At 36.5% G+C, this 55,235-nt stretch carries 73 protein-coding genes, 1 pseudogene and 1 riboswitch (1 of these 75 cut by a window edge); of the genes and pseudogenes, 64 read left to right on the forward strand and 10 right to left on the reverse strand.

The features are described 5' to 3' along the window. The 17 genes from GMJ66_RS13050 to GMJ66_RS13125 all read left to right on the forward strand — a co-directional run. On the forward strand, positions 1–249 hold the 3' end of the coding sequence (locus tag GMJ66_RS13050) for a hypothetical protein (RefSeq protein ID WP_156290759.1). The gene continues 543 nt to the left of window position 1, outside the view; 249 of the gene's 792 nt are visible here — the last part of the coding sequence; the start codon falls outside the window, past its left edge; the stop codon is at positions 247–249. A gap of 118 nt (positions 250–367) precedes the next feature. Further along, positions 368–529 carry a hypothetical protein gene (locus GMJ66_RS13055; protein ID WP_156290760.1) on the forward strand — a complete coding sequence of 54 codons (162 nt, stop codon included), beginning with the start codon at positions 368–370 and terminating at the stop codon, positions 527–529. Between the two features lie 36 nt (positions 530–565). After that, positions 566–1,177: a hypothetical protein gene (locus tag GMJ66_RS13060; RefSeq protein ID WP_156290761.1), complete on the forward strand. Its 612-nt coding sequence runs from the start codon at positions 566–568 to the stop codon at positions 1,175–1,177. Between the two features lie 82 nt (positions 1,178–1,259). Continuing rightward, a complete protein-coding gene (locus GMJ66_RS13065) occupies positions 1,260–1,733 on the forward strand; it encodes a sporulation initiation factor Spo0A C-terminal domain-containing protein (protein ID WP_156290762.1) in 474 nt (157 codons plus the stop codon). A 6-nt stretch (positions 1,734–1,739) separates the two neighbouring features. Next, entirely contained in the window at positions 1,740–1,937 is a 198-nt protein-coding gene (locus GMJ66_RS13070; protein WP_156290763.1) for a hypothetical protein, read from the forward strand. Then, entirely contained in the window at positions 1,934–2,386 is a 453-nt protein-coding gene (locus tag GMJ66_RS13075) for a hypothetical protein (protein WP_156290764.1), read from the forward strand. Before GMJ66_RS13070 ends, GMJ66_RS13075 begins: the two co-directional genes overlap by 4 nt. Further along, positions 2,383–2,697 carry a MazG-like family protein gene (locus GMJ66_RS13080; RefSeq protein WP_156290765.1) on the forward strand — a complete coding sequence of 105 codons (315 nt, stop codon included), beginning with the start codon at positions 2,383–2,385 and terminating at the stop codon, positions 2,695–2,697. The genes GMJ66_RS13075 and GMJ66_RS13080 overlap by 4 nt, the downstream gene beginning before the upstream one ends. 2 nt (positions 2,698–2,699) lie before the next feature. Further along, on the forward strand, positions 2,700–2,888 hold the full coding sequence (gene fbpA / locus GMJ66_RS13085; protein WP_156290766.1) for a Fur-regulated basic protein FbpA: 189 nt from the start codon (positions 2,700–2,702) through the stop codon (positions 2,886–2,888). Between the two features lie 105 nt (positions 2,889–2,993). Beyond that, on the forward strand, positions 2,994–3,332 hold the full coding sequence (locus GMJ66_RS13090) for a hypothetical protein (RefSeq protein WP_156290767.1): 339 nt from the start codon (positions 2,994–2,996) through the stop codon (positions 3,330–3,332). Then, positions 3,325–3,513, forward strand: a complete 189-nt coding sequence (locus GMJ66_RS13095; protein ID WP_156290768.1) for a hypothetical protein — start codon at positions 3,325–3,327, stop codon at positions 3,511–3,513. Before GMJ66_RS13090 ends, GMJ66_RS13095 begins: the two co-directional genes overlap by 8 nt. A 206-nt stretch (positions 3,514–3,719) precedes the next feature. Beyond that, complete coding sequence (locus GMJ66_RS13100; protein WP_156290769.1) at positions 3,720–3,881, forward strand: DUF3954 domain-containing protein; 162 nt, start codon at positions 3,720–3,722, stop codon at positions 3,879–3,881. A 35-nt stretch (positions 3,882–3,916) separates the two neighbouring features. Then, complete coding sequence (locus GMJ66_RS13105; protein WP_156290770.1) at positions 3,917–4,204, forward strand: hypothetical protein; 288 nt, start codon at positions 3,917–3,919, stop codon at positions 4,202–4,204. Positions 4,205–4,330: 126 nt separating this feature from the next. Continuing rightward, the gene (locus tag GMJ66_RS13110; protein ID WP_156290771.1) at positions 4,331–4,873 is read left to right on the forward strand and encodes an ArpU family phage packaging/lysis transcriptional regulator; all 543 of its coding nucleotides are present in this window, start codon (positions 4,331–4,333) and stop codon (positions 4,871–4,873) included. A gap of 1 nt (position 4,874) precedes the next feature. Beyond that, positions 4,875–5,417 (forward strand): site-specific integrase, encoded by a 543-nt coding sequence (locus GMJ66_RS13115; protein WP_156290772.1) that lies wholly within the window; start codon positions 4,875–4,877, stop codon positions 5,415–5,417. Positions 5,418–5,616: 199 nt separating this feature from the next. Further along, positions 5,617–6,087, forward strand: coding sequence for a hypothetical protein (locus tag GMJ66_RS13120; protein ID WP_156290773.1), 471 nt, complete (start codon positions 5,617–5,619; stop codon positions 6,085–6,087). A 140-nt stretch (positions 6,088–6,227) separates the two neighbouring features. Then, positions 6,228–6,377, forward strand: a complete 150-nt coding sequence (locus tag GMJ66_RS20450) for a hypothetical protein (protein WP_197046694.1) — start codon at positions 6,228–6,230, stop codon at positions 6,375–6,377. A 62-nt stretch (positions 6,378–6,439) separates the two neighbouring features. Beyond that, the gene (locus GMJ66_RS13125; protein WP_231514929.1) at positions 6,440–7,105 is read left to right on the forward strand and encodes a hypothetical protein; all 666 of its coding nucleotides are present in this window, start codon (positions 6,440–6,442) and stop codon (positions 7,103–7,105) included. A 50-nt stretch (positions 7,106–7,155) separates the two neighbouring features. Here GMJ66_RS13125 and GMJ66_RS13130 read toward each other — a convergent pair whose 3' ends face one another. Next, complete coding sequence (locus tag GMJ66_RS13130; RefSeq protein ID WP_156290774.1) at positions 7,156–7,308, reverse strand: hypothetical protein; 153 nt, start codon at positions 7,306–7,308, stop codon at positions 7,156–7,158. Positions 7,309–7,426: 118 nt separating this feature from the next. On the opposite strand from GMJ66_RS13130, the gene GMJ66_RS13135 reads away from it, so the two are divergent. The 22 genes from GMJ66_RS13135 (at position 7,427) to GMJ66_RS13230 (ending at position 22,649) form a co-directional block, all read left to right on the forward strand. Further along, on the forward strand, positions 7,427–8,764 hold the full coding sequence (locus GMJ66_RS13135; protein WP_156290775.1) for a PIN-like domain-containing protein: 1,338 nt from the start codon (positions 7,427–7,429) through the stop codon (positions 8,762–8,764). Positions 8,765–8,836: 72 nt separating this feature from the next. Further along, a complete protein-coding gene (locus GMJ66_RS13140) occupies positions 8,837–9,382 on the forward strand; it encodes a hypothetical protein (RefSeq protein ID WP_156290776.1) in 546 nt (181 codons plus the stop codon). Then, the gene (locus GMJ66_RS13145) at positions 9,379–9,684 is read left to right on the forward strand and encodes a hypothetical protein (RefSeq protein ID WP_156290777.1); all 306 of its coding nucleotides are present in this window, start codon (positions 9,379–9,381) and stop codon (positions 9,682–9,684) included. The genes GMJ66_RS13140 and GMJ66_RS13145 overlap by 4 nt, the downstream gene beginning before the upstream one ends. Then, complete coding sequence (locus GMJ66_RS13150) at positions 9,671–10,033, forward strand: HNH endonuclease (RefSeq protein WP_231514930.1); 363 nt, start codon at positions 9,671–9,673, stop codon at positions 10,031–10,033. The genes GMJ66_RS13145 and GMJ66_RS13150 overlap by 14 nt, the downstream gene beginning before the upstream one ends. A gap of 129 nt (positions 10,034–10,162) precedes the next feature. Next, entirely contained in the window at positions 10,163–10,480 is a 318-nt protein-coding gene (locus GMJ66_RS13155) for a phage terminase small subunit P27 family (protein ID WP_156290778.1), read from the forward strand. After that, positions 10,446–12,242 carry a terminase large subunit gene (locus tag GMJ66_RS13160; RefSeq protein ID WP_407939234.1) on the forward strand — a complete coding sequence of 599 codons (1,797 nt, stop codon included), beginning with the start codon at positions 10,446–10,448 and terminating at the stop codon, positions 12,240–12,242. The genes GMJ66_RS13155 and GMJ66_RS13160 overlap by 35 nt, the downstream gene beginning before the upstream one ends. A 13-nt stretch (positions 12,243–12,255) precedes the next feature. Then, positions 12,256–12,534: a DUF6527 family protein gene (locus GMJ66_RS13165; RefSeq protein WP_156290779.1), complete on the forward strand. Its 279-nt coding sequence runs from the start codon at positions 12,256–12,258 to the stop codon at positions 12,532–12,534. Positions 12,535–12,596: 62 nt separating this feature from the next. Continuing rightward, a complete protein-coding gene (locus tag GMJ66_RS13170) occupies positions 12,597–13,814 on the forward strand; it encodes a phage portal protein (protein WP_156290780.1) in 1,218 nt (405 codons plus the stop codon). Between the two features lie 88 nt (positions 13,815–13,902). After that, on the forward strand, positions 13,903–14,625 hold the full coding sequence (locus tag GMJ66_RS13175; protein WP_331279684.1) for a head maturation protease, ClpP-related: 723 nt from the start codon (positions 13,903–13,905) through the stop codon (positions 14,623–14,625). Between the two features lie 2 nt (positions 14,626–14,627). Beyond that, on the forward strand, positions 14,628–15,824 hold the full coding sequence (locus GMJ66_RS13180; RefSeq protein ID WP_156290781.1) for a phage major capsid protein: 1,197 nt from the start codon (positions 14,628–14,630) through the stop codon (positions 15,822–15,824). Position 15,825: 1 nt separating this feature from the next. Further along, entirely contained in the window at positions 15,826–16,152 is a 327-nt protein-coding gene (locus GMJ66_RS13185) for a hypothetical protein (RefSeq protein ID WP_156290782.1), read from the forward strand. Positions 16,153–16,154: 2 nt separating this feature from the next. Further along, entirely contained in the window at positions 16,155–16,331 is a 177-nt protein-coding gene (locus GMJ66_RS20455; RefSeq protein WP_197046695.1) for a hypothetical protein, read from the forward strand. Positions 16,332–16,345: 14 nt separating this feature from the next. After that, on the forward strand, positions 16,346–16,654 hold the full coding sequence (locus tag GMJ66_RS13190) for a head-tail connector protein (protein ID WP_156290783.1): 309 nt from the start codon (positions 16,346–16,348) through the stop codon (positions 16,652–16,654). Positions 16,655–16,679: 25 nt separating this feature from the next. Further along, positions 16,680–16,964, forward strand: coding sequence for a hypothetical protein (locus GMJ66_RS13195; RefSeq protein ID WP_156290784.1), 285 nt, complete (start codon positions 16,680–16,682; stop codon positions 16,962–16,964). Between the two features lie 50 nt (positions 16,965–17,014). Continuing rightward, complete coding sequence (locus GMJ66_RS13200; protein WP_231514931.1) at positions 17,015–17,353, forward strand: phage head closure protein; 339 nt, start codon at positions 17,015–17,017, stop codon at positions 17,351–17,353. Beyond that, positions 17,353–17,727, forward strand: coding sequence for an HK97-gp10 family putative phage morphogenesis protein (locus tag GMJ66_RS13205; RefSeq protein ID WP_156290785.1), 375 nt, complete (start codon positions 17,353–17,355; stop codon positions 17,725–17,727). Before GMJ66_RS13200 ends, GMJ66_RS13205 begins: the two co-directional genes overlap by 1 nt. Continuing rightward, the gene (locus GMJ66_RS13210; protein WP_156290786.1) at positions 17,724–18,065 is read left to right on the forward strand and encodes a hypothetical protein; all 342 of its coding nucleotides are present in this window, start codon (positions 17,724–17,726) and stop codon (positions 18,063–18,065) included. The genes GMJ66_RS13205 and GMJ66_RS13210 overlap by 4 nt, the downstream gene beginning before the upstream one ends. Then, entirely contained in the window at positions 18,066–18,638 is a 573-nt protein-coding gene (locus tag GMJ66_RS13215; protein ID WP_156290787.1) for a major tail protein, read from the forward strand. A gap of 17 nt (positions 18,639–18,655) precedes the next feature. Further along, positions 18,656–18,970 carry a phage tail assembly chaperone G gene (gene gpG / locus GMJ66_RS13220; protein ID WP_156290788.1) on the forward strand — a complete coding sequence of 105 codons (315 nt, stop codon included), beginning with the start codon at positions 18,656–18,658 and terminating at the stop codon, positions 18,968–18,970. A 68-nt stretch (positions 18,971–19,038) separates the two neighbouring features. After that, positions 19,039–19,167, forward strand: a complete 129-nt coding sequence (locus GMJ66_RS20925) for a hypothetical protein (protein ID WP_269321881.1) — start codon at positions 19,039–19,041, stop codon at positions 19,165–19,167. Between the two features lie 12 nt (positions 19,168–19,179). Then, a complete protein-coding gene (locus tag GMJ66_RS13225) occupies positions 19,180–22,467 on the forward strand; it encodes a phage tail tape measure protein (RefSeq protein ID WP_156290789.1) in 3,288 nt (1,095 codons plus the stop codon). Positions 22,468–22,484: 17 nt separating this feature from the next. Continuing rightward, positions 22,485–22,649 carry a hypothetical protein gene (locus GMJ66_RS13230; RefSeq protein ID WP_156290790.1) on the forward strand — a complete coding sequence of 55 codons (165 nt, stop codon included), beginning with the start codon at positions 22,485–22,487 and terminating at the stop codon, positions 22,647–22,649. Here GMJ66_RS13230 and GMJ66_RS13235 read toward each other — a convergent pair. Next, positions 22,635–22,874, reverse strand: a complete 240-nt coding sequence (locus tag GMJ66_RS13235) for a hypothetical protein (protein WP_156290791.1) — start codon at positions 22,872–22,874, stop codon at positions 22,635–22,637. The two genes, GMJ66_RS13230 and GMJ66_RS13235, sit on opposite strands and share 15 nt — an antisense overlap. Positions 22,875–22,947: 73 nt before the next feature. Between GMJ66_RS13235 and GMJ66_RS13240 the strand changes: the two genes are divergently transcribed. The 8 genes and pseudogenes from GMJ66_RS13240 (at position 22,948) to GMJ66_RS20460 (ending at position 30,077) form a co-directional block, all read left to right on the forward strand. After that, positions 22,948–24,360 (forward strand): distal tail protein Dit, encoded by a 1,413-nt coding sequence (locus GMJ66_RS13240; RefSeq protein WP_156290792.1) that lies wholly within the window; start codon positions 22,948–22,950, stop codon positions 24,358–24,360. A gap of 51 nt (positions 24,361–24,411) precedes the next feature. Further along, positions 24,412–27,326, forward strand: a pseudogene (locus GMJ66_RS21210) (phage tail spike protein). Beyond that, the gene (locus tag GMJ66_RS13255) at positions 27,323–27,493 is read left to right on the forward strand and encodes a hypothetical protein (protein WP_156290795.1); all 171 of its coding nucleotides are present in this window, start codon (positions 27,323–27,325) and stop codon (positions 27,491–27,493) included. Before GMJ66_RS21210 ends, GMJ66_RS13255 begins: the two are co-directional and overlap by 4 nt. A gap of 88 nt (positions 27,494–27,581) precedes the next feature. Then, positions 27,582–28,196 carry a serine/threonine protein kinase gene (locus GMJ66_RS13260; protein WP_156290796.1) on the forward strand — a complete coding sequence of 205 codons (615 nt, stop codon included), beginning with the start codon at positions 27,582–27,584 and terminating at the stop codon, positions 28,194–28,196. Between the two features lie 64 nt (positions 28,197–28,260). Beyond that, on the forward strand, positions 28,261–28,461 hold the full coding sequence (locus GMJ66_RS13265) for a hypothetical protein (RefSeq protein WP_156290797.1): 201 nt from the start codon (positions 28,261–28,263) through the stop codon (positions 28,459–28,461). A 73-nt stretch (positions 28,462–28,534) separates the two neighbouring features. After that, positions 28,535–28,846 (forward strand): hypothetical protein, encoded by a 312-nt coding sequence (locus GMJ66_RS13270; RefSeq protein WP_156290798.1) that lies wholly within the window; start codon positions 28,535–28,537, stop codon positions 28,844–28,846. Positions 28,847–28,860: 14 nt separating this feature from the next. Then, on the forward strand, positions 28,861–29,100 hold the full coding sequence (locus GMJ66_RS13275; RefSeq protein ID WP_156290799.1) for a phage holin: 240 nt from the start codon (positions 28,861–28,863) through the stop codon (positions 29,098–29,100). Next, complete coding sequence (locus tag GMJ66_RS20460; RefSeq protein ID WP_197046696.1) at positions 29,100–30,077, forward strand: peptidoglycan recognition protein family protein; 978 nt, start codon at positions 29,100–29,102, stop codon at positions 30,075–30,077. The genes GMJ66_RS13275 and GMJ66_RS20460 overlap by 1 nt, the downstream gene beginning before the upstream one ends. Positions 30,078–30,297: 220 nt before the next feature. Here the strand turns inward: GMJ66_RS20460 and GMJ66_RS13285 are convergent, their stop codons facing one another. Then, positions 30,298–30,639: a helix-turn-helix domain-containing protein gene (locus GMJ66_RS13285; protein WP_197046697.1), complete on the reverse strand. Its 342-nt coding sequence runs from the start codon at positions 30,637–30,639 to the stop codon at positions 30,298–30,300. Between the two features lie 142 nt (positions 30,640–30,781). On the opposite strand from GMJ66_RS13285, the gene GMJ66_RS13290 reads away from it, so the two are divergent. Next, positions 30,782–31,111 carry a YolD-like family protein gene (locus GMJ66_RS13290; protein WP_156290801.1) on the forward strand — a complete coding sequence of 110 codons (330 nt, stop codon included), beginning with the start codon at positions 30,782–30,784 and terminating at the stop codon, positions 31,109–31,111. 245 nt (positions 31,112–31,356) lie between these two features. On the opposite strand, the gene GMJ66_RS13295 is transcribed toward GMJ66_RS13290, so the two are convergent. After that, positions 31,357–31,548: a helix-turn-helix transcriptional regulator gene (locus tag GMJ66_RS13295; protein WP_156290802.1), complete on the reverse strand. Its 192-nt coding sequence runs from the start codon at positions 31,546–31,548 to the stop codon at positions 31,357–31,359. Between the two features lie 136 nt (positions 31,549–31,684). Between GMJ66_RS13295 and GMJ66_RS13300 the strand changes: the two genes are divergently transcribed. From GMJ66_RS13300 to GMJ66_RS13320, 5 genes are all read left to right on the forward strand, one after another. After that, complete coding sequence (locus tag GMJ66_RS13300) at positions 31,685–31,861, forward strand: hypothetical protein (RefSeq protein ID WP_156290803.1); 177 nt, start codon at positions 31,685–31,687, stop codon at positions 31,859–31,861. A gap of 140 nt (positions 31,862–32,001) precedes the next feature. After that, on the forward strand, positions 32,002–32,235 hold the full coding sequence (locus GMJ66_RS13305; RefSeq protein WP_156290804.1) for a hypothetical protein: 234 nt from the start codon (positions 32,002–32,004) through the stop codon (positions 32,233–32,235). After that, a complete protein-coding gene (locus GMJ66_RS13310; RefSeq protein WP_156290805.1) occupies positions 32,232–33,455 on the forward strand; it encodes an FtsK/SpoIIIE domain-containing protein in 1,224 nt (407 codons plus the stop codon). The genes GMJ66_RS13305 and GMJ66_RS13310 overlap by 4 nt, the downstream gene beginning before the upstream one ends. Next, positions 33,391–33,978 (forward strand): replication-relaxation family protein, encoded by a 588-nt coding sequence (locus GMJ66_RS13315; RefSeq protein ID WP_197046698.1) that lies wholly within the window; start codon positions 33,391–33,393, stop codon positions 33,976–33,978. The genes GMJ66_RS13310 and GMJ66_RS13315 overlap by 65 nt, the downstream gene beginning before the upstream one ends. Before the next feature lie 36 nt (positions 33,979–34,014). Further along, positions 34,015–34,779, forward strand: a complete 765-nt coding sequence (locus GMJ66_RS13320) for a hypothetical protein (RefSeq protein ID WP_156290807.1) — start codon at positions 34,015–34,017, stop codon at positions 34,777–34,779. Positions 34,780–34,882: 103 nt separating this feature from the next. Here GMJ66_RS13320 and comGB read toward each other — a convergent pair whose 3' ends face one another. After that, positions 34,883–35,929, reverse strand: coding sequence for a competence type IV pilus assembly protein ComGB (gene comGB, locus GMJ66_RS13325; protein ID WP_156290808.1), 1,047 nt, complete (start codon positions 35,927–35,929; stop codon positions 34,883–34,885). Further along, on the reverse strand, positions 35,877–36,902 hold the full coding sequence (gene comGA / locus GMJ66_RS13330) for a competence type IV pilus ATPase ComGA (RefSeq protein WP_156290809.1): 1,026 nt from the start codon (positions 36,900–36,902) through the stop codon (positions 35,877–35,879). Before comGA ends, comGB begins: the two co-directional genes overlap by 53 nt. 162 nt (positions 36,903–37,064) lie before the next feature. Here comGA and GMJ66_RS13335 point away from each other — a divergent pair, with 162 nt between their 5' ends. Beyond that, entirely contained in the window at positions 37,065–37,244 is a 180-nt protein-coding gene (locus GMJ66_RS13335) for a YqzE family protein (RefSeq protein ID WP_156290810.1), read from the forward strand. Positions 37,245–37,292: 48 nt separating this feature from the next. On the opposite strand, the gene GMJ66_RS13340 is transcribed toward GMJ66_RS13335, so the two are convergent. Both GMJ66_RS13340 and GMJ66_RS13345 read right to left on the reverse strand, forming a co-directional pair. Beyond that, positions 37,293–38,066 (reverse strand): YqhG family protein, encoded by a 774-nt coding sequence (locus tag GMJ66_RS13340; RefSeq protein ID WP_156290811.1) that lies wholly within the window; start codon positions 38,064–38,066, stop codon positions 37,293–37,295. Then, positions 38,053–39,708, reverse strand: coding sequence for a DEAD/DEAH box helicase (locus tag GMJ66_RS13345; protein WP_156290812.1), 1,656 nt, complete (start codon positions 39,706–39,708; stop codon positions 38,053–38,055). The genes GMJ66_RS13340 and GMJ66_RS13345 overlap by 14 nt, the downstream gene beginning before the upstream one ends. Positions 39,709–39,849: 141 nt before the next feature. Further along, positions 39,850–39,940: riboswitch (glycine riboswitch) on the forward strand. A gap of 322 nt (positions 39,941–40,262) precedes the next feature. On the opposite strand from GMJ66_RS13345, the gene gcvT reads away from it, so the two are divergent. From gcvT to gcvPB, 3 genes are read left to right on the forward strand one after another with little or no spacing between them, the layout of a single operon-like run. Next, positions 40,263–41,378 (forward strand): glycine cleavage system aminomethyltransferase GcvT, encoded by a 1,116-nt coding sequence (gcvT, locus tag GMJ66_RS13350; RefSeq protein WP_156290813.1) that lies wholly within the window; start codon positions 40,263–40,265, stop codon positions 41,376–41,378. A gap of 12 nt (positions 41,379–41,390) precedes the next feature. Beyond that, complete coding sequence (gcvPA, locus tag GMJ66_RS13355) at positions 41,391–42,740, forward strand: aminomethyl-transferring glycine dehydrogenase subunit GcvPA (protein WP_156290814.1); 1,350 nt, start codon at positions 41,391–41,393, stop codon at positions 42,738–42,740. After that, complete coding sequence (gene gcvPB, locus GMJ66_RS13360; RefSeq protein WP_156290815.1) at positions 42,733–44,196, forward strand: aminomethyl-transferring glycine dehydrogenase subunit GcvPB; 1,464 nt, start codon at positions 42,733–42,735, stop codon at positions 44,194–44,196. The genes gcvPA and gcvPB overlap by 8 nt, the downstream gene beginning before the upstream one ends. A 108-nt stretch (positions 44,197–44,304) precedes the next feature. On the opposite strand, the gene GMJ66_RS13365 is transcribed toward gcvPB, so the two are convergent. After that, positions 44,305–44,679, reverse strand: coding sequence for a rhodanese-like domain-containing protein (locus tag GMJ66_RS13365; protein ID WP_156290816.1), 375 nt, complete (start codon positions 44,677–44,679; stop codon positions 44,305–44,307). Between the two features lie 456 nt (positions 44,680–45,135). Between GMJ66_RS13365 and GMJ66_RS13370 the strand changes: the two genes are divergently transcribed. From GMJ66_RS13370 to GMJ66_RS13380, 3 genes are all read left to right on the forward strand, one after another. Next, positions 45,136–47,694, forward strand: a complete 2,559-nt coding sequence (locus GMJ66_RS13370; protein ID WP_156290817.1) for a vitamin B12-dependent ribonucleotide reductase — start codon at positions 45,136–45,138, stop codon at positions 47,692–47,694. A 937-nt stretch (positions 47,695–48,631) separates the two neighbouring features. Next, a complete protein-coding gene (mntR, locus tag GMJ66_RS13375; RefSeq protein WP_156290818.1) occupies positions 48,632–49,048 on the forward strand; it encodes a transcriptional regulator MntR in 417 nt (138 codons plus the stop codon). A 456-nt stretch (positions 49,049–49,504) separates the two neighbouring features. Continuing rightward, the gene (locus GMJ66_RS13380; protein WP_156290819.1) at positions 49,505–50,398 is read left to right on the forward strand and encodes a patatin-like phospholipase family protein; all 894 of its coding nucleotides are present in this window, start codon (positions 49,505–49,507) and stop codon (positions 50,396–50,398) included. Between the two features lie 16 nt (positions 50,399–50,414). Here GMJ66_RS13380 and GMJ66_RS13385 read toward each other — a convergent pair whose 3' ends face one another. Further along, on the reverse strand, positions 50,415–50,804 hold the full coding sequence (locus GMJ66_RS13385) for an SA1362 family protein (RefSeq protein WP_156290820.1): 390 nt from the start codon (positions 50,802–50,804) through the stop codon (positions 50,415–50,417). Between the two features lie 645 nt (positions 50,805–51,449). Between GMJ66_RS13385 and GMJ66_RS13390 the strand changes: the two genes are divergently transcribed. The 4 genes from GMJ66_RS13390 (at position 51,450) to GMJ66_RS13405 (ending at position 55,094) form a co-directional block, all read left to right on the forward strand. After that, a complete protein-coding gene (locus tag GMJ66_RS13390) occupies positions 51,450–52,004 on the forward strand; it encodes a YqhR family membrane protein (protein WP_331279683.1) in 555 nt (184 codons plus the stop codon). Positions 52,005–52,166: 162 nt separating this feature from the next. Continuing rightward, positions 52,167–53,228 carry a M24 family metallopeptidase gene (locus tag GMJ66_RS13395; RefSeq protein ID WP_156290821.1) on the forward strand — a complete coding sequence of 354 codons (1,062 nt, stop codon included), beginning with the start codon at positions 52,167–52,169 and terminating at the stop codon, positions 53,226–53,228. Positions 53,229–53,252: 24 nt separating this feature from the next. Then, positions 53,253–53,810 (forward strand): elongation factor P, encoded by a 558-nt coding sequence (efp, locus tag GMJ66_RS13400; protein WP_156290822.1) that lies wholly within the window; start codon positions 53,253–53,255, stop codon positions 53,808–53,810. Positions 53,811–54,776: 966 nt separating this feature from the next. Further along, complete coding sequence (locus GMJ66_RS13405; RefSeq protein WP_156290823.1) at positions 54,777–55,094, forward strand: hypothetical protein; 318 nt, start codon at positions 54,777–54,779, stop codon at positions 55,092–55,094. Positions 55,095–55,235: the final 141 nt, after the last annotated feature.

The raw sequence follows: 55,235 nt of genomic DNA on the forward strand, positions 1-55,235 counted from the left end.
GGAGCAATAAAAAAAAGAATTCGAGATTTGGGACTAAAAGAGCGTCCAGTACGTTTGCCAAATCACAACAAATATTCTCCAGAAGAAGAAAAGAAATTAGTAACTTTGTTAGAACAAGGATATTGTTTCGAGGAAATTGCTGAACAATTAAACCGCAGCGCTTTAGGCGTTCGTGGCAAAGCAGAACGAATGGGATATAAATTTGTAAATGGTGTTCCTAAAAAACAATCTAAGTGGGTGGTGAGTTGAGAAAATTAAGACACGGTCATTACCTGCTGTTTAGAAAAGAGGACAGGGATTGGGTTTATATTTATGACTATTTCCAGTGGCACGAACTAAAGAAACGTTTTAAAGAGGGGTGGAAGGTGTGGCAATAAAACCAAGAATCAAAGGTGAAAAGTACAGGCCTACGGTGGAAGTTCTGAGAGAAAGGAACGGCAAGCCTACCAAAGTCATATTTAATGGTCGGGTGTTTGCTTGGGTACCGGATGATTATATTAATGGGAATAAGAATAAGGTTGGGCGGTAGTTGAAAGAAAATGCGGATTAAGAGAGGAGAAGAAGAATGAAGGAATTAACGATTAATTTAACAGACGAACAAGCAAAGTTTTTACGTGAATTTGCCGAAAAGCAAAAGCCCGGAGCAAAAGACAACGCATCTACTGCTCATGCATTTCATGTAGTGGAAAATAAGGAGTTTGATTTTATTCCTTATAGCGATGATTTAAACGGATTCTTTGAAGATTTGCCCTTAACATTCACTACTGATTGTGACTACGACCGTTGGTGGGATGATGAAACAGAAATGATAAGCGACTGGTATGAAGATCGAGGTGAAGATTGTCCCATCGAAATAAAACCCTTCTCCGAGCTGAGATACAATTATTTCAAAGGTCTTCTTGAAGAAGAAGAGTTAATCACTGAATGGTCAGAGTATTTTGAAGCATATGGAGTAAAACTTCACGCAATGGCATGGAGGAAAACTAGGTGGGAGAAGGTTGCATTCTTCTTTATCAGGGATGAAGCAAAACGATACATGAAATATCAATCACACAATTTAAACGAACCGAGAGTTTACACATATTCTTGTGGTTATGCAAACGATGGTGATTTTGTACCATTCAGAGATTTATTAATGAGTATGGGCGCAAAATTAGTTGAAAAAGTTAATGCGTAGTTCGGATAAAATATGGTGCAAAACAAAAGGGTATTCCACCATATAATCCGAATAGCCAAAATAATAAAAGGACGGTGCTGAAATGATTGGAACTGAAAACGAAATTTTGCGCAAGGAAGTTGAACAATTAAAAGCTGAGATAGCTGGAATGAAATCAATTTTAAGCAAACACGGATTGTTGGAAGATGTTGAAGAAAAGGTGACGATTCACCCTAAACTAACAGATCTGGAACGTAAAATCTCCAAGGTTCTCATGGATTTCCAGATAACTTCAAACTTAAAAGGGTACCGATATCTGAAAAATGCTATAACAATGGCGTTTAGCAAATCGGAAGTTACAAACACAACCACGGTTATGTATCCGGAAATTGCGGATAAATATGATACAACACCTACCAGAGTGGAAAGAGCCATTCGCCATGCGATTGAAAAATCTTGGAACAATAGCAGTCATCAAGACTTTGACCTATTCGATAAAAAGCCAACAAATTCTCAATTTATCGCGATGATTTCAGAAAGACTGTGGCTGGATTTGGAAGACGACGAAAGTGCGTGAGTGCGAATGAATTTTAACAAAAACCTTTTTAGTAAAAATGCAGACTCTAACGTTAAACGGTTATTATCTTCACATCTTGATGTATTGGACGGAATGAAAGTTGCTTTTAAAGATGGAGATAAATTCGGCATCATCGAACATTATGAAATAAACGGAGAACCATTTTATCTTTATCCGGTAGAGAAGGAGTGGTGTGCGGAATGAGTGAACGGTTGGAAAGAATGAAACAATATTATTCAGCTATTGATTGTTTAGAACCAGACTTACAAGAGGATATACCGTGGCTTATCCAACAAGCGGAACGTGCGGAAAAATTACAAGAAGAACTAAACGCAAAGATAATGTTTGTTAGTAACGGTATGGAAGAAGAACATTATGCTTTACAAGAAGAAAATATAAGATTAGCAAAGCGTGTGGAGGAATTGGAAGAAGAAGTCGAAGGAAGAAAAAATCACGAAGCAGAAACAGCAAGGAACTTAAATATTCTTAGAAGCCAAAACCAACTCTACAAACAGGCTTTGGAAGAAATCGATGAACAACCGGCATTGAAAACTAAACTATCTTCAACTGGTGATTGGGAATATGACTATGAAGGATTAGTAGAGATATTGAAGAGAAAAGCACGTGAAGCATTGAAAGGAGAATCGGAATGAATCTAAATGAATTAACAACAAATATCGAACAGTGGGCAATTGACAGAAATTTAGACCAAGCACAACCAGAAAAACAAATGTTAAAGCTCATGGAGGAAGTCGGGGAACTGGCACAAGGATTAGCAAAAGGGAATCTGGATCAAGTGATTGATTCGATTGGAGATAATTATGTCGTTCTGACCGTTTTATCTATGCAATTAGATTTAGATATAAGAGATTGCATCAATGCTGCGTATGAAGAAATTGCTGACCGAAAAGGAAAAATGGTAAATGGCGTATTCATCAAAGAGGATGATTTAAAGGAGGTGTAACCGTGGGACTGCTAAATGAAAAAGTAAGCAATCGTAGGAACGAATTGATTCACGAATTACGTAAGATGGGTGTTGTGACTGCTAAATCTGGATTGTCACTAGAAAACGTTTCTCTTGCGGATCTAGAGTGGATGAATATTGAAGAGAAAAACAGAGCCGCGAAAGAGTACCGTGAAAAGAAAAATGATTAGATAATATGAAACAGGTGATTTTTATAGATTACTAGACCAAATACATACAACGATTAAAAAATATCTGTAATGGGCTTAAATAAGCATTTAAAGAGGTGGGAGAAAATGAATGATATAGGAGTATTTTCTAACCCTTGCGCTTTATGTAAGAAGAGAGAAGCAACAAAATTATGTGATTATATCGTCCGCTATGACAACAGCATTATATTTTTTAGAAATTCTAAGTTGTTTCAAGAAGTTAATTCACCAGGTTATAAGCATGAAACATGTGATTTACCGATGTGTGATAATTGCGCCAAAAAAGTTGGGCATCAAGTAGACTTTTGTTCACATCATTATAAATTGCATATCCAGGTAGAACTGCCAAAAGAATTGCAACGTTACCAGCGAAAAGCAAAGGCTGAAATGTACGAAAATGCGATAAGAGGTGAAAAGAATGAGTGATTTTATCGACATTTTAAACCAAGCTAGAAAGAAACTAAATACAATATATGTCATGGATGAACTGGACGAGCAAGCATTGGACGAAGCAAAAACAGCTATAGCGAAAACTACCAGTTATGTAAGCAAATTAGAAAGTGATAATCAGAGGTTAAGAGAATATATAGCAAGAGAAATTCATTAAGGGGTGGAAGGATGACAGGGTTTATTGCAGGAGCAGGAACGGCATTTATTATTTCGTTAGTGGGATATTACAAGGCGTATAAAAGGGCTGTTAGGAGGGCTGAGGATGAAATGTGCTGAGTGTGGGGATTCAGTAACACAATATCAAGACATTTGTGATTCTTGCTTCAAAAAAGAACTTGATAAACGTCTGTAGGGGGATAACATATGACAAAGACAGCAGAAATTAATTTAGAAGAAGAAGCTCTTTATCGAGTGAAAAACGGGCAATTAGAAAAGATGGACAAGCCAGCAAGTGGATTTGGTGAAGTAGTTCAGAAGTGGGAAGACGGGAAGCTGGGTAGGTATGAGGTTAAGTATACGAAGTAGAAAGAAACTATTGAATAATTGAAAGGAGGATAAAGATGCCTAACAAATATGGTGAAAAAGATTGGTTAGATACAGCCTTACCTTTATTGAACAGCCTTGAAATTGTTGATTTAGATGCAGATGGAGAAATTTTATATTACGCGTTAGTAGAGGGTACGGAAGAAAATAGAGAAGCATTAAGAAAAGCAGGTGTAACTCCTACAGAAATTAAAGATGCAACTGGTGATGAAGGACAGATTGATTTAACTCATTTTATCTGGAAGTTTGCAAAATGGTTTAACGGAGACAAATTCGTGAGAGAAAAACCATTTGATGATATGTAGGTTAGTGCGAAGTCCGGACAAGCTTTTAACTAAATAACTTTGCTATCGGAACAACCGGGGCAACATTGGAAATTGGGGGATTTCCTTTGTTGTCCTTATTTTATTTTATGAGTGGGGGCGGTAAATATGCAAATAACTTTTAAATTACCAGAAATAGACAGAGAAGCGACACGAGCTGCAGTAGAATCGGAGTTGGAAAAATATAAAATGTATCTACTTATGGATCCAGAAGACAATGAACCAAAGATAACATCATCATTAAAACTGGTTCCGTCCAAACCGAACAATCAATTTCATTCAAGCACAGAGGAAACCGCCATTAAGAAACTAGACCAAGAGAAAAAGAGAAGAGATTTTATAAATAAAATTCAAAAATCTGTAAATCGATTAGCTTATCAAGAAAGGTCCATCATTATTAATCGTTATTTGAAAGAGGATGATATTTATGATTATGAGGTTTACAACGAATTAGGGTTTAGCGAAAGAAAATATTACCGGATTAAATCAAGAGCTTTTTACAAACTCGCCTTTATTCTTCGTATAGAGATATACCAAAAACAATGCCCAGATTGTGGCGAAAATCTGTATATAAATGATGATGGTGAATATGATTGCTGGAAATGTGATAAAACCATCCCTAAAGAAAAAGTTGTAGAGGGGGTGAGGTAAGTTGAACTTTGTTCAGCCAATAAGAGACCCAGAACTAATTAGAGAAATCAAACGGTACCTGAATGATAAGAGCTACCGTGATTACATGTTGTTTGTTACTGGTATCAATAGTGGATTAAGAATATCCGATATACTTCCATTACGTGTGAGTGATACAAAAAGGGCTTATTTCAATATAACTGAAAAAAAGACAGGAAAGAAGAAGCGTATTGAGATGACACCAGGTCTTAGAAGAGAGTTCAAAGACTATGTCGAAGGAAAAGAAGACCATGAAGTCCTTTTTAAAAGCAGAGAAGGGGTTAATAAACCAATTGGTCGAAGCATGGCTTATAAGATACTTAGAGAGGCTGCACAACACGTTGGTTTGGACGATATAGGCACACACACATTAAGAAAGACATTTGGGTACCATTTCTATAAGCAATATAAAGATGTTGCCTTACTCCAAGATATATTCAACCATTCCAATCCAAGAATCACATTGAAATATATTGGTATTGATCAAGATGAGAAAGATAAGGCCATGAAGAACTTTAAAATATAGCTTTATTTTTTACACCTTTTAATTACCTTCAATTTATTCATGTGTAACTTGTTTTCTGAAAACTTAATGAGATTAAGAAATATAAGGGGTTTGGCGTTTTCTTGAATTATACAGTATATAAGATATGGGTAATTGATATTAGAAAATAAGAGGATATTTTAAAATTTTGTCGAATATCTAAAAAAAAGGAGTGGTTAAAATGGATCCAGTAAAAATCGTACAATCTCATGTATTAAACAATGGATTGACACTAGAAGAATACTTTGAAAATAATTTTGTTCAATTTCCAAGGAAGTGGAGAAAAGTAGGTGAAAATACAGTTGAATTTATTGTAGATTACCCTAGGTTATCTAACTATAGTTATTATCGTTGGAAAGTTAAAGAAGGAGTAATTCATGCATTGAATGGAAAGGCAATTCAAGTGACTCCCGAATTTAATCGACATAAAGAGGAATTAATAAAAAGGAAAAATGAAATACCAGAAGAAGAAATGGAAATTTATAATTATATTCAGGATAGCTTTAAAAAATTAGAACAAGAAGATGGAGAATATTCACCAGAAAAACACGATTCACTTGTATTAAATAAAGCATCGAAAAAGTATGGACTGCCCCTAGAAGACGTTGATAAATTATTGGTGAAAGTAGAAAGAAAAATTTATAATTTATAAATGGCAGACAAATGGCAGAAACTTGGCAGAAGAAAGGCAGGGATTTTCTAGATAAATAAGTTAATATGGTAATAAGAAAGTTTATGAAAAAGGCGCTCACTATATTAATGAGCGCCTTTTTATTTGAAGAAGGTGATGGAATGAAAATAAGAGATCATCTTGAGAAAAAACAAATAAAACAAACCAAGCATAAGGAAGAAATACTAACAGAATCAGAAATAAAGGATTTAATGGGTGTTCATCGTGATACTTATAAGCGTGGTAAAGGTGGGGCGTTTAGAAAAAGATAATCTTGAATAAATCATCCAATTCACTCATAATGAACTTATACATATTAGGGGGAGTGATTATATTGAAAAAGTTATTAATCTTATTTGCATTAATGTTATTTTTAGCAGCATGTGGTGGAAATGAAGAAACAGTAGAATCAACTAACGAAAATGAATCTGACAATCAAGTTGAAAGTGCAGAAAGTGAAGACAACGTAGAGGAAACGGATAAAATGAAAGAAAAAGATAGTGAAGAATCTGTTGAAGTAGATAAAGGACTAATGAATGTTGAAGTGACTATACCATCCACATTATTTGAAACGCAAAATCAAGATATTGACCAAGTTATTGCTGATGCAAAAGAATCTGGAATTAAAGAAGTTATAGAAAACAATGATGGTTCCCTTACATACAAGATGTCAAAGTCAAAACACAAAGAAATGATGGCGGACTTGGAAAATCAGTTAAATACTACCATTGAAGAGGTAAAAAATAGTGAAGATTTTGTATCCATACAAGATGTAAATTCAGATAAATCTTTTTCTGAATTTACGATGAGTGTAGATCAAGAAGCTTTTGAAAATAGTTTTGATGGATTTGCAGCATTGAGTCTAGGAATTAGTGGTATGTTATATCAATTATTTGACGGTGTGGATCCAGAAAATTATAAGGTCACTATTTTTGTAGAAAATGTTGATACTGGTGAAGTATTTGATACAATTACTTACCCGGAAGACTTAGAACAATAAATGTCATTAAAATAGCTAAAAGGCATCCAATAGCTGGGTGCCTTTTTACGTCAAAAAGTTGGTATTTTAGGTTCTAGACTGCTAATCCAAGACACAAAATTACTAAAAAATAATGTCACAGTATCTGGAATGATAGCCGGATCAATAAAATGAACAAGTAATACTAGAACTAATCCCATCAAAATATATAATTCCTTCTTCATTTGAAACCTCCTTTTCTAGTACATTCGACATAAAATTGTAAAAATCCTGCTAATTATGCAGGAATATTTACCCTTTTGTCGAATAATACAATGAATAGATAAAGGGAGTGTCAGTCCAATGGATAAATTTCTTAAAATGTATTTACCTAAAAATAAAGATGATGTAAAAAACATTTGGGATAATGCACTAATAATTGTGGATACAAACATCTTATTAAATTTGTATAAGTATTCAGATTCAACAAGAGATGAATTTTTTAGCGTTATAAAATCTATGAGAACTTGGATACCTCACCAGGTTGCAATTGAATATTTATTAAATAGATCCACAAAAATACAAGAACAAGAAGAAAACTTTAAAAATCAAGTTAAAGCAATTAAGGAATCAAAAGAATTATCCGTTAAGCATATAGACGAAAAAATCAACGTCATTAAGAAGCCTTTTAGAAAGATTGAACTTGAATCTATAAAAAATAAAATAGAGGAATTTTTCAATTCTTTAAAAAATGAAATTGAAGAAGGAAATAAAGATAATGTGGATTTTAGTGAGCATGATGTTATTCTTTCTAATTTTATAGAAATATATAGTGACCGTATTGGTCCCGCTTATGAAAAAGACCAACTAGATACGATATACCAAGAAGGGAAAGAAAGATATAGTAATGAATTCCCTCCAGGATATGAAGACTTAGAAGATAAAAAAGGTCAATATAAAATGTACAAAGATACTAAAATAAAGAGTGAATATGGGGATTTAATACTTTGGAAACAAATTATCGATAAAGCAAAAGACGATAATGAACCAATTATATTCGTTACAGATGATAGAAAGAAAGATTGGTGGAAAATAGAAAAAGGACAATTAAAAGGGCCAAGAGAAGAACTTATAAACGAATTTATGAAAGAAACAAATAATGATTTTCTTATGTATAGTACAGAATCATTTTTGAAGAATGCTAAAGATATTTTAGCTAGAGAAGTAAAAGAAAGTGCTATAAAAGAAGTACATGATTATTCGAAATTAAAAGAGCAAATAGCTTCTCATATATATAATTTATATGAAAATGAAACAAAAGAAGAATTACCAATAACAAAAAGTTTAATTGAGATAAGTAAAATGAATTATTACAAGGACAAGGAGAAATATAAAGATAATCTAACACAACTAAATTTGATAGAAGAACAAATACATGATTATAGTGAGCAGCTAAGCACTTTAAACTTTGAATTAAATAACTTGTCTTTAAATCCATACGAGAAAGATGATTATAATCTTCAAATTGAAAAATTGCAACGGAAGGTATATTCCTTAATTATTGAGAAAAGAAAGATTGAGAAAGAATTGGGATATTATAATGGAAAAATGTATCATAATGCATCTAAAAATAAATTATTAAAAAAAAGGATAAAACCACCAAAAGAATATAATAAAAAATATAATAATGAAGATAATTAAGAGTTTTCTATAGTTTTGCATTCTGTTTAGAATGCTTTTTTTTATTTTTGAATAATAAAAGGAGCGATAATCATGGCTGACAAGAAGTCGAGCGAAGGTAAAGAAGCTTTAATCTACTACTGCTTTCCGTGTGACAAGGATTATGTAGTTGATCCAGCTGACCCAAGAAAAGATGGAAGGACATGTAATCAGTGTGGAACGCATTTAATGTTTAAAGGCGGTGTAGATTACTCATCCGGCAAAGACAAAACAATAAGTGCAGGAACATTAATAATTACCGCAGATGTATCCGATGCAATTAAAGGCCTCAAAGCAATCCAACGTGAAGCGAAGAAAGCTACTGCTGCTTTGAAAGAGTTGGAATCAATTGAAAGTAAAATATCTTCAATGTTCGGAGTTCCTGTTAAATTATTAAAAAGCGATTCAGATATTAATAAGCAATATGAGGTGTTTAAGAAAAAACATAAGTTAGGTGGATATAAACCTCAAACAGTTGTGGTTGATGAAATGCATACTATGTGTCATAAGTGTGGGAGCGAAAGGACCAAACTCCAATCTTTAGGCGATAACGTCAAAGGAATTAAATTAGTTTGTGAAGATTGTGGGTGGACGGAATGAACAAAATCTACTGCAACAACGGTTGCCAACAAGAATTTACTATCTCCGGATTAAAAATAGAAAAATTATCCGGCAATGTCGAAAGACACTACATCGAATGCCCACACTGTGGAGAAAAATACACGTCCTATTATTTAAATGACACTATGAAAAAAGTACAGCAGGAAATTAAAGCCCTACAGAAAAAGCCATCCCTAAAAATAAAACAGCGGAACAGATTGCTTAAACTAAAACGGAAAATGCAAATGATGAATCAAACGTTAAAAGCTAAGATGGAAGCTGGTACAAGTGAAACTCATTGATATAAAGACCTGGACAAAAGATACCAGGCTTACGAAAGAAATGAGAGATGCATTTTATAAAAGTCATCCGTGGGAAAAATGCAGGGGTACTATCCTAGAAAGAGACGGGTACCTATGCCAAAATTGCCTGGGGGATGGGGAACCAGTACCAGCTGATACCGTTCATCATATTATTCATCTGAAGGATGACCCAAGCAGAGCACTAGATGAGGACAACCTAATAAGTGTTTGCTTCGATTGTCACAATGAATTTCATCCAGAAAAAGGTTTCGGAAAGAAGAAAAAGAAAAAGATTTCAAACAAAATCAAAGTTTTTGAAGTCAATCAGAATCCAGAGAACGCCTGGTGATAGCCCCCCACCCCGAAAAACTGGGGCATTTTTTGACCCCAGAGCGCCTCGGACCTTCGCTTTCACCGCGGAAAAAATTTCATGAAAGGGGGGTAACGCGAAAAAATCACAAGAGAGGAGGTAATGTTAATGGCCGTGCCAACTGCAGATAAATTAAGAGAATATCTAGGAGATAGCTATAAAGAATCGGATGAAGAATTGATTACTCTTTATGTTGAAACTCATCGGTTCTATCGAAAGCTGAAGAAAGAAATTTCTAAACAAGATCTGATGTACGAGTACACTAACAAAGCAGGGGCAACGAACCTCACTAAAAACCCTCTTGTGGTGGAATTAGCAAAAACCGTGCAAACCTTAAATAACCTGTTGAAGTCCCTCGGCCTGACTCCTGCACAGCGAAAGAAAGTAGTTGATGGCGATGACGACAGCGACTTCGACAATTTCTAAGAACATAAAAAAAGTAAATCAGAGTTTTAGTTTTATTACTTGGAAAAAAGAGCAGGTCAAAAAGGGAAACATTCTTGAGAAACCCTCAGATAAATTACTAACAACGTGGTATGCAGAACAATTAGTAAAGGGTAATATTGTTGCTAGTAAAAAGAATATCCAATCAGCCAAAAGGCATCTTAAAGATTTAAAACGACAAGGAACAGAAGATTTTCCTTGGGTATTTGTTGAGGAACAAGCTCACAGGCCAGTTCGTTTTATTGAGAAATTTTGCAAGCCATCAAAAGGTGATTTTAAACAATTAGTAGCCCAGCCTTGGCAGCACTTTGTAATTGGTTCGCTTTATGGATGGGTTCATAAGGATACAGGTATAAGGCGCTTTCGTGAAGGCCTTATTTTTATTGGTCGAAAAAATGGTAAATCAACTCTAATTTCTGGTCTTTCTCTTTATTCTTTCAGTAAAGATGGCGAAAACGGTGCGGATGTCTTCTTGTTAGCTAACACGAAACAACAGGCAGGCATTATTTTCGATGAAGCGAAGGCGATGGTTAAAAAATCACCTAAGCTGAGAAAACAATTTAGACCAACTCGTGATTATATAGCATTTGATAAGACCATTTCTAAGATTGAGCCAAGGGCATCCGATAGTGAAAAACTGGATGGTTTGAACACGCATTTAGGTGTTTTTGACGAAATTCACGAGTTTAAAGACTATAAATTAATTAACGTTATTAAGAAATCTCGTGGATCTAGGAAGCAGCCATTAATACTTTATATCACTACAGCTGGATATCAGTTAGATGGACCACTTGTTAAATATTATGATGATGGTTCCCAAGTCCTTGATGGAGCAATTGAGGATGAGCGTACTTTTTATTTTTTAGCTGAACTGGATGATGAAAAAGAGTTCGAACAGCCTGAAATGTGGATTAAAGCTAATCCGAATATGGGCGTTTCCCTTGATTTAGATGTTTTGATGGATGACTGGGAAAAAGATAAACGGACTCCAGAAGAACGTTCTGACTTCATTACGAAACAGTTTAATATTTTTGCTAACGGTAGTAAGGTTCCTTTTATCGATTTTAAAACACTAAAGAAAAACGATAAACATTTGGATATCAAAGAATTAATAGGTACTGAGGGTGTAGCCGGTTATGACTTATCCGATTCTGAGGACTTCACTAGTGCTTGTATTGAATTTCCTTTATCGACAGGTGAAGTTTTTGTTCTCTCTCATTCGTGGATTCCGAGGAAAAAGGTAATCGAAAACAATGAAAAAATTCCTTATTTAGAATGGGAAGAAGCAGGATACCTAACGATTGTAGATGAGGATTATATCAATGAAGAACATGTGGAAAATTGGATTGAAGAACAAGCGCAGAAATATAACGTTGATATTATCACTTATGACCCTGCGAAGGCTTTCCGTCTTAATAAATCATTAGAAGAAAAGGGATATAACACTCAAGTAGTAAGACAGGGTTTTGTAACACTTGGTCCTGCATTAGATGATTTGAAGCATATGTTTCTTGATGGAAAAGTTATATTCAACGAAAATTCATTGTTGCGCTGGTACATCAACAATGTAGAGCTTGTAAAGGACCGAAACAATAACAAAATGCCTACGAAGGCAGGACGTTATCGTAAAATTGATGGTTTTGCAGCTTTATTAAACGCTCATACAAAGGTTATGGAGAAATTGGTTGTTCCATCCGGTGATGGTGATATCGGAGTTGTTAGTATGGCTGATTTGATGAAGTAGGATGGTGAATTGAATGAAAATCATAAAAACAGATGATGAAAGATACATGTTCTATTGCGAAGGTTGTAAAAGGAATCATGCATTTAATAATGCATGGCAGTTTAATGATGATTTTGATAAACCAACAGTATCGCCTTCTCTAAAAGTTACAATGCCATATAAAGGTGTTGATTACATCTGTCATAGTTTCATAAGAAATGGTGAAATTCAATATTTAAACGATTGTCACCATGAATTAGCAGCAAAGGTAGTTCCGCTTAAAGATGAAAAAGATTGGGATGCAGATTTTTAAGGAGGTGATCCACTATCTCCCAGCCACAGGGTTACGTGGCGCTGTGAAAGGCAGGTGAGTAAATGAAATTTTTCCAACGAGTGAAAAGCGCTGCATTTGGAGCTTATATGGCATGGAAGGGGGTAACCTATGATTTTTCGTCTTGGGCGGGAAAAACCTTTTTTGGTACTGACAATTCCACCTTAGCAACGAATGAAACGATTTTTAGTGCCGTTACAAGGCTTTCGAACAGCATGGCTACATTACCATTCAAACTTTATAAGAACTATGAGGTGACTCATAATAACGCTTCTGACGTGTTAATAAACGAACCTAATCCAAACATGACTGGATTTGAATTTATTCGTAACATGGAAACTTCCCGGAATGAAAAAGGGAATGCTTATGCTTTGATTGAAAGAGATATAAGGTTGCAACCTTCCAGGTTAACGATGATTAATCCAGATTACGTTGTCCCAATTATAGAAAATAACACAAGAGAATTGTGGTATGAAATCTTAGGAGAAGATGGGAAACGTTATTATGTCCACAATGTGGAGATGCTGCATGTTAAACATATTGTTGGTTCTAACAGTTTAAAAGGTATTAATCCAATAAAAGTATTATCAAACGCTAATGACTTTGATAAGGCAGTTCGAGAATTTAGCTTGAAGGAAATGCAATCAGCTCCAAACTCTTTTATCTTAAAATATGCTGCTAACGTTGATGCTGAAAAAAGACAGCGTGTAATCGATGACTTTAAACGTTTTTATAAGGATAATGGCGGAATTCTATTTCAAGAGCCAGGGGTCGAAATTGATGAACTAGAAAGAAAATATGTTGCAGCTGATACGTTTATGACAGAGCGAATTACTCGCTCACGTGTAGCTAATGTTTATAACATGCCTGTAACCATGCTGAATGATACAGAAGGTCAAAGCTATTCCAGTAATGAACAATTAATGAGAATGTATGTAGATCTTACATTAATGCCGATTGTAAGGCAATATGAACAAGAATTTAATAGAAAACTACTTACACCAGCTGAAAGAAAAGCTGGTTTTTATTTTAAATTTAATGTTAAAGCGTTGTTAAGAGCTGATACCGCCACTCAAATGGATGCATATTCAAAAGGTATTCGCTCCGGTATTTATAAACAGGACGAAGTAAGAATGTGGGAGGAATTGCCACCAGAAGGAGGCAACGCTTCTAAACTCTGGGTATCGGGTGACTTATACCCTATTGACATGGATCCAAGCGAAAGAAAATCTAGCAATAACAGTTCAAACAATGAAGAGTAACTGAAAGGTGGTGAGGAAAAGAGTGCATAAAAAACTTAAAACAAAGCTCCAATTCTTTGGAAATAAGCAAAAGAAAAAGTTTTGGGATATGAAGATGTCTGCTGATGGAAAGTCAGGAGACATTTTTATTTATGGGGAAATTACGAAATACGCTTGGGAAGAGTTTGGCGAAAAGTCAGCAAAGGTATTTCAAGAAGAACTTTCTGCTTTGGGTGATGTTGAGACTATTAATCTATATGTTAATTCACCAGGGGGCAGCGTTTTTGAAGGTCTTGCAATAGGGAATCAACTAAAACGTCATAGTGCTAGAGTAATAGCGCATGTAGATGCGTTAGCTGCCTCAATTGCAAGTGTAATTATTATGGCTGCAGATGAGGTTAGAATGTATGAAAATTCTATGCTAATGATTCATAATCCATGGACCTTCACGATGGGCAATGCCGTTGAATTACGCAAAAAAGCTGATGAATTAGACCGAATCGGAGAGTCTGCTATTCTTGATTATTTAGCAAAAGCAGGAGATAAGCTTGAAGAGGAAAAACTTAGAGAAATGCTCGATGCAGAAACTTGGTTGTCTGCGGAAGAAGCTTTTCAATACGGTCTTTGTGATGTGGTGGAAGAGGCAAATAATGTCGCTGCATTAATTAGTGAAGAACTATTTGCTAAATACAAAAATGTACCAAAACAATTAATGGAACAGCAGGAAGAAAAACCAACTATTTCTGAAGAAGAAATGAAACAACGTCAAAAAATCGCTGAAGAAGCGAAATTAAATGCCAACTATATTAGTGATATTTTAGGAGGAATGTAAAAATGAACAACCAATACAAAGTAAACAAATTAACAATGAAACTTCAATTTTTCGGGGATAAAACTCTTTACGAATTAAAGCAAAACATGGCCACTGTTGGTCAGCAATTACAGAAAACGGAAAATGAATTAGCTGCTGCGGCAATTGATACTACTAAATCAACCGAGGACATTCAAAACCTTCAAAAGTCCCGTGATGATTTAAAAATGCGTTTTGATGTTATTCAAAAACAGCATGATCAACTAGAAGCTGAACAAAAAGAAAAATTTGAGAAGAAAGGGCAATCGTTTGATGGCCTTACTCAAGAACAAAAAACGGTTAAAGCGAAAGCGGAGTTTATTAGAGCTTCGATTCAAGGAAAACCATTGTCAGATGATGTAAAACAAATTTATGCACTTCCTGGCGGTAATACAACAGGCGGGGATAAATTCTTACCTACTAACTTGCAAAATGAATTGGTACATGAACCATTTGCTCGTAACCAATTAAGGGAAGTTGTTGCTACTTCAAACATCAAGGGCCTTGAATTACCTAAAATCTCTTATACTCTCAATGATGATGCGTTTATTGATGATACGCAAGTAGCAAAAGAGTTGGCTTTGACTGGAGATGTTGTTACTTTTGGACGGAATAAGTTTAAAGTTAAAGCAAAAATATCAGATACTATCATTCATGGATCAGATATTGAACTTGTTAATTATGTGGACAATGCATTGCGATCTGGGCTTGCGTCTAAAGAGAAAAAAGATGCACTAGCAGCTACACCAACTGTTGGTTTGGAGCATATGTCCTTCTATAACGGTAATATCACGACCATTACTTCTGATTCAGCAGCAGGCGGAAGCTTATATAAAGCAATTAAAGGCGCTATCGCTGATTTACATGAAGATTTTCGCGATAATGCAAGAATTGTTATGCGATATGCTGACTATATGGACATTATCGAAACACTTTCAAATGGGGCGGGTTCCTTATACCAAGCACAACCTGAACAAGTTCTTGGAAAACCAGTAACATTTGCTGATGGTGCTACTAAGCCTATTATCGGTGACTTTAACTACTTCCGAATCAACTATGATGCAATGACTTATGATACGGACAAAGATGTTAATTCTGGTGATTACTTATTTGTTCTTACTGCATGGTACGATCAAAAACGCTCCCTAGATTCAGCGTTCCGTATTGCGGAGGTAATCTAATATGTTTAAGGTAAAAAGAGCGTTTAAAGAGTCGGGAAAAGATAAATTCTATGCAGTTGATTCTACATTTGAATCAGAAGATCAAGGGAAAATTAAGCGTCTGCTAAAAGCGGGAATCCTCGAAAATACAGGTGTACAAGAACAGGAGGATGGTGAACAATCATCCTCCATTTTAAATGGTAACGTGGCCGAAATTAAAGAAGCTATTACTTCTGAAGCAAAAAGGGAAGAACTTGAAGAACTAAAGCGGCAGGAAATTAAAGGCCAAAATAGAAAAGGTGTTTTAGAACACATTGAAACTATTATCCTAGAAAAAGAGGAGGAGTAAACATGCCATATTTAAATGATGTTCATTTAACTTCTGGTAGTAAGATTACTGCAGATGGAAAACAAGGACCTGCAATTGCAGACCATGTTGACCCTGCCACAGCAGCAACTGCTGACATTGCTACCAAACAAAATCAAATTTTAGCTGTTTTACGTGACCTTGGAATAATTAAAAAATAAGGGAGGTAATTGCAATGGCATTACCAACCAATATGGAAGTGGCTAAATATTTAAAAATTGAGGATATTGTTCAAGAAGATGCGGAAGAATTAGCCTTTCTTGATGAACTAATTGAGGTCGCTGCGGAAGATTTAGCTGGGTCTGGAATTAAAAATCAAGATACCCATCGTTACGGGATGGCCATCAAATTATTGGTGGCCAATTTTTATGAAGAGCGCAGACCTCAAGTAGTTGGAACTATAACTTCAAACTTAAATTATAGTTTGGAAAGAATTATTCTTCAGTTAAAGGCAGAAGAGATTCCGCTTGATGAAGAATTGTAATTAAATATGAAAGGGCTGATATTATATGGCTGATTTATCGGTTCAGAAAATATCCAAAAGTGGTGTATCTCCTGTTTTTTCAAGTGCCGACATTGCGGGAGATACGTTTTTTAATAATGGAGATGTTATTTTCAGTGTTAAAAATGGAGGAACAGCAACTATAACAGTAACAGTGACATCTGTAGCGAAATGCAATCAAGGATTTAATCATGATTTAAATATAGATGTTGGAGCTGGAGAAGAAAAATTGCTCGGTCCGTTTTCTACCGAACGGTTTAACAACGACGAAAGAAGAACCTCTGTTTCCTAGTCGGAGGTAACTTCAGTAACTGTAGCCGCCCTTAGAATTTAGGTGATGACATGAGTATTAATCCAGGAGAATTAAACCAGCGAGTGATTTTTCAACAACCTGCAGGCGGTACCGATGCAGACGGTTTTGCGATTACGGAACCGATTCCTTATACAAAAGCCTGGGCAAAATTGAAAACATTAAAAGGCAGCACCTTTTACGCTGCTGCACAAAACAATATGCAGCATAATCGTGAGTTTACGATTCGTTATCAACGGAAATTAGATGAAGATCAACGTCCTGAGAATTTACAGGTCGTATGGAAAGGGAAAGCGCATGATATTGAATCCATTGAAAATGATGACGGATTAAACGAAACGATGACCGTTATTTGCAAGGCGGTGACGTAATGCGAGTGGAATTCGAAGGCATGGAAGAATTGATTCAAGAAATGCAAAAGATGGAAACCGGAATGAATGAATCAAAGAATGAAGCACTTTTAAAAGGTGCTGAGGTTGTGCAAAAGGAAACTAAGAAGTTAGCACCTGTTAGATCTCAAGGCGGAGGTACGCTAAGGGATAATATAAACATTTCTGACATTGAGAAAGATGATATCTATGTTTATGTGGATCAACAAGGCCCTGCGTATTATGGTTACTTCCTAGAATATGGCACATCTAAAATGTCTGCCAGACCTTTCATGGCACCCGCCTTTAATCGGAGTCGATTCCAAATAGAACAAGCAATGGCTACCAGTTTACGTAAAAGGCTGGGATTATCATGAATTTAAACAGCCTTATCATAAACACACTTAATCCCACAGGCGTGCCAGTTGCTTATCAGAATTATACAGGAAGCGAATCAACTTATATACGTTTTTTTGAGTTTGACCAGGGTGCAGGAGTAGAAGCGGATGATGAAGAGCAAAACAGTGTTCACTATATTCAAGTGGATATATTTTCATCCGGAAATTATTTAAGTCTAGTAAAACAGGTAAAAGATTTAATGAAACAAGCAGATTTTAAAAAGAATCATGAAACGGAGCTCTTTGAGGATGATACCAAACTGTATCACAAAGTGCTTCGTTTTTATTTTATTTCCAAAAATGAGGAGGAAATTTAAATGCCAACAGTTGGATTGAAAGATATTTATTATGCAAAATTATTAACTGATGATGAAACAGGAACGACTTATGAAACACCAAAGAGATTGGGGAAAGCCATTACTGCAAACGTACAGCCGCAATATAACACAGCCGATTTACGTGCGGATGACGGTGTGGCTGAAACTGCAGAATCCAGAGGCGTAACCAATGTTGTTGTAAATACAGATGATTTATCGAAAGAAGTACAAGCAGATGTTTTAGGGAAAACTATTAATTCTGAAGGTGTTTTAATTGATAGCGAGGATGATAGACCTCCTTATCTCGCTTTAATGTTCAGAGCTGAAAAAGCGAACGGCGCTTACCGTTACACGGTCCTTTATAAAGGGAAATTTACACCGCCAGAAAATAATTATGAAACCAAACAAGAAACTCCAGCCTTCCAAACACCTACTATCAACGGGCGGTTTTTGCGTCGGAATTCGGACAATCAATTTGGAGCACAAGTTGATGAAGATGACTCTGATTTAACAGATACAACTATTATAGATAATTGGTTTAATGCCCCATATGAAGTAACACCAACAGTTTAATAAGGAGGTAGCTTAATTTGAAACTTGAATTGAAATTAAACGGTGAAACAAAAATTTATACGACTTCTTTTGTATCAGCTAGACAATTTCGTAAGTTGATGGAGTATGATCAAGAGATTGATTACTCGAATCTATCTTTGGACGATGTGGATGAGTTAGCAGGGTTTGTTTGTAATGTGTTCGATAATCAATTCACAGTGGATGAATTCTATGATGGCATCCCTTCCCACAAATTAATCAGCACTATCTTAAATGTATTTATCTATGTCCGAACTGGAAAAGAACCAGAATTAAAAAAAGAAAATGAAGAGGGAAACGAAGAGGGGAAGTAACGGATCCAAAAGAGGTCCGTGCTTCCCTTATTAAAAACGCAAAAGAAATGCTAAAAAAGACGAAAAAAATGTACAAAGAAAGATTAAAAGATGGATGGACACTCGGTCAAATCGACGAGATGGACATCCATTTTTATTTTAGTTTATACAACGAAGAAACAGAGATGGTGTATATCGATGAAATACGTCTGTTCTAGGGAGGTGGACATATGGCAGAAATAGGGGCGTTACGTACTCGCATATCGCTGGATAGTGCTCAATTCCAGCAATCTATGGAAGGTGTAAATCGACAACTAAAAAGCTTAAAACAAGAGCAAAAAGCCGTCACCTCTTCTGGAACGGGCTTTGCTCGTGGTGTAGATGAACTTCGAGCGAAATCAGACGTATTAAATCGTACGTTAGAATTGCAACAAGCAAAAGTTGCAGAATTAAAACGAAGATATGATGAAAGCCGAAAAGCTACTAACGAAAACTCCAAAGAAACTCAAGAAGCACAAATAGCTTACAATAAAGCAGTTTCCGAAATGAATAAGACAGAAAATGCTTTAAAAGGCATAACGGAAGAGATTGAAAGGCAAACCAATCCGTGGCTTGTGTTAAGTCGAAACATGGATGATGCAGGTCGGAAAATGCAGACCGTAGGAAATCAGATGTCAACAGTCGGAAGAGGTTTAACAACAAGAGTCACTCTCCCTATTGTTGGATTAGGTGCAGCTGCATTATCTGCAGGGATGAACTTTGAAGAAGGAATGAGTCAGGTACAAGCTATCTCCGGGGCAACTGGTAGCGACTTGGAAGACTTGGAAGAGCAAGCTAAAGAAATGGGTTCTACCACACGTTTCAGTGCGACTGAGGCAGCAGATGGAATGTCATATCTAGCGATGGCTGGGTTTGAAGTTAATGAGATCCTGGACACCATGCCAGGTCTATTAGATTTAGCTGCATCATCTAACATGGACCTAGGTCGGGCTGCAGATATTGCCTCCAATATCATTTCTGGTTTTGGCATGGAAGCAGCGGAAGCGGGAAGGGTAGCTGACGTGTTAGCTGCAGGGGCATCCAGTGCGAATACCACAGTAGAACAATTAGGCGGAGCAATGTCTGTAGTTGCGCCTGTGGCCAGTGCACTAGGATTAGAAATCGAAGGCGTTTCTGCTGCTGTAGGATTTATGTCAGATGCCGGAATCCAAGGAGAACAATCCGGGCGTATGTTACGTCAAGGTTTCCTCCGTTTAGCAGACCCAACAGGGGAAGCTGCTGACTTAATCGACGAATTAGGAATTAAAGTCTTTGATGCAGATGGTAACATGAAGGATTTAGATGCAGTTGTCGGAGAATTAGAAGATGGCTTAGGAGGTATGAGTTCCGAAGCTCGAACTGCTGCACTATCAACTTTATTTGGTGCTGAATCTGTAGCAGGTTGGACTGCTTTAATTGACCGTGGATCTGATGAATTAGCTAGTTATACAAAAGAACTCCAGGACTCAGAAGGCGCAGCGAGTGATATGGCAGATACCATGGAAGATAACGCAAAGGGTTCTATAAGAGAGTTCCAATCTGCATTAGAAGGTGCGGGAATTGCCCTATCCGAACACTTACTTCCAGCTGTAACGGATGCAGTCGAATGGGGAACAGAGTTAGTTCGAAAGTTTGGTGAACTAGACGAGGGAGCGCAAAAGAACATTGTTACTATGGCCGGATTAGCTGCAGCTGCTGGGCCCGTTATTATGGTCGCCGGAAACCTTACCACATCTATAGGTGGCTTATTGCGTGTAGGTAGTAGCTTAACTGGAATGCTTGGTAAAGCAGGTGGAGCTGGTCTATTAGGGCGAATCGGACTTATGGGTGCTTCTGGCGGTCCTGTCGGATTAGCTGCTGCAGGTGTGGCCGGATTAACATATTGGATATACACAGCCACAAAGGACACGGAAAATCTACATGATGTCAATTATGACTTAATAAATAGCGTGAATGAAGAAATCACAGCAATGGATGATTTGACCGCGCGTTTTGAAGAGTTACATCGAAAAAACACACTTACTTCAGATGAAATGCTACGATATATGGACATCATGGACGAGTTGAAAGAAGCGAATTCAGTAGAAACGATTGCTGCTCTTACAGAAGAACAAGAACGATTACTTGAAAAGTCAGGACTTACTAATGAGGAAATGGACGAGTTTCTCGGCTTAAATGACACCATTGTTGAAAACACACCAAACGTCACATCTGCTATATCAGACCAAGGAAATGCATACATCGACAATTTAAACATATTAAAAGACTTAAACGCTGAAAAACGCGAAGAATTGCTGATGGATGCCCAACGGGAATTGGAAAAAGCGTTGGAAAACGAAAATCAATTATTAAAGGATCAGAAAAATTTAGAGTCAGATATTAAAGATATAAGAGATCAGATTAATGATACTCAAGATGAACGTCTAGATAAAATGCGCGAACTCGAAATAGAAGAAATTAAGCAAAAAGAGATCAGCGAGGAAATTGAAGCGTTAAAAAGAGATATGGAAGGTCTAGACGGAGAAGCGCTAACGAAAGCAGAATCTAAACTTGCTTTATTAGAACTTGAGAAAGCGGAACAAGATTCCATTGTGGAAGCCATTGGGTACGAAAAGGATGAGTTGGATGATGTTTATGATAAGCTACGTGATAAATTAACAACAAAACGTGAGGATTTAGAGGAAACAGAAAAGGAAATAGAAAAAACTCAAAAACTAAGAGATGATTATGAACAACTCATCCTAAAGCAAGCAAATATTACTGCTGAAAAAGGTGAAGGTTTAGCGAAGATTGATGAAGAGTTACGTAAGATTGATGAAGCTAAGGATAAACTTGGTGAACAGCTGAGAAATCAAGAAATCAACACTGCTGAATACCAGGAACAGAATCGTGAATTAGATAGGCAACGGGACAAGTTATTAGATGCTCAAAGAGAATTAGAAGAAATTAATACGTTGGCTGGCGAAACGGTTTTTGATAAAGAGGTTAGGCTTAGTACTGAACCTAGCTTAAACCGATTTAATACTGATATAGGGTCTCCTATCTCAAAATTAGTGCAATTAAGAGCCGGTTCCTTAGCTGTTAACTCTTACGCCAGCGGTACAGATTACCACCCAGGCGGTCCCGCCCTAGTCGGGGAAGAAGGTCCGGAACTCGCGAAAATGGGCAGCAGATGGTCATTACTTGATTTTGGCGTTGCAAATCTACCGACTGGTACCCAAGTATTCACCAATGACGAAACGAACAAAATACTTTCTGCCATGAACCGACTACCAGCTTATGCGGATGGGATTAGTCCGTCTGGTGAGGTGGATAGGATTATTAGTAGTATGAATAATCCGGCACAACTACAAGGCGAAGCTGTTATCTATACAACGGTTATTAATCAAATGGATGGAAGGGAAATAAGCAGGCACACGTATGAGCATGTCACCGAATTTCAAGAAAGGGATAAGGAAGTGAGGGATAGCTTTGCGTAGAAAGGAGGGGGTTATTAATGGAGCAGAGAATAAAAGAGTTAGAAAAGAAAGTGGACGGAATCCTTGAACTGTTGGAGAACAAGGAACTGTCCACTTCCGTTGAAATTGATGGTAAAACGGTTGCTCAAACTGTGATAAAAGAAATTGATAAACTACAACGGACTAGATCACTTTTCAATTAAGTCTAATTCATTAAGAACATCCAATAATAATGATTCACTATGTTCTTCTGAAATAACAAGGGTTGCACTAAGTAATCTCGGAAGAGTTCTAGTTGCGAATTCATCTAAAGGAACTGTAAGTTTTTCGTCGTATATATTTTGAAGCAGATTCGAGAATTCGATTTTCGTTTCTTCCTTATTCTTATCAATAATTTCTTTAAATTTTTCTTTTGTTATTTTTGTCATTATACTCACCCCCCTCCAATTAGCCAATATTCGACAAGAGGGAGGTTTTATCCTTTAAGAAAGGAGGAAATCTATGAAATCATTAACATTTAACGGAATCAAAAAAGACTGGATTTATCTATTACGTGGTAGAACAAAACCTCCTTTTGCTTCTGTAAGACGTAATCTATTAACGGTACCGGGTATGCCGGGAGTACATTTGCAATCGAGTGACGTACAGCCGTTGCCAATCAATCAGCCAGTCGGATTCGTAATAAAGGATGACAAACACGCCTTGCAATTAAAAGACGAATTAGCAAGTTGGTTGATTACAGATGAGCCAGTTCCATTGGAGTTTGACGATGAACCAGGTCGAACATATTTTGCAATCGTACAAAACACCATGGATGATTTTGATAAGTTTGCCGAGTTAAGACAAGGAACCATTCAATTTTTATGTTTAGATCCTTATTCATACGGCCCAGAACAAATTACGACCTTCACATCAGACATTGAAACCCTAACCAACGAAGGCACAGCCGATGCAGATCCGATTTTTGAATTAGAGGTACTTACTCCAATCACCTTTGCCATGATTCAAAATCAAAACAACGAATATATGATGATTGGAAGACCGGTTACCGCAGATGATATCGCATATCAACCACAAACAAGTATTCTAAGTGACGCAATGAACAGTTTAGTTGGCTGGACAGATGCAACGTATGTTGATAATGGAACGATATCCGGAACAATGGCAACCGATACAGAAGGTTTTTATGCTTCTGATTTTGGGACAGGAACAGGGTGGCATGGACCTGCGGTTAAAACGTCATTAACGGAATCATTACAGGATTTTAACGCTCAAATACATGTGGAAAACCTCAACTTATCCGGTGGTATGGGTATGATTGAGGTTTATTTTTTAGATGCTAACGAGAATACCGTAGCGAAATTAGGGATTGAGGATGCTTGGAAAGATGTCGCAAATATGCAAGCTAAATTTCAATTGGGTAATCCTGCTGACCGGCATCAACAATATGGACAACCGGCAAAAGCATCGGATTGGTATGATTACCGAGGAATTATGCGCATATCAAGGGAAGGGCAAAACTTTAATGCTTATTTTGCGGTCATTAAGGATGGCAAATATAAACACGCAAGATTGTTCCAATTTACTGATTACGAGAATAAATACCAAGCACCAATCGCACAAATTCAAGTAGCAATTAGACGTAGAAGCGCAGAACCAACTAGTATGAGGGTGAATCATATCTACGTCAATAAGATTAACCAAGAACCTAATGGAGTGCCATATATTGCTGATGTTGGGGATATTATCACGTTAGACCATTCTACAAGCGAAGTACTTATAAACGGAGAATACTATGAAGATATCGCGCTTGGATCTGACTTTTTTAAATTGAAACAAGGCGAAAACACTCTTAGCGTTCAACCTAGCAATTCATTTAACACTAGTGCTAAGTACCGCGAACGTTACAAGTAAGGGGGTGACAGAATGACAATGATTCATATAGCAGATGGCCAAAACGATAAAATGATAGGACATATTAGTTTTGGAAATATACTGTCAAACAAACATCGCAGGTCCTTACAGGATAATCTAGAAACATTTAATTTTGAAACTTTAGCCGATAAACGATTTTCACAGCATTTATCCAAGAGAAACCGAATCATTATACCGGGCGAAGATGGAGAGTTTCGAGAATTTATTATCTTTGAAGCTGGCACAGACAGAATAGAAAAATATGTAGAAGTGTATACAAATGCTAGTTATCTAGAATTGAAGAAAGCGAAGCTAATAGCTCCACATACTACAGATGCAATTAGTGCAGAAAATCATGCGCAGGCAGCTTTATCTGGTACAGAGTGGCAGCCGAGGAATATTACTTTTAAAGGTGTAAGAACACTTATATTTGATGCATATACGAATCCTTTTGCATATCTCAAACGAATCGCAAGCGAATTTGAACTAGAACTTGATTTTGTTATTGAACATGATGGGAATGCAATCACTGGTAGATATGTGGACATGGTTGAAAAAGTAGGAATGTGGAGAGGTAGAACTGTCGACTTGGGAAAGATTTAATTACCCTTAGACGTATTGAAAAAACAGGAGATATCGTTACTGCCATACGTGGATTAGGTCCTGAACGTGAAGACGGGACACGATTAGAAGTATTCGTGGAGGATTTAGATGCTTTAGCAAGGTGGGGGCGTAATGGCCAACATCTAGTAGAAGTGTATGAACCTCAATCAACTGATCAAGATATGACAGAAGAAAGATTGCGCTCCTTAACCGAAAACGAATTAGAAAAGCGCATCAATGCCTCTGTTGAATATAAAGGTGGTATTGCAGATTTAGAGTACGTGCCTGGAATGGGAAATAAAAAGATTCGTTTTGGAGACACAATTCGAATCAAAGATACATCCTATGAACCAGCTCTTTATCTTGAAGCACGTATTCATACGGTGGATAGGGATATCGTTAATCTAGCTAATAAGAAAGTTGAGTTAGGAGACTATGAAGAGTTTACCGAGGATGAAGTTCATGCTATTTTTAATTCTTTACAGGCTGAAATCGCTAAAAAAATAAGCGAAACACAATTGTTAGAAGTCACCTATAACAAGACAACGATTGACGATAAAGACCAATCAGCATATGAAAGTAGCACGCTTTATACAGAACAATATGCCGAAAAGAAAAAGGTGATTAGTTCTTTTGCGCCATCAGATGAAACGGTTATATGGGTTGATAACTCGAACCCGGATAACGTTGTTTGGAAGGTTTGGGATGGAACAGTTTGGAAAGAAGGTCCAAGTGGTCCGAAAGGCGAGGATGGTTATACACCTGTAAAAGGTGTTGACTATTTTGACGGTGTAGACGGACAAGATGGTACTTCCAGTTATTTATGGGTTCGATACTCCCAAAACGCTGATGGTAGTAACATGACAACAGACCCGACAAATGCGTTATATATCGGTGTTGCAACGACAACTACACCAAGTGCGCCAACTTCTAACACGGAATATAATTGGTCTTTGATTAAAGGTGATCAAGGTGTAAAAGGTGAAACCGGTTCAGACGGTAGAACAAGCTATCTCCATATTAAATATTCTAATGACGGTGGAACTACATTTACGGCTAACAGTGGTGAGGACGTTGGAGACTGGATAGGTACTTACGTTGATTTTAATTCCACGGATTCAGCCAATGTTGCTGATTACACCTGGAATAAAGTTAAGGGAGAAAAGGGCGACCAAGGACCACAAGGGCCACAAGGAATCCAAGGACCACCTGGAGAAGATGGTATTGCATACATGGGCCCTACTGAGCCAGATAACCCTGCAGTAGATAGCACTTGGTTCCAAACAAATTCATCAGGTCAAGTAATTGCTATTAAAAAATGGAATGGAACCACTTGGGATACTGCAAAAATGACAGTTGATGTTCTTAACGTAATAAAATTATCAGCGTTAAGTACTGATCTAGGAAGTGTAAAAGCTGGTAGTATTTCTGGTGTAACCATGAATCTGGCAAATGGAAAATTTGTTGTTGATGCTGCAGGAAATGTTGCTTTCGCAGGTAATTTAGAAGGTGCTACAGGTACGTTTAATGGTTCGGTTGAAGTAGGTAATGTTGACAATCTTATCACACTTAAAGATGGCCAATTTCAATCAGTAGATTCGACAGGTCACATTAAGACAGCTATAGATGAATTAGGGATCAACGTCACTGACGATACAACCGCAGGATTAGAAATAGGTACTCAGGTAACTCCAGGACGTTTGTTTTTCCATAGATTAAATGGGTCTTCCTACTCCGGGATAAATCATACACAAGATGATGGCTTAGTTATTTATAATGATAGAGGGGATGTAGACATAAATGTTTTATCCCAAATTAGCGTAATAAGCGCATACGGAAACGGACAGTTTGGTGCAAAAAATAGTACATCTTTTCACTTAGATACTGATAGGCCACGTTTTTATTCATACAAGCCTTTAACAGTTGCAGGAAATATTAGATCAGAAGGTGGTTATATAGAATCTAACTCTTTTGATCACACTGGATCCGGAACAAATTTATTTTTGAGACCTAAAACAGGATATAGGGTGAATGTCACAGAATTAGGAACGACAACCACCTATGCACCTATCATGGCAAGCGAGCATCAAACTCCTTCTGCGAGGGAAGATAAAACGGACATAGAAGTATTTGAAGAAGATGTTTTAAGTGCCATTAAAAACATGAACGCTTATAGGTACAAGAGGATTGGTAAAGAAGATGATCCGTATAAGCAACTAGGATTAATGTTAGATGAAGCGCCTGTTTATTTACACGGAAGCAATGGAGATTCCATTGAACAGTATGCTTTAAATACGTTTACTGTTAAAGGGTTGAAGCAATTACTGGAAAGAGTGGAAAAATTAGAAGGGATGGTATCATGAAACCAGTAAACTACGATTTTAACGATGTACAAACAGCATTAGCAAACAAGATTGCCAGCTTAGAGCTACAATTAGCCAATGAGTTAGCGGCGAAACAAGCGATTGTTAAATATGCGGAGGAGTTAGAAAAGGAAGTCGAGGAGTTGAAGAAAGAAAGCGCCAAATAAGTGTATTTTTTTATACAATAAATTAGTTATAGGTAAAAAGAAGGGTATTATCTCCTTTTGTCGAATGAATTAGGTAGGAGGGGATAAAATGGATTATTCTGTTCAATTAAATAAATGGCAAAGAATGATATCTGAATTGTTTCCTAAAGGGATACCAGACAAAGCTGACTGGGGAAAGAAAGAAGACATTATAAGTGTCCTTGACTTCATCGGTAAAAATGATGCATATAACCACATTTTTTTGCCTGGTAGCGGAGGATTGGATTTAGAAGGAGCTAGGGAAGCTTATGAAGAAGGTTTGATTGACTTACAGCTAGATAATACAGCTTATCTTTTAAAACCTTCGCAACTACATTTTAGAAAAACACCAAACCTTAACTGGTCATATTTTTATTTAGAGACAAAAGAAATTAGCTATACTGGGGTTTATGGTGATAGGGAACTAAGTGTACCAGGTGAAGAATTAGTTGAATTTTCACCGGGAAATTATATTGATCGTGGCTACTGGGATGAAGGTGAATATAATGGCGAAACCTTACCCGGAGAAGCCCGTTTAATAAGTCGCTATACAAAAGGGAACTTTGTTATATTCTCTAAATCATCAATTTATAACAGAACTAGTGGCACCTATGATGGTCGGCACGATAAACTCGGTTTTTCCGAATTCGAAAAATATATTAATCAAGCTGTAAATAGCCGATAAATACCAAATGGGCGTGTTAAGTTTTTCCGTCTTCTACCGATAAAAATAGGTAGGAGGGGATAAAGTGGAAGTGATGCAAAGCACAGTAAATGAATTGGCAATGCCTTTCTTTTATCTGATAATTATTCTATTGATATTAAATGTTGTTACTTATATAGCGCTAAAGTTGGTACCAATAGATGTTTTTCCAGAAATCACAAAATATATTTACGGCATAGTTTCAACAGGTGGATTAATTTATTGGTTTCAAAATACTTTTTTATAGCATCTCAATCGAGGTGCTTTTTTCTTTGCGCCAAATGGCGTATTTTTTATGTCTAATTTATAGGAGGCAGGGGATGGGTGAAAAAGAACCTTGGTACACCAATAAAGAGTTGTTTGAACAAATACTAACGATTAAAGATGATTTTACTCAAATATCATCAAGTTGGAAAAAAGATATCATCAGTCTCCAATCCGAGATGCAGCAAACCAGAGATACAATCAAAAAATATAACGGTCTTCGAGAACAAATTGAAACATTAAAAAAAGAAGTAACTGAAATGAAGGCTAAAACAAGCGGTAAAGTGACTACCCTAACAGCGATTAAAGATTGGGGTGGTTGGGTTGTCGCTATTTTAATGCTTATTGTTAACATTATTCAAAATTGAGGGGAGGTGAGTATATGAAAATCAACTGGAAAGTACGTTTACGCAGCTATCCATTTTGGGTGGCTGTTTTTAGTTTGATAGGTCTAATTGTAACCGACTTAGGCCTAATGGACATGGGAGTATACGAGACATATGTACAAGGAATATTAGCTGTATTAATCACTGCCGGAATAGTAGCTGACCCTACCACAGATGGATATAAGGATAGCGAGCAGGCCTTTACTTATGATAAACCTAGAAAGGATGATAATTAATGAGTTACCATATCGAAAAACAATTCATCCCTGGATTAACACAGGGTAATTTAATAGCACCTAATTTTGTCGTTGCACACGAATCAGGTAACGCAAGGAATACTTGTCCAGATTCTCTAGAAAGAGAAATTAGCTACATGACAAGGAACTGGAAAAATGCATTTGTTTCTCACTGGGTGGGAGGTGGTGGAAGAATCGTACAGCTTGCCGAGACTGGTAAATTTCAGTATGGCGCTGGACATAAAGCAAATCCTTATTCTTATGCCCACGTTGAATTGGCAAGAACAGATGACAAAGAAACATTTGAAAAGGATTATGCAGCTTACGTATGGCTGCTTAGGAAGTTGGCAAAAGATGCTGGTATTCCAGTTGAATTAGATGTTGGCTCAACTGTTAATGACAAAGGGATTAAATCTCACGATTGGATAAGAAGACACATCGGAGGAACAAGCCATGTAGATCCATATGGTTACTTGAAGAAATTTGGAATTAACCGTGAGCAGTTTAAAGCAGATATTGAGGCAGGAATCGAACAAGTAGAATCAAGCAAAGTTTCCGCACCGAGAGTAGAAGTGAAATCGCAATCAGTAGACGGCAAAATTGCATACATTCAAAAGACATTAAATGGCCGTTACAGCTTTAATATTAAAGTGGACAATCTATTTGGTCCAGAAACCAAAAAAGCACTCATTAAGGCTTATCAAACGGAATTAAATAAGCAGTTTGGTGCAGGGCTTAATGTTGATGGCATTTGGGGACCTAAGACTAAGGCTGCATCTGTCACTATCCGCAAAGGTGCTCAAGGTAATCTAACGTGGGTATTGCAGGCTATCCTTGTTTGCTATGGCTTTGATATTGGAGTAGATGGCATCTTTGGAAGTGAGACAGAAAAAGCAGTGAAGAATTTTCAAGGTGAGGAAAAACTAACGGTAGATGGATTGCCAGGTAAGGCTACGTTTGAAAGATTATTTAATTAATCATAAAAAAGAACCCTCTCAATAAGAGGGTTTGGAAAATGGGGAGGATGCAATTATGTAGCACATCCTCTTTTTATTTTGTACAATCTCTATGGCTAACATACTTTCTTTTTGTATAATGCTAGAAATTTATGATGTGGTGTAGCCTACCAGAATCGTAAGGGTGGAAGCTTACGATTAGAAAAGGATAAAGCCCAGGTGTGGAAAGCCTGGGCTTGATTTATAAATCTTTAAGTATTTTGTCAGCATTTTTAAAGTTTTCCCTAAGTTGCTCCAGTGATACTGGCGGGAGTTCAATTTGAGATAATTTTTCTAAGTATTTTTCGGTAAAAGCTATTTTTAGTATCTTTTTTGTATCAAAACCGTTTAAAAGTAAAATTAATATATCTACTCTATTCACAATTGCCAACCACTCTAACATTGTTTCAGCAGATAAACCCATATTGTCATGTTCTAATTTACTAATATCACTTCTGTGACATGATATTTTTTCTGCAATTTCTTGCTGAGTTAAATTTGCTTGTTTACGAGTTCTTCTTAATATTTCACCGTAATTTTCCATCCAATCTCTCCTCTCTTTTCTTTTAATCTTACATAACCGAAGAAACATTTCAATAAGATGTTCAAAATGCGCACATTTTTATATACAAAAGTAAATAAAAACGCTAAAATAAGAACAAACGTTCTTAAAAGGAGTCATAAAAATGAGTAATGTTAACGATCGCGGAACCATAAAATGGACATCATTAATGATGCCGGAACACATCCAGGCGTTAAACGATATGTGGAAAGACCAGGAGAAAAAATCAAAGCCTATCCTAGATGAACAGGAATTGGAAGAACTAGGGATGAAGCTACAAATGGCCATCCACAATGATTTGGCAATTGAGGTTAAATATTATAAGGATCATGATTATCAGTTGATAAAAGGTAAACTGTCCAAAGTAGATAATGTAAATAATACATTAATTTTTCAGAATTCGGGTAGGGATAAAATTAACCTCAGTGATATAATTGACGTAACAATTATATAAAAGGGGATACGTTAATGAACGAAAATGACGATTTTAACCGGTTAAGATGTCCACACTGTCAACGATACTATAAAAATAATGATCCCGTAGTTTTGGACGATTGGAACACTGTAATTCATATGAAGTGTTATTCTGTAAATGATTTCAACATAAAGGATAAGGGAACTTATAAAGAGATCATTGAGAAGTATGATTTTTTTGAGGAAATGAATATATTTAATTAAAGCCCCCAGCCATTAGGAGGCTTATTTTTTTGTGTATAAATCATCGACTTTACAATCCAATATTTCTGCAAGTTTAAAAGCTTTTTCTAAAGACGGCTTACTTTTATTATTTATCCATCTTGATAATACCGTTTGACTTACCTCCATTTTTTCAGCAACTTCTTTTTTACTCATTTCGCTTTTGGCTATCCACACATTGATATTACTTTTCATATTATCACCCAATAATATATTCTTCGTAGTAATATAATAATCCTTCATACTTTTAGTTAAATTTTTCAAACTAATTTGTCATCAAACAAGCTATACATCCATATACTTTACCAATAGCATTACCAGGAGGTGAAAAATGTTAATCATCAGTTCTGTTGGCGTAACGTTATTGACCATGGCGTATTTAGAAAAACAAGGAAAAATATCTATTAATCACACAATCTTGTACATTTTGCTAGGTGGTTTTGCGATTTGGAGTGGATGGTGGGGGATAAAAGAAATAACAAAAACATTTCTCTTAAATATCTCATAATAGTTCCGGTTAAAAAGTAATGAAAATTAAGCGTGTGAAGGCAGGTGTAGTAAGGAAAGTACAAGTTACACACTTAACTACTAATCAGGTAATACTAAGAGAATTACCAGAAGAAACTTGTCTGGAAAGGGGATAGGTAAATGCTAAAGAAAACAACTGGATTCTTTGATGGGATGATGAATCACAGTGAAGCCAAGTCATTTGTTCGGGAACATGGAGAGGATGGTTTTCTTGAATATTTGCAAGATCAATACCCTAGTTATGATTTAGGTGGTTTTAGTACAGCGTGGGAGTTCGATAAAAAGTATATCTGTAAAGCCAGGGGGAGAAATGGGGACATCATTATTGGCTGGGAAGAGAATAATTACTCATGATTATAGAATCCATCGGAGCAAGTTTACTTTTATTGTCTGCTATTCGCACCACAAATATGTCTGATAAAAAGAAGATTGAAAAGATATTCGAATACACAAAGACTTGGATCACTACACAAGGAAATGAGATTAAAAAGCCACAATTTATCCGTAAAGAAGCCATTACAAACGAAAATGAAGAATCAATAGGTATGCTTTATGTTTACCGTTTACCCCTTGGATTACCTTATAAAAAGCTGGAATATTTGAATGATAATATTGGTGTGTTTAAAGACGGCCTGCATAAGAATGTGGAAATTGAATTTGATGGAGGGATGCTGCACGTGAATGTTTATGAAACGGACCTGCCTAGGAAATGGAATTATGAAGATGAAGAATTAGAAGGCTGGAAAGTACCCATCGGTAAAACGTATAAAGAATTAATTACTCATGATTTTGATGCTACTCCGCATATGGTTGGAGGGGGTACCACAAGGTATGGAAAAACCAATCTAATGAAAGTTATGATTACTTCACTTATTGCTAATCATCCAGAAGATGTTGAATTGTTTCTCATTGATTTAAAAGCGGGTGTGGAATTTGACCGCTATAAAAATTTAAAACAAGTAAAAGCCGTTGCTAAAAACGTCTATGAAACACACCAATTGTTAACGGAAGTAATGATGATACTGGAAGGAGAAAAAGCTTTCTACCGTGAAAATGGTTGGTCAAACATTGTAGAATCTCCACTGAAGAAAAGAAGGTTTGTCATAATCGATGAGGCTGGAGACTTAGTTCCAGAAAAGTTTATGAGTAAACAAGAGAAGGATATGCACGCTGAATGCCAGTGGATGCTCTCTCACATTGCTAGGATAGGTGGAGCGTTTGGATTTCGAGAATTATTCTTTTCTCAATATACGACAGCCGATGTTCTTCCACGACAGATAAAACAAAACTGTGATGCAAAGATTAGTTTTAAATTGCAAAATGGGTACTCTAGTGAAGTTGTATTGGGAGAGGGTAATACTCAAGCTGCGGAATTAGAAAAGATACCAGGTAGGGCCATATTTAAAGATGGTGCTAGTATGTATAAGCTTCAAGTCCCAAAAATAACCGATAACCAAATGGAAAAACTACTCCAGGATTATTACGAATCTAAGCGAAAGGATGTCACCAATGAGGTTGGACGAAAGAAGAATGAAGATACTGACAACCTTATCGAATTTAGAGATCATGACTAGAAGCCAAATTCAAACCCTACACCAAACGAAAAGCACTCGTAATACAAACTTCATTATGCAATCCCTTAAAGACTATACTAATTCAATCAGACTTCAAGAGAACGCTTATTACCTAAATAAAAAAGGTGCTACCCTGGTTGGTGCTAAAAAACAGTTTAGAGTTAATAACCAGGTGCAGCATAAGTTAATGAGAAATGACGCCTATATTTATTTTAAGCCGACAGGTTGGAAATCAGAACGAGAATTTTTAAAACCGGTAGCAATTACACCAGATGCTTATTTTTACTCTGGATCAACGTATAAATTTTTAGAAGTGGATAATGTACAGAAATGGTATACGAATGTAAAGAAGATGGAGAAGTATAAAGCATTTAAAGAAAGCGGAGTGTTTCAAAAGCAATTAGGTTATTTTCCTACTATCGTGTGGGTAGTTCGTTTTGAGGTAAGGAAAGAAAAATTGAAATCGTTGGCCAAAGAGATGAATTTATTTTGTGAAATTTATCTACATGAGGAAATAGTATGATAAGATGTAGGTAAAAATTGGCAGGGGGAGAATGAATTGAAGAAGTTAATTGTAATAGCAATCGTATTATTTTTAACAGCGTGTAATGTGGATGCGAATGACACATCTGTAGAGGAAACGGATGAAACTGAGGCAAATGAAACTTATGAAACACAGAGTAATAACGATACAGAAGAAACCTCATACGAAGAAGTAGTTGAAGAAGAGACTCAAGAAGATTTATACAAAGATTTGCAAAGCGTAATGTCTCTAGAAGAAACCGAAACTATACAAGGGAGCGGTGGTCAGTCCCACGTTTTTAATGTAATGGTAGAGGGAATGGTTAAATTTACTTCAACTAATGAAGGAACATCCAATTTTATGGCTCACGTTGAAGATGGAACTACTGGAGAAAGAATAGGATCTGTTGCTAATCATATTGGGAATTATGAAGGTCATCAATTTCTCAATTTAGCCGAAGGTGAACACATTTTACAAGTATCCAGTGCAGGCGATTGGACTTTTAAAATAGATCAACCTTACAAAGATGATTTTGTCGAGGAAAGAACATTTAACGGAAGCGGTAATCAAACCCTTGGACCCTTCTATTTTAAAAATAGCAGGTTAGAATTTACAGGTGAACATAATGACGAAGGGAATTTCATGGTACATCTTTTAGGTGTTTACGGAGATAGAATAGATGGCGTTTTTAATGAAATTGGGAATTATGAAGGGAACTATATTGCAACTATTGAAGAAGACGCTATTTACTATCTGGACATCACAGCTGGGGATGAGTGGAGTATAAGTATTAAAGAGTAGAGCGGATTAATTTCCGCTCTTTATTTTTAACTATGGGTATTCGCCTATATTCATTTCGATCAGCGTGAATCCGTGATTGTTTTTAAACATAATAAACACTCCTTTAAATGGTTTTGATTAATTGAAACATTGGCCACATTAGAGAGACATAAATAAAAATGATAAAACTTCCTATAATAATAAAAAAGATGGGCTGTAACAACGTAAAGATTTTTATTGTTCTCATTTCCATTTCTTCCATTAAAACCTCAACATAGACAGAAAGGTCCATTTCCAGTGCTTGAACATCTGTATCCTTTTGAAATATAGAAATCAGCTGCCTATCTAGAAATGATAAACGGGATAAAGCATAGCTCAAATGAATGCCCTCGTTTAACTGCGTTGTTATGAACTTTGAACAATAAGATATAATGGGTAATTTCTGCTGATTTGACATATGCTGCAGGATTTCTTTGAAGGACATGCCTGTTTTAAGAAGAGAGCTGAAGTGGGATGCGAAAAAATATGAACTTTGCATCCGAAGATAATCCCTGTAACCAGGGATCTTTTTATACAGCTGTATGCTTTTTTCGATTGGTATATAAGATTTGAACAATAACCAAATAAGACTTAACGTGATGAAAATTATTATACTTAAGATTAGAAAAGAACTTAGAAAATCAATGAACATGATGGAGTAGTTAATGGATGTACTGGACTCAGATTGGAAAGTTTCCGCAAAGGAGGGAAGAACAGATTGCTTGATAATATAAAGCAATAAGGAGAAAATTACAAACAAAATGAGAGGATACCTTAAGATTTGCTTAAACTTTCTCGCGTTAGTCATACGCTGTTGAAACATATTGATACACTTTTCTAAACTTCCCTCCAGATCATTGTTGGCTCGTATAAAATATAAAAAGGAAGTAATGGTGTGATGAAAATGAGCTTTTTCAAATGCCTGATCTATCGTATCTCCGTTTTTTAAGGCATTGATAACAATGGATGCCGATGCTGACAAATGTCTGTCCCATTTTATCTTATCCAATGCTTGAAGAATTGGATATCCATTTTTCAGTAATCGCAACAATCGCTGCAGAAATCTCAACTGTTCTTCTTTATTCATTCGTAACTTGGTATTCGAATAGAACTTTTTCAGAAATAAATCCATATGCGTATGCCTTCTTTCTTAAGTGCTGAAATGACTGAAAATCCGTCAAATGGTTTAAATCACCACCTTTCAGTACATTGTCAAGAAGCCTTCCATCCAATAGTTCTAATATTGCAGCGCGTCTGGTTATTTGATCATTTATCGTTAAAGGCAATAATTGAATAGCCGCTACAGCGATAAGGGACTGCTGCAAATCTATTTGTTTTATTTCCATATCCTGCAGACGATGAATAGTACCAACCGCATTTTTAGCATGTAATGTGCTCATTACCAAATGGCCGGTTAAAGCAGCTTCAAAGGCAAACTTTGCTGTATATTTATCACGAATCTCTCCAATCATAAGGATATCAGGATCATGCCTTAGTGCAGCTTTTAATCCTGATTGATAGGAAATACCTGCTTTTTCATTTACCTGAACTTGAAGAATATCCTTTACTTCTTTCTCAATCGGATCCTCCAAAGAAATCGTTTGATAAGAATTTTCCTTTAGTAAAGCATGTAGCAGTGCATATAACGTTGTGGTCTTTCCACTGCCAGTTGGTCCTGTAAAAAGTATAATTCCAGAACGTTTTTGGATCCATTGTTTGATTTTTTTATATTGATAAGGGAATAGAAAAAGATTTTTCAGGTTATAGCTTTGGGTTTGTGGAAGAACTCGAATGGCTAGGCTCTCTAAATGATGAGTAGGAAGTGTGGATAGTCTAAGTGAGTAAAAATCATCTCCCTGTTGGTGTTCAATGATTCCGTTTTGAGGTTTTCTCGTTTCTCCAATATCCATGCCTGAAGTAAACTTATAAAAGGTAAGAAGTAGCTGGTACTGGTTCATGGAAATATTTTTGTATAAGATTCGTTTACCATGGATTCGAAAGTAAATAGCTGTTTGGGAAGTAAATGGATAGAAATGAATGTCAGATGCATGATGTCCGAAGGCTCCTTTTAATATAGTGGCAGAAAGCGATGAAGCAGAACTCAATCCATTGTCAACTCCTTCATGATTTAATTTTTCTACATCACTTTATTCGACACTGTTCTTCAAACTCCTTCTTTTTTCGCAACATTTTTTTAAAATTTTTTTGAATATATTTTTATGGATTGGTTTAATCTAATAATACATAGGGAGAATGAGGTGAAGAGGATGTCTGGTAATGATTATTTAAAATATGTTACCGAACAAGTTGTTTCTTATTTGGATTTACCGACAGAGGAAAGAAGAAAGCGAAAATTAGAACAAAAGAAAGCACCAGGAGGATTATCCAATCGGTGGTTTGGTGTCCTGCCATTTGTAATAAAATCTTTAAGAAAAAAGGCAGAATAGCTGCATATCGGCTATTCTGCCTTTTTCATACATAAGGAACATATTTGTTTATTCTGTTAAATAAAACAAGCCACCGTTTATCACTTCGCAGGAAATGACAGGCTGGTATCTTTCTTTGATTTCTTCTATTTCTTTTTGCATTTGTTCCTCTTCTTCGGTACGCCCTTCATAAAAATGTTTTAGTGTTTGAATCTCTTCATGTAATGTTTCAATGGATTCTTCCGCCCACCCGTGGGTTTGATTTTCGAGATAATTGGATATTACAGCCTCAATTCTTTTGTATCCACTTTGCAGTCTGATAAGGGGGGAGATGGTGTAGCAATAATCAGAAATGGCCGTCTGTAAAGGCAGTTCTTTTAAGTAATCCATCATTTCTAGACGCATTTTTCCGTTAACAAGCTGAAGACCAATAGAAATTACTTCATCCTTTTTATGTTTTCCTTTGTAACTGATTTTTAAATTGACGACGAGCCAGGGATACATAGCAGTGTTTTTGTCTGCAGACACCTTTTGAAATAGTCTGGTGAATTTTTCATTTTCTTTAAGATGGTTGATTATTTGCTGTAACCTTGGACTTCCAAAATGAACCCAATCTCCTTTCTCTTCTCTTTTTTCAGGATTGGTTATTAAGGTGAGTTGCATTGGTTCTCCCTTTTGTCCAATCTTTTTAATATAGTGCCAATAAAAAGGGCGATTCATTAAGGCGCGATCCATTTCTTCCGTCAACTGAATTTTTAACAATCCATCTTCGTTCTCTAAAATTTCACATCGATGAAATATAAAGTAATTCTGTAAAAAATTTTCCAAATTAGCTATAGCCATAACTTTGCTCCCCTTGTGTTTCGTCTATTGAGTTTTGGATAATGCTAGTTAAGTTATCCAGTTTAATCTTTACTTCACCAGCCGAAGTGGATTCATTATAAATGTTTTCCAATTCCGATTCCATACTGGAAATATTTAGTTCTGATAAAATAGCATCCAGATTGCCGATAACTTGTTCAAACAAATTAATCTTTTCATATAACAGTGTCATAATATGTTCTTCAATAGTTCCTTTGGTTGCAAAATTATAAATATGGACATCTTTTTCCTGACCATAGCGGTGAATACGTCCAATTCGCTGTTCTAACCGCATAGGATTCCACGGCAGGTCATAATTAATCAAGTGATTGCAAAATTGAAGGTTGATACCTTCCCCACCTGCTTCTGTTGCAATCAGTACTTGTGCATGGTTTTGAAACAGTTGTCTCATCCAGTCTTTTTTACCGCGTTTAAATCCTCCACGGAATGGAACAGAGGAGATACCATGTTGCTTTAAATACCACTGAAGATATAATTGGCTTGCACGATATTCGGTAAACACAATCACTTTCTCATCACCAAACTGTTTAATTATTTCCACTAATTTCTCGGCTTTAGCATGATGGGGGAGTTGTTCAATTTTAGAAATAATTGGCTGAATCTGTGACTCTCCATTTCCTTCATCCATTAATTTTTTTAAAGAAAGGTAACACGCTTCTCTGGATGAGCATATTTCTCTCAAAAAAGTAATCTTTGAAAAACTGGAGAATGTCGAAGCGGTTTCCTCCAGGTCTTGGTATACTTCTTTTTCTTCAGGTTTAAAGTCTATCCACACTGTTTCAATATTACGTTTTGTATTATTTAAAGTAGTATTTTTTCTCGTATTACGAATCATTACCTTTTGAATCAGTTGTTTTAAATAGGCATCCTGTTTGATTTGATTACGGCCTTTTCCATAATTCTCCAAAAAGGATTCATAGTTTCCTAAATGCCCCGGTTTTAATATTGAAATTAAATTAAAGATTTCAATTAGGCGGTTCTGTACTGGGGTTGCTGTTAACAGTAAGCAATATTTTTTCTTTAAAGAGCGAACAAATTCATAGTTTTTGGTTTTATGATTTTTAAGTTTATGTGCTTCATCAATTAAAATAAAATCATATTCAATATCCAGGATTTTTTCCCGATGTGGAGAACGCTTGGCCGTATCCAATGAAGAAATAATAATGTTCTGGTCCCAATTATAATTTTTTCGATGGGCAATGGCTGGAATATAAAACTTCTCATTCAACTCTCGAACCCATTGATTAACGAGGGACGCAGGAACTAAAATAAGTGCGTTCTTAACTAAACCACGAATCATATACTCTTTTAATATCAAGCCAGCTTCAATCGTTTTTCCTAAACCGACTTCATCTGCTAATATGGCTCTTCCATTCATCGTTTCTATCACTTGTTCCGCAGCATCAATTTGATGATCCAGAAATTGAATGTGTGGCAAATATTCGAGTGCACGTAACCCTTTAAATTCTGGAGTCATCGTTGTAAGTTCTGCTTGATAGGCCATAGAGAAAAGTTCCCAGCTGGAATATGGTCCATCATTTTCCAAGGTTGATTCTAATTCCGCTATAAAATTCGAATCCTTTTGTATTTCAATAGAATCCATATAATACTCCCTCTTTTTAGTAATAAAATTTGGATTTACTATATCTTTTTCTGTTAAATGTGGTATAATACAAAAATAAATTAAGGATTTATCAATACTGCATATTTAGTATAACCAACAATTCTTCATAATATGATGCGGATGATTACAAGGGGAGAGTTTACTAATGTAGTAACGCCGAAGGAGCAAGCACTAAAGCGAATCTCTCAGGCAAACAGACTCTTGTGGGACGCAACTCTGGAGAGAGTTTACTTTATACTTTTAGGAGGGTATAAAATTTTAGCAAAGAAGTGGATTTGACGTAGCTAAAATTTTAACGTGCCAAGTATAAGAAAAATACCACATTCGCTAAAAGACGAGCGGATGCGAGTTTTTCTATTGTAAACCACCTACGAAGCAAGTATTTACATCATACTGACTGTGTAAATATGCAACTTTCTGGTTGAAGGACAGAGATTTCTTTTATGGGAAATCTCTGTCCTTTTGGTGTATCAGAATGAAGTTATCCATTAAGTTCAAATAGCAACAGAATCTAGTACAAAGGAGAGGATGGCATGAGTGAATTAAAACGAACACCATTGTATTCGGAATATGAGAAGCACGGTGCCAAAATAATCGATTTCGGCGACTGGGAGTTACCTGTACAATTCTCGAGTATTAAGGAAGAGCACGCAACAACCAGAACAAAAGCCGGATTATTTGATGTATCCCATATGGGGGAAATAACCGTTAAAGGACCGAAAAGTGTAGAGTTTTTACAAAAGGTTACAACAAATGATGTATCCAAACTATCTCCAAACCGTGCTCAATATACGATTATGTGTTATGAAGATGGGGGCACAGTGGACGATTTAATTATTTATATGATGGATGATAACGATTATTTATTAGTAGTTAATGCAGCAAATACAGATAAAGATTTTGCCTGGTTAACGAAAAATAACACATATCTTAAAGAAGAAGTACAGCTGCAGAATGTATCTGATAATTTTGTTCAATTAGCACTGCAGGGACCTAATTCAGAAGAAATACTGCAAGATCTTACAACGACGGATTTGAGTGAGATTAAATTTTTTGGTTTTAACAGCGAAGTATATTTCTCTGGAATAGAAATTCCTGCTATTGTATCCAGAACAGGATATACAGGAGAAGATGGATTTGAAATTTATATTGACCAATCAGAGGGTCCAAAACTTTGGAATGCCATCCTGGATCCAGGTAAAAAGAGCGGTGTTCAGCCGATAGGACTTGGGGCAAGAGATACACTAAGGCTTGAAGCCAACTTAGCACTCTACGGCCAAGAACTGACTAAGGATATTTCTCCCATTGAAGCGGGATTGAAATTTGCTGTTAAAGTAGGCAAAGATAGTGATTTTATAGGCAAGGAAGCATTACAAAACCAAATCAATAATGGACCAGAGCGGAGGCTTGTCGGTATTGAAATGGTCGATAAAGGAATTCCACGTCATGGATACGACATATTAAAAGGCGAGGAAAGGATTGGTTTTGTAACATCCGGAACCCAATCACCAACTTTACAAAAAAATATCGGGTTAGCGTTAGTAAAAGCAGAACATTCAAGTGTTGGAACAGAGTTATTCGTTCAAGTCCGCAAACGTACATTAAGAGCAAAAGTTATACCGACACCATTTTATAAACGAAATAAATAGGAGGTTATCATAATGGAATTTCGTTATTTACCAATGACTGAATCTGACAAAAAAGAAATGCTGACAGTCATCGGAGCTTCATCGACAGACGAATTATTTTCAGATATTCCTGAATCGATTCGACTTCGTGAAGATTTAAAACTAAAGAAACCTGCAAATGAGTACCAATTAAAAAAAGAATTAACAGAAATGGCACGAAAAAATGTAAATGTAAAAGAATATACGTCCTTTTTAGGTGCGGGTGTCTATGATCACCACATTCCTTCTATTGTTGATCATGTCATTTCCCGGTCGGAATTTTACACTGCTTATACTCCATATCAACCAGAAATTTCTCAAGGAGAACTTCAAGCCATCTTTGAATTTCAAACGATGATTTCTGAATTGACAGGAATGCCTGTTGCGAATTCTTCCATGTATGATGGTGGCACTGCTTTAGCAGAGGCAGTAAACTTAAGCGCGGCGCAAACGAGAAGAAAAAAAATTCTTGTATCCAAAACGGTTCATCCGGAATCTCGTGCAGTGGTAGAAACGTATGCTAAAGGACAAAATTTGGATATTGTGGAAATCGAAGCCGAAGATGGAATAACGAGTTTAAGTGAAATAGAAAAGCATTTAGATGAAAATACAGCCAGTGTTGTTATTCAATATCCAAACTTTTTTGGACAAATAGAACCTTTAGCAAAAATCAACAACCTAATAAAAGAGCAGAAGAAAACAATGTTTATCGTTTCCAGTAATCCGCTTGCACTAGGTTATTTAACGCCTCCAGGAGAGTTCGGAGCAGATATTGTGGTAGGAGATACCCAAGTGTTTGGAATCCCGGCTCAATTTGGCGGTCCACACTGTGGATATTTCGCAACGACAAGTAAATTAATGCGAAAGATTCCAGGGCGTTTAGTCGGGCAAACCACCGATGAAAATGGGATAAGAGGTTATGTTCTCACCCTTCAAGCAAGAGAACAACATATTAGAAGGGAAAAAGCGACATCAAATATTTGCTCCAACCAAGCATTAAATGCACTTGCCAGCTCGGTTGCAATGAGTTCGATTGGGAAACAGGGCTTAAAAATAATGGCTGCCCTAAATATGAAAAAGGCTAGATATGCAAAACATAAATTAGAAGAAGCAAATATAGAAGTAGTATTTAAGACTCCGTTCTTTAACGAAATAGTGATTAAGCTTTCTAAACCAGTTTCCAATGTAAATCAGAAGTTATTAGATAAAGGAATCATCGGAGGCTATGATTTGGGTCAGGTTTATCCTAAACTTGAAAATCACATGCTGGTTGCTGTCACAGAAATTCGTACAAAAGATGAGATTGACAAATTTGTCAAAGAATTGGGGGATATTAATGGCTAATCAAGACTTTCCATTAATTTTTGAACGCAGTAAAGAAGGAAGAACAGGCTACAGTTTACCGGATTTAGATGTACCGGAAATAGAGTTGGAAAACGAATTGGAAGACGTCTATATCCGTAAAACAGCACCTGATTTACCGGAAGTTAGCGAATTAGATATCATGAGGCATTATACAGGACTTTCCAATCGAAATTATGGGGTAGATTCCGGATTTTATCCATTAGGATCCTGTACGATGAAATATAATCCGAAAATCAATGAAGATGCAGCAAGGTTAGAAGGCTTTAGTCATATTCATCCATATCAGGCTCCTGAAACAGTTCAGGGTGCAATGGAAATGATGTATGACTTACAAACAGCCCTAAAGGAAATTACTGGTATGTATGAAATTTCCCTTCAGTCTGCAGCAGGGGCTCATGGGGAATGGACGGCATTAATGATGATTCGAGCATTCCATGAGGCTAATGGTGATTTTGACCGTACGAAAGTTATTGTACCTGACTCTGCTCATGGTACAAATCCTGCATCAGCAGTTGTTGCCGGTTTTGAAGCGGTCACGGTTAAGTCTAATGAAAATGGTTTAGTGGACTTAAAGGATTTGAAACGTGTAGTTGGGAATGATACAGCAGCATTAATGCTGACTAATCCAAATACTCTCGGATTATTTGAAACGGAAATTAAGGAAATGGCGCATATTGTTCATAAAGCAGGCGGAAAGCTTTACTATGATGGTGCTAATCTGAATGCGATTATGGGATATGCAAGACCTGGGGATATGGGATTTGATGCAGTACATTTAAATCTTCATAAAACATTCACCGGTCCACATGGTGGTGGTGGCCCTGGGTCTGGCCCTGTTGGTGTAGCCAAAGAATTGGAACCATTTTTACCAAAGCCAGTTCTAACGAAGAAAGAGGATCAATATATTTTTGATAATAACAGGCCACACTCGATTGGTAGAGTGAAACCATACTATGGTAACTTCGGAATCAATCTTCGTGCCTATACGTATATTCGAACGATGGGCGCAGAGGGACTTAAGAAGGTTAGTGAATATGCTGTTCTTAATGCAAATTATATGATGAGAAGGTTGGAGAAAGCATATGACTTACCATATTCACAGCATTGTAAACATGAGTTTGTGTTATCTGGAAGAAAACAGAAGAAGTTAGGTGTAAGAACACTGGATATAGCCAAGCGTCTTTTGGATTTTAATTATCATCCACCTACTATTTACTTCCCATTGAACGTAGAGGAAGCAATGATGGTGGAGCCTACGGAAACAGAGTCCAAAGAAACGTTGGATGACTTTATTAATACGATGCTTACCATTGCGAAAGAGGCAGAAGATCAACCGGAAATTGTTCAGGAAGCACCACATAACACCATCGTTAAACGGATGGATGAAACAACAGCAGCAAGGAAACCAATATTAAGATACTATCGCAGTAATTAATAATAAGGCCTAAGGTTTATGAACCTTAGGCCTTATTTCTTTATTTGTTAGGAAAGGATAAGAAAAGCGAACCCATTCACAAGTGGAACAAGTTCGCTTTTCTAATGTTTATCTTCCTACTTTTATCTTACCAGTCCATTTTTTAAATCCGCCTTTTAGCTGATAAATATCCTTATACCCTTTTTTGTGGAGTAATTGTGCTGCTCTAGCAGATCTTGAACCGCTCTGACAATATAGATAGACTGGTTTATCTTCACGCATTTCCACTAATCGCTGTTTCATTTGAGTGACAGGAATGTTTCGCGCTCCAAGAATATGTCCACGTTCAAACTCCTGTGGTTCACGGACATCAATTAGCTGTGCTTTCCGGTAGCCCTTTACGAATTCATCCTCAGTAAGTGTTTTTAAGTAGGCACGTTGCCGATAGTAACGAAATATAGTGACAGCTAGAATAATTAGTAGAGCAATAATTAAGATTTCCATTTTTTTCCCCCGTCTTTCACAAGTGTACATTACTTATTATATGTTGAATTAGCTATTTTTTAAAGCGATAAGAAAGTATAATTTTTTTGACTTTATGTCTAACCACCTGCGCTAAAGCTATAGCGAGACTTCCCTCACAACTATGCAATAAACTCAACAGCGACTCTCATATTTGAGGTTGTCTTGGTGTTGTCATAAAATGTCGAATTCGCAACCCTTAAAAAAGTTAATGCGCTGTAACTACCTAGGATTTTCTGCTATAATCTTCCATATTTACCAGATTTCATAGATTTTCAAAGTTGACAAAAACAAATTTTTCTTATTCAATCACAATATATTGTGTTAATTATAAAATGAAATACAATATATTGTATTGTTGATATTAAATGTGATATTGTTATAGTATCATAAATTTCTAGCATATGCCTAGTTTAATTTTGGTAAGGGAGCGATTGAATGTCTATTATTGTCGAAGCGAGGAATCAAATCAACATCAAAGCATTAAACAAGGATATCGAGCAATTTAATGCTGTACATCCTATAACAGAAGATATGAAACTAACACATAAAGGTGTATCCCGTCTAGTAATGCTTGACCGTTATTCATATAAAGATACAGCGAAGACAACCCTCAAAGTAGGTGACTTTGTTGTCTTAACGGTAAAAGCAGACCCAAAGTTTCCGGCAAGGGGATTAGGTTTTGTTCAATCTATTGACTGGAAAAATAAAGTGGCAGAAGTCAAAGTAGAGCCAGAGTATCTTTCTGTTTTAGATGATAAGCAAGAAGCGGAAACAGGAATTGTCAAACGTTCCTTGGATACGATTGATAAACCTTTGGAAATTTATTACGAGCAAATTGCAAAACGAAATGCTACTGGATTATCTGTTGTTGAAAAAACTGAAGAAAAGCAAAAGGAATGGTATGGAAAGTTTTATGATGAGCTATCGAATCTGAATTTTATACCTGCTGGGCGAGTACTTTACGGCGCTGGATCAGAAACAGAAGTAACTTATTTTAATTGTTATGTAATGCCTTACGTCAAAGATTCGCGAGAAGGAATATCCGATCACCGTAAAAAAGTTATGGAAATCATGTCAAGAGGTGGAGGAGTTGGTACAAACGGTTCCACATTAAGACCAAGAAACACCCTTGCAAGGGGAGTGAACGGAAAATCATCCGGTTCCGTATCATGGTTAGATGATATTGCGAAATTAACGCACTTGGTTGAACAGGGAGGATCAAGAAGAGGCGCACAAATGATTATGCTTGTAGATTCTCACCCTGATATTCTAGAATTTATTATCTCTAAAATGCAAAATCCAAGAATTCTTCGTTACTTAATCGAAAACACAGAAGACGAACAGATAAGAAAATTGGCTCAGGAAAAATTAAAATTTACACCGTTGACTGAAACGGAAGAAGATTTGTATCAAAGTATTCTTAACTATAGAAACATTCCTGGTCAAGGAGGTTTTACAGACGCTGCCATTCGTGAGGCGGAAGACAAACTGAGAACTGGCGGTACCTATTCCGTTCATAACCCGGAATTTTTAACTGGCGCTAACATCTCTGTTTGTATCACGAAAGAATTTATGGATGCTGTTGAACAGGATGATTACTACGAGCTTCGCTTCCCTAATGTGGAGAATTATACAGAAGAGGAAATGAAGGATTACAACGAACAATGGCATGAAGTCGGCGATGTACGTGAATGGGAAGAAATGGGTTACGAAGTTCGAGTATATCGTCAAATCAAAGCGAAAGAGCTTTGGAAACTGATTAATATTTGTGCTACGTATTCAGCAGAACCAGGTATTTTCTTTATTGATAATGCCAATGACATGACTAACGCGAAAAGTTATGGACAGCAGGTTGTAGCTACAAACCCATGTGGGGAGCAGCCGCTTGCACCTTATTCAGTCTGTAATTTAGCTGCCGTCAACCTTGCAGAAATGGCTAACAAAGAAACAAATACGGTAGATTTTAAAAAATTGGAGCAAACCGTTCAAACCGGTGTACGAATGCAGGATAATGTCATCGATGCAACACCATACTTCCTGGAAGAAAATGAAAAGCAAGCACTAGGGGAAAGACGAATTGGTTTAGGGGTAATGGGTCTACATGACTTATTAATTTACTGTGAAACCAAGTATGGTTCAGAGGAAGGAAACAAGTTAGTTGATCAAATTTTTGAAACCATTGCTGTTACAGCATACAGAACTTCCATTGAATTGGCTAAAGAAAAAGGAAGCTTCCCATTCTTAGTTGGTGATACAGAAGAAGAGACGGAACAATTAAGAGAAGCGTTTATTCATACAGGTTATATGAAGAAAATGCCGGAAGATATTCGTCAGGATATTTTAAAATACGGCATTAGAAATTCTCATTTGTTAACTGTTGCTCCGACTGGAAGCACTGGAACAATGGTTGGGGTGAGTACTGGACTTGAGCCATACTACTCATTCTCTTACTTTAGAAGTGGCCGTTTAGGTAAATTTATAGAAGTTAAAGCAGACATTGTTCAAGAGTACTTGGACAACAATCCCGATGCAAATTCGGAACAATTGCCTGAATGGTTTGTTGCAGCAATGGACTTGAAGCCTGAAGAACACGCTGATACCCAGTGTGTCATTCAGCGATGGGTAGACAGTTCTATTTCCAAAACTGTCAATGCACCAAGGGGTTACACTGTTGAACAAGTGGAAAGTGTATATGAAAGATTGTACAACTGTGGAGCAAAAGGTGGAACCGTATATGTCGACGGAAGCCGTGATACCCAGGTTCTTACTCTTAAAGCGGAAGAAAATTCGTTTGAGCAAACAGAATTATTCTCTGAAGAAGATAAACCAAAGGTAGTACTCGTTGATACCGTACAGGAATTGGATAAAACCAGTGTAACGATTGGTTCTGAGGTTGGTAATACTTGTCCAGTATGTCGTGAAGGTACTGTAGAAGATATTGGCGGCTGTAATACATGTACAAGTTGTAATGCACAGTTAAAATGTGGCCTGTAAATAATAATGAAGTCGAGACTGGGACAAGAGTGTTTTAGTTAAAGAAAAATCCGAACTATGATTCAGAATTCTTCCATTAGAATTTGAGTTAGTTCGGATTTTTTTAATAGATAAGAAAATATAAATTTGCGCTTTGATGTCTAGCTCCATCGCCCAGCGACTAGCGGACTTCCCTCACCCACGTACGATAAAGAAGACTTGCCGATTGGTGAAACCGGAGGCTTAGTCGCCCTTATACCCTTGCGGTGAAAGTCAACATCGACTCACTCCGTTGGACGTGTTTCCTTTATCTTCTACGGTAGGGGAATGTCTGGATTAAAAACGCCGCTTTGCGCGGCAACAACGGACCACCTGGTATAGCCAGCCGCAGTCCGTATGCCGCTAAACGGGCGCTTGCGCTTTTCTTAATGCGTTTTTTAAACGATTGGTTGTTTTTGTCACTATATTTATAAAGTCCGGTGTAAATGAGAACACTGGTGACTTCTGCTTTGGGTAAACGCGCACATTAGTATACGGCTTTAGCCTCCTAAGAAGAAAAATCACTTCCTTGAAAAGAGAAGTACGTTTTCTTTGTGTGGTGTTATGCTTACGAAGCTTTACTCGTCCAGCCTGATCCTTGGACACGTATTTTCCCCTTTAGCAGTCGACTGCCCTCAGCTATAATCAACCAGCAATGGTAAGCTAAGTTTGATTTATTTCCAGCATATCTCCATTTTAGGAAGGCGGGATAACTCAATACTAGCAGAGCAAATAAACGGAGCTCCGGCGAGAAGCCTGTCCATAGTGAGACCCTGCAGAGATTTTATAAGGTATAACCCCAACTAAATGAAGGTTCATGCTAATGAAAACTTGTTTAAATGTACACTTTCATGTATCCTCTTATTATAGAAACAATTTTGCCTATGATAAAAAATTTTACAGAAGTGAGGGAGTCCCTATGCCAACCCCAAGCATGGAAGATTATATAGAGCAAATATATAACCTAATAGAATCCAAGGGATATGCAAGAGTGTCCGATATAGCCGAAGCTTTGTCCGTACACCCTTCGTCAGTTACGAAAATGGTTCAAAAGCTGGACAAGGATGAATATTTAAATTACGAAAAATACCGTGGTTTTATCTTAACACCCAAAGGCAAAAAAATTGGTGAACGATTAGTCTATCGTCATGAACTATTAGAAGAATTTCTTGAGATAATTGGAGTAGATAAGGAAAATATTTATAATGATGTTGAGGGAATAGAGCACCATTTAAGTTGGAACTCCATCGACCGCATTGGTGATTTGGTAAATTATTTCAAATCAAGTAAAGATAGAGTGGAAGGGCTAAAACAAATGCAGGAAGACAATAATTAATTAGGCAGTTTTCTGAAAGATTATTACTTTTGCAGAAAAACTTTATTGCGCATATGATATAAACTCCGGACTGGTGAAAACTCCATTTCGTAATCTTCTCGCTTGTTCTAATGATGATAGTGTGCATACAGTCGCTCCGGCTGCAGAAGTCTCTGTGTATTTCCTGTGCTGGTTTAGTGCTATTCAACATTCTATCTGAATGAGTGTTGCTGATCGGTATTTGATTGAATCAGAGAACAGTTTATTTGTTTAGAGTACTCTCTCTTAAGCAGTAGTCAGGAGTTTATATAAATTTCATAACATTTTGAGGTGCTATTCATTATTATTGCTCGTACTTTATACAGTAAAGGGTTCTAAAAGTACTTTCTCATGCTTAATATTTTAAAAAGTAATGTGTATTTAGCGTGCATCCTCCATGTTAAATGCAAGCTAAAATTAAGCATAAGGAGCGAGCAGATGAAAATTGATGCCGTACTTTCAGGTGGCGGAGTAAAAGCTTTTGCCTATGCTGGTGTATTAAAAAGTTTTGAGGAAAATGATCTTGAGATTGAACGGGTAGCTGGTACATCTGCTGGAGCTATTGTTGCCTCATTTCTTGCATCAAACTATAAAACGGATGAGATCATGCAATTAATTGATGAACTTGATTTAAAACAGTTTTTAGATCCTCCTGCCCTGACCAAATACATTCCTTTTAGTAAATGGTTATTCTTATATTTTCAATTAGGTATCAATAAAGGAAATAAATTAGAAAATTGGTTGTATAAGCAGCTTGCCAGGAAAAATATATACACCTTTAATGACATAACACCGGGATATCTTAAAGTGGTTGTAAGTGATTTATCTTTAGGGAAGCTCGTTGTTATTCCCGATGACTTAAAGCGTATTTATGGATTGAATCCCAAATTTTTCCCTGTTGCGAAAGCTGTTCGAATGAGTGCTGGTTTTCCGTACTTCTTTATGCCTAAAAAATTACCGGGAAAAACAGAAAAGAAAAGTATCATTGTCGATGGAGGGCTATTAAGTAACTTTCCACTATGGTTATTTGGTAGTGGAAATAATAGTGAAACGAGACCTGTACTCGGGATAAAATTTACAGGATCTATCGAGAAACAGAACTATCCTAGGAAAATTAACAACGCATTTGATATGTTTACAGCTCTTTTTGCCACAATGAAACAAGCGCATGATGCAAGATATATATCCAAATCAGATAAAAAAAATATCATTTTTATTCCAATAGAAGATGTAGATTCGGTAGATTTTCATATTGATGAGGAAACAAAGGGGAATTTATTTCTCCTTGGTAAGTCACATGCGGATGAATTTTTGAAACACTGGCCAAATTGAAGAAAAGACCGTACTTCTAGAAGGAGGCACGGTCTTTTCTTTTTGCTTTATTACCGTCAATTACTTTTAAGTGTGAGGCTGTCCGTTTGTTTCTCTTTTTCTTAATAAGGTTTGGCTGTTTTTTACTGGCCAGTTTTGTGCTGGCATTAGCTCCACGCGGCTTTTCACTTTTATATTTTGCCTTTGATTGGCGTACAGCTTTTTTATATTTCTTCATGTCATTAGAAGGAGCTCTATTTTTCAGGAAGACAAAATAGATTACTGCGAATATTGCTAACCCAATACCCAGCGTTGTAAAAATACTTATGAAAAAGCTTCCAGGCTGTGTAAAGAGTTGAGAAAATAACCCAATAACCCCAAAACCAATAATCACGTAAAACAGCAAAGACCATTTATTGCGAGCCATTAGATTCTCCTCCTTTTTCTAATAAATTGATCTGGAATCCTACTTTTGATTTGCCCATATTTATAAAGTTTTATAGTTAAAATCTAAAATATAATCCCAGATTATGTACTATATTTCAATTTTTTCCTGTTTTGATCAAATTATTCATATTAAACGATTTTTTACACGTTAGGAAAGTATAAAATTTTAGCATGAAGAGGATTCGACGTAGTTAAAATTTTAATGTACCAAGTATAAGAAAAACTAACCCATTCGCTAAAGGTCGAGCGAATACAAGCTTTTCTAAAAAGGGTTAAAAACCACAAAGCTTATGAATAGTGCCTTTTAAAAGAAAATACTAATATATGTTATATGCTTGGAATGACCTTGTGGGTAATATTTCACACGTTAGAAAGTATAAAATCTTAGACAGGAAATAATTCGGCGTAGTAAAAAAAATTTACATTCCAGGTATAAGAAAGACGAACACCTTCTCGAAAAGAAAAGCGAGTGAGAGTTTTTCTAATGTAATTGGACACGTCCAGTGCTTGTTCTTTAGATATTTATGGGAATATGAAATTTCCTTACTTTTATTTTACTAAATAGGAAGGAAGATAACTAGTATTTGGCATTTTATATTTCTTAATAATCAAAAAGGTTTTCTTGATGGACAGGATGATTGGTTTTTATGTAATTGGTAATAATACTGGTGAGGTGATTCATGTGAGTGAGAATAAACAATTAGAACAGAACAAGCACAGCGAAAACACCATGTCATTATTAGGCAGATCACTATTAACAGGATTTATTGGTGGCGTTTTTTGGGGGGGAATTGCTGTGTTTTTGTATTATTTTAATTTTACGGAGGTTTCCCCAAAATCATTTGTGTTGAGATCATGGCTTAGAACGGAATGGACCGATCGCTGGCTCGGAGATCTCGTTTCGGTTTTCCTTGTTGGTTTGTTATCCATTATTACAGCATTAATATATTATGGATTATTTAAAAAAATAAACTCAATGTGGATGGGTGTGTTATATGGTATTATCCTATGGGGTATTGTATTCTATTTACTGCAGCCGATATTCACAAATGTTCCGAATTTGTTCGAACAAAAGGCAAATACGATTGTTACAAACATCTGTTTATTTATTTTATATGGAACATTTATCGGTTATTCCATTTCGTATGATTATCATGACACAGAAGTACAACAGACTTAAAGTCCTAAACTAGTCTGAATAACCGACAATCGATAAATGATTCTTATCTTAATTACTATAAAGGGTTATTCAAAATAATGCTTTTATGATAAACTTAAAAATAGTTAAATTTTAACAACTGTTCAAGTTTTTGCTAGGTGGGCATTAGAAAGGGATGAAGTCATGGAGAAATTATCTAAATTACGCAAGGCATTAGAAGAGAAAGAATTAGATGGAATTTTGGTAACCAGTCCATATAACAGAAGGTATGTGACTGGTTTTACAGGTACAGCAGGTGTTGCAATTATATCCAAGGATGATTCCCGCTTTATAACGGATTTCAGATATACAGAACAGGCAACGGCACAAGCGAAAGAGTTCCAAATTATAGAACATAAACAAGTGATAGAGCAGGAAATAAAAAAACAATTAAAGGATATGAATATTAAGCGGCTTGGGTTTGAAAAAGATCATGTAACGTATGGCGTGTATCAGACATATCACAATCTATTTGATTCGGAGCTAATCCCTGTAAGCGGACTGATTGAAGAAATTCGTTTAATCAAGTCAGATGAAGAGCTTACAATTCTTAAAAAGGCTGCCAAAATTGCAGATGATGCATTTGCACATATTCAGTCTTATATTAAGCCAGGTGTAAAAGAAATAGATATTTCAAATGAACTTGAATTCTTTATGAGAAAGCAAGGTGCAACAGCTTCCAGTTTTGACATCATTGTTGCTTCCGGCTACCGTTCCGCACTTCCTCATGGTGTCGCGTCTGATAAGGAAATTCAATCAGGAGAATTGGTGACAATGGACTTCGGTGCTTTGTTTCAAAGTTATTGTTCAGATATTACGAGAACCATAGCAGTTGGTGAGATTTCGGATCAGTTACGCGAAATCTATGACACTGTTTTAGAAGCTAATCTTAGAGGAGTAAACGGAATTAAACCTGGATTAACCGGTAAAGAAGCAGATGCTTTAACAAGAGACTATATTAAGGAAAAAGGCTACGGTTCATATTTTGGGCATTCTACTGGTCACGGAATTGGACTTGAGGTTCATGAAGGGCCTGGATTATCTAGCCGTTCTAACAAAGTATTAAAACCAGGTATGGTTGTTACAGTAGAGCCAGGTATTTATATGGCTGGTATTGGTGGCTGCAGAATAGAAGATGATATTGTTATTACAGAGAATGGTAACGAACGCTTAACGTTTGCACCAAAAGAACTTATTCAATTATAGGGTTATGAAACGGAGGAATTAATAATGATTTCAGTAAACGATTTTAAAACAGGATTAACTATTGAGGTAGATAATGATATTTGGCAAGTAATTGAGTTCCAGCATGTAAAACCTGGAAAGGGTGCTGCCTTTGTACGTTCAAAACTTCGCAATCTAAGAACCGGTAACATTCAGGAGAAAACATTCCGGGCTGGAGAAAAAGTAAGCAAAGCGCACATCGACAACAATAAAATGCAATATTTATATGCGACAGGAAACTCCCATGCATTTATGGATATGAATACGTATGAGCAAATTGAAATACCAGGGGAGCAAATTGAATATCAATTGAAATTTATGAAAGAAAATATGGAAGTAAACGTTATCAGTTATGAGGGTGAAATACTAGGCGTAGACTTGCCAAACAACGTGGAATTAGAAGTAGTGGAAACAGAGCCAGGTATAAAAGGGGATACTGCCAGCGGTGGAACGAAACCAGCCACACTGGAAACTGGTCACGTTGTACAAGTACCGTTTTTTATCAATAAAGGTGACATTCTGGTTGTTAATACTTCAGATGGAAAATATGTTTCAAGAGCATAGGTCATTTATTTTTAGGGAGACACTTTTTGGTGTCTTCTTTTTGCATTTTAGGAAGAGGCTGGGACATAACAAACTAATGCACCTATTCTAAAACGAATGATGACATGTTAGAGGAGTTAAAAAATTCTCTATTCGCTAAATTTGTTATTATGGAATATATATAAACTCCTGACTAACTTAATTAAGAATAAATGTCTGGTGGGATGGGTGCTATGTTGATTTCCGCTCCGGGCAGTCGCGGACCTTAGGGCACGGCCTCAGCCTCCTCGGAAGAAAACCACTTCCTGCTCAGTTCTGGACACGTGCTATTCCCGCAGGAGTCGACTGCCCTCCGCTACAATCAACCATCTTAATAGTGGTAGAGTATATTTTATAGCATAATCACATGCTAGAAAGTCAAGATCACCAAACTAGCGGAGGAAATACACGGAGACTCCTGCGGGAAAAGAGGCATCGGTGAGACCCCTAAAGAAGACAGCACGAGGAGGCTCACCAGCCGCCCTAAGATGCGCGTAGTGTATTTCCGTAGCAGTAGTATTATCTCAAATTAAATATATTCGCATTTTATATCAATTGTGAAATTGAGTTTTTCTGCAAAGGGCAATAATCCTTTAGGAAACATCCATATATATAGAAAAATCCGAACTAGTTCGAATTCTAACTTTAGAATTTTGAATGATAGTTCGGATTTTTCTTGACTAAAATAGTTTTGTCCCAGCCACTTTACCACTTTAGGAAAGTATAAATTTAGACAGGAAGAGGATTCGACGTAGCAAAAATTTTAATGTCTAAAGTATGAAAAACTATCCCATACCCATTCGCTAATAGACGAGCGAATGGTTTTTTCTAATATGTTAAACGTGATGGAAATAAATCACGAAAGTAGAATCTATCAAATATTTTAGGTTATCCTCTAGGGACTTGTACAGAGTAAGAATGAATTTCATATAGAGAGAGGTGATGAAGATGACAAAGCAGTTTATTGCTTATTTTAAAACAGAGGATGATTTATTATCTGCCCGAGCCAGCTTAAATACGGTGCGGACACATGATATAACAATCGATCAGGTTCAAAGGGACAACCATGGATATACATTTATCCCTTATGTTTCAATAAATTATACAACATCCAATACGGGATTTACCGCATTTTATCAGGATGAGCAAGATGAGAGAGGCCAATTATTTGTGTTGGAAGGAGAGGCTGATGACAGGGACTATGATGATGTCATCAAAATCCTTAAGCAAAATGGTGGATATGAAAAAGGTGACCATATCATTTGATATACCGCGTGGTTAACTAAATGTAAGAACTCCCTTGAAGAATTCGGGATGCTACAAGAATGATAAGTGGGTACATTCGTTTTTTTTCATCTAACAACCAATGGGATGAAAACCGCGCATTGGTTAACTCATTTACTAACT

The organism is Oceanobacillus salinisoli (assembly GCF_009733865.1).
GTDB classification, from domain to species: Bacteria; Bacillota; Bacilli; order Bacillales; family Amphibacillaceae; genus Oceanobacillus; species Oceanobacillus salinisoli.

Coding starts and splice junctions, on each gene's coding strand:
- GMJ66_RS13060 (WP_156290761.1), top strand. CDS start 566: ATGAAGGAATTAACGATTAATTTAACAGACGAACAAGCAAAGTTTTTA.
- GMJ66_RS13065 (WP_156290762.1), top strand. CDS start 1,260: ATGATTGGAACTGAAAACGAAATTTTGCGCAAGGAAGTTGAACAATTA.
- GMJ66_RS13070 (WP_156290763.1), top strand. CDS start 1,740: ATGAATTTTAACAAAAACCTTTTTAGTAAAAATGCAGACTCTAACGTT.
- GMJ66_RS13075 (WP_156290764.1), top strand. CDS start 1,934: ATGAGTGAACGGTTGGAAAGAATGAAACAATATTATTCAGCTATTGAT.
- GMJ66_RS13080 (WP_156290765.1), top strand. CDS start 2,383: ATGAATCTAAATGAATTAACAACAAATATCGAACAGTGGGCAATTGAC.
- GMJ66_RS13090 (WP_156290767.1), top strand. CDS start 2,994: ATGAATGATATAGGAGTATTTTCTAACCCTTGCGCTTTATGTAAGAAG.
- GMJ66_RS13095 (WP_156290768.1), top strand. CDS start 3,325: ATGAGTGATTTTATCGACATTTTAAACCAAGCTAGAAAGAAACTAAAT.
- GMJ66_RS13100 (WP_156290769.1), top strand. CDS start 3,720: ATGACAAAGACAGCAGAAATTAATTTAGAAGAAGAAGCTCTTTATCGA.
- GMJ66_RS13105 (WP_156290770.1), top strand. CDS start 3,917: ATGCCTAACAAATATGGTGAAAAAGATTGGTTAGATACAGCCTTACCT.
- GMJ66_RS13110 (WP_156290771.1), top strand. CDS start 4,331: ATGCAAATAACTTTTAAATTACCAGAAATAGACAGAGAAGCGACACGA.
- GMJ66_RS13120 (WP_156290773.1), top strand. CDS start 5,617: ATGGATCCAGTAAAAATCGTACAATCTCATGTATTAAACAATGGATTG.
- GMJ66_RS20450 (WP_197046694.1), top strand. CDS start 6,228: ATGAAAATAAGAGATCATCTTGAGAAAAAACAAATAAAACAAACCAAG.
- GMJ66_RS13130 (WP_156290774.1), bottom strand. CDS start 7,308: ATGAAGAAGGAATTATATATTTTGATGGGATTAGTTCTAGTATTACTT.
- GMJ66_RS13135 (WP_156290775.1), top strand. CDS start 7,427: ATGGATAAATTTCTTAAAATGTATTTACCTAAAAATAAAGATGATGTA.
- GMJ66_RS13140 (WP_156290776.1), top strand. CDS start 8,837: ATGGCTGACAAGAAGTCGAGCGAAGGTAAAGAAGCTTTAATCTACTAC.
- GMJ66_RS13145 (WP_156290777.1), top strand. CDS start 9,379: ATGAACAAAATCTACTGCAACAACGGTTGCCAACAAGAATTTACTATC.
- GMJ66_RS13155 (WP_156290778.1), top strand. CDS start 10,163: ATGGCCGTGCCAACTGCAGATAAATTAAGAGAATATCTAGGAGATAGC.
- GMJ66_RS13160 (WP_407939234.1), top strand. CDS start 10,446: ATGGCGATGACGACAGCGACTTCGACAATTTCTAAGAACATAAAAAAA.
- GMJ66_RS13165 (WP_156290779.1), top strand. CDS start 12,256: ATGAAAATCATAAAAACAGATGATGAAAGATACATGTTCTATTGCGAA.
- GMJ66_RS13170 (WP_156290780.1), top strand. CDS start 12,597: ATGAAATTTTTCCAACGAGTGAAAAGCGCTGCATTTGGAGCTTATATG.
- GMJ66_RS13175 (WP_331279684.1), top strand. CDS start 13,903: ATGAAGATGTCTGCTGATGGAAAGTCAGGAGACATTTTTATTTATGGG.
- GMJ66_RS13180 (WP_156290781.1), top strand. CDS start 14,628: ATGAACAACCAATACAAAGTAAACAAATTAACAATGAAACTTCAATTT.
- GMJ66_RS13185 (WP_156290782.1), top strand. CDS start 15,826: ATGTTTAAGGTAAAAAGAGCGTTTAAAGAGTCGGGAAAAGATAAATTC.
- GMJ66_RS20455 (WP_197046695.1), top strand. CDS start 16,155: ATGCCATATTTAAATGATGTTCATTTAACTTCTGGTAGTAAGATTACT.
- GMJ66_RS13190 (WP_156290783.1), top strand. CDS start 16,346: ATGGCATTACCAACCAATATGGAAGTGGCTAAATATTTAAAAATTGAG.
- GMJ66_RS13195 (WP_156290784.1), top strand. CDS start 16,680: ATGGCTGATTTATCGGTTCAGAAAATATCCAAAAGTGGTGTATCTCCT.
- GMJ66_RS13200 (WP_231514931.1), top strand. CDS start 17,015: ATGAGTATTAATCCAGGAGAATTAAACCAGCGAGTGATTTTTCAACAA.
- GMJ66_RS13205 (WP_156290785.1), top strand. CDS start 17,353: ATGCGAGTGGAATTCGAAGGCATGGAAGAATTGATTCAAGAAATGCAA.
- GMJ66_RS13210 (WP_156290786.1), top strand. CDS start 17,724: ATGAATTTAAACAGCCTTATCATAAACACACTTAATCCCACAGGCGTG.
- GMJ66_RS13215 (WP_156290787.1), top strand. CDS start 18,066: ATGCCAACAGTTGGATTGAAAGATATTTATTATGCAAAATTATTAACT.
- GMJ66_RS20925 (WP_269321881.1), top strand. CDS start 19,039: ATGTACAAAGAAAGATTAAAAGATGGATGGACACTCGGTCAAATCGAC.
- GMJ66_RS13225 (WP_156290789.1), top strand. CDS start 19,180: ATGGCAGAAATAGGGGCGTTACGTACTCGCATATCGCTGGATAGTGCT.
- GMJ66_RS13230 (WP_156290790.1), top strand. CDS start 22,485: ATGGAGCAGAGAATAAAAGAGTTAGAAAAGAAAGTGGACGGAATCCTT.
- GMJ66_RS13235 (WP_156290791.1), bottom strand. CDS start 22,874: ATGACAAAAATAACAAAAGAAAAATTTAAAGAAATTATTGATAAGAAT.
- GMJ66_RS13240 (WP_156290792.1), top strand. CDS start 22,948: ATGAAATCATTAACATTTAACGGAATCAAAAAAGACTGGATTTATCTA.
- GMJ66_RS13255 (WP_156290795.1), top strand. CDS start 27,323: ATGAAACCAGTAAACTACGATTTTAACGATGTACAAACAGCATTAGCA.
- GMJ66_RS13260 (WP_156290796.1), top strand. CDS start 27,582: ATGGATTATTCTGTTCAATTAAATAAATGGCAAAGAATGATATCTGAA.
- GMJ66_RS13270 (WP_156290798.1), top strand. CDS start 28,535: ATGGGTGAAAAAGAACCTTGGTACACCAATAAAGAGTTGTTTGAACAA.
- GMJ66_RS13275 (WP_156290799.1), top strand. CDS start 28,861: ATGAAAATCAACTGGAAAGTACGTTTACGCAGCTATCCATTTTGGGTG.
- GMJ66_RS20460 (WP_197046696.1), top strand. CDS start 29,100: ATGAGTTACCATATCGAAAAACAATTCATCCCTGGATTAACACAGGGT.
- GMJ66_RS13285 (WP_197046697.1), bottom strand. CDS start 30,639: ATGGAAAATTACGGTGAAATATTAAGAAGAACTCGTAAACAAGCAAAT.
- GMJ66_RS13290 (WP_156290801.1), top strand. CDS start 30,782: ATGAGTAATGTTAACGATCGCGGAACCATAAAATGGACATCATTAATG.
- GMJ66_RS13295 (WP_156290802.1), bottom strand. CDS start 31,548: ATGAAAAGTAATATCAATGTGTGGATAGCCAAAAGCGAAATGAGTAAA.
- GMJ66_RS13300 (WP_156290803.1), top strand. CDS start 31,685: ATGTTAATCATCAGTTCTGTTGGCGTAACGTTATTGACCATGGCGTAT.
- GMJ66_RS13305 (WP_156290804.1), top strand. CDS start 32,002: ATGCTAAAGAAAACAACTGGATTCTTTGATGGGATGATGAATCACAGT.
- GMJ66_RS13310 (WP_156290805.1), top strand. CDS start 32,232: ATGATTATAGAATCCATCGGAGCAAGTTTACTTTTATTGTCTGCTATT.
- GMJ66_RS13315 (WP_197046698.1), top strand. CDS start 33,391: ATGAGGTTGGACGAAAGAAGAATGAAGATACTGACAACCTTATCGAAT.
- comGB (WP_156290808.1), bottom strand. CDS start 35,929: ATGGATTTATTTCTGAAAAAGTTCTATTCGAATACCAAGTTACGAATG.
- GMJ66_RS13335 (WP_156290810.1), top strand. CDS start 37,065: ATGTCTGGTAATGATTATTTAAAATATGTTACCGAACAAGTTGTTTCT.
- GMJ66_RS13340 (WP_156290811.1), bottom strand. CDS start 38,066: ATGGCTATAGCTAATTTGGAAAATTTTTTACAGAATTACTTTATATTT.
- GMJ66_RS13345 (WP_156290812.1), bottom strand. CDS start 39,708: ATGGATTCTATTGAAATACAAAAGGATTCGAATTTTATAGCGGAATTA.
- gcvT (WP_156290813.1), top strand. CDS start 40,263: ATGAGTGAATTAAAACGAACACCATTGTATTCGGAATATGAGAAGCAC.
- gcvPA (WP_156290814.1), top strand. CDS start 41,391: ATGGAATTTCGTTATTTACCAATGACTGAATCTGACAAAAAAGAAATG.
- gcvPB (WP_156290815.1), top strand. CDS start 42,733: ATGGCTAATCAAGACTTTCCATTAATTTTTGAACGCAGTAAAGAAGGA.
- GMJ66_RS13365 (WP_156290816.1), bottom strand. CDS start 44,679: ATGGAAATCTTAATTATTGCTCTACTAATTATTCTAGCTGTCACTATA.
- GMJ66_RS13370 (WP_156290817.1), top strand. CDS start 45,136: ATGTCTATTATTGTCGAAGCGAGGAATCAAATCAACATCAAAGCATTA.
- mntR (WP_156290818.1), top strand. CDS start 48,632: ATGCCAACCCCAAGCATGGAAGATTATATAGAGCAAATATATAACCTA.
- GMJ66_RS13380 (WP_156290819.1), top strand. CDS start 49,505: ATGAAAATTGATGCCGTACTTTCAGGTGGCGGAGTAAAAGCTTTTGCC.
- GMJ66_RS13385 (WP_156290820.1), bottom strand. CDS start 50,804: ATGGCTCGCAATAAATGGTCTTTGCTGTTTTACGTGATTATTGGTTTT.
- GMJ66_RS13390 (WP_331279683.1), top strand. CDS start 51,450: ATGGACAGGATGATTGGTTTTTATGTAATTGGTAATAATACTGGTGAG.
- GMJ66_RS13395 (WP_156290821.1), top strand. CDS start 52,167: ATGGAGAAATTATCTAAATTACGCAAGGCATTAGAAGAGAAAGAATTA.
- efp (WP_156290822.1), top strand. CDS start 53,253: ATGATTTCAGTAAACGATTTTAAAACAGGATTAACTATTGAGGTAGAT.
- GMJ66_RS13405 (WP_156290823.1), top strand. CDS start 54,777: ATGACAAAGCAGTTTATTGCTTATTTTAAAACAGAGGATGATTTATTA.